This window comes from Actinobaculum massiliense, assembly GCF_001457435.1.
GTDB classification, from domain to species: Bacteria; Actinomycetota; Actinomycetes; order Actinomycetales; family Actinomycetaceae; genus Actinobaculum; species Actinobaculum massiliense.
The window spans coordinates 1,467,039-1,524,709 of the sequence record NZ_LN881717.1 but is presented as its reverse complement, the minus strand read 5'-3'; the positions used below and the strand labels follow the sequence as shown (position 1 = coordinate 1,524,709).

At 62.1% G+C, this 57,671-nt stretch carries 54 protein-coding genes and 1 tRNA gene (2 of these 55 cut by a window edge); 26 read left to right on the top strand and 29 right to left on the bottom strand.

Annotated features, from left to right (window positions below):
* Positions 1-727, bottom strand: partial view of a homoserine dehydrogenase gene (locus BN2664_RS08510; RefSeq protein WP_007000614.1) — the 5' portion only. Its footprint begins 614 nt before the window's first position; 727 of the gene's 1,341 nt are visible here — the first part of the coding sequence; it begins with the start codon at positions 725-727; its stop codon lies beyond the left edge, outside the window.
* A 141-nt stretch (positions 728-868) separates the two neighbouring features.
* Between BN2664_RS08510 and aroD (BN2664_RS08505) the strand changes: the two genes are divergently transcribed.
* Complete coding sequence (gene aroD / locus BN2664_RS08505; RefSeq protein ID WP_007000615.1) at positions 869-1,672, top strand: type I 3-dehydroquinate dehydratase; 804 nt, start codon at positions 869-871, stop codon at positions 1,670-1,672.
* 74 nt (positions 1,673-1,746) lie between these two features.
* Positions 1,747-2,550, top strand: coding sequence for a type I 3-dehydroquinate dehydratase (aroD, locus tag BN2664_RS08500; protein WP_007000616.1), 804 nt, complete (start codon positions 1,747-1,749; stop codon positions 2,548-2,550).
* Between the two features lie 88 nt (positions 2,551-2,638).
* Here aroD (BN2664_RS08500) and lysA read toward each other — a convergent pair whose 3' ends face one another.
* Both lysA and argS read right to left on the bottom strand, forming a co-directional pair.
* Positions 2,639-4,072 (bottom strand): diaminopimelate decarboxylase, encoded by a 1,434-nt coding sequence (lysA, locus tag BN2664_RS08495; RefSeq protein ID WP_007000617.1) that lies wholly within the window; start codon positions 4,070-4,072, stop codon positions 2,639-2,641.
* Between the two features lie 55 nt (positions 4,073-4,127).
* A complete protein-coding gene (gene argS, locus BN2664_RS08490; protein ID WP_040316940.1) occupies positions 4,128-5,804 on the bottom strand; it encodes an arginine--tRNA ligase in 1,677 nt (558 codons plus the stop codon).
* A 134-nt stretch (positions 5,805-5,938) separates the two neighbouring features.
* On the opposite strand from argS, the gene BN2664_RS08485 reads away from it, so the two are divergent.
* The 3 genes from BN2664_RS08485 (at position 5,939) to BN2664_RS08475 (ending at position 7,599) form a co-directional block, all read left to right on the top strand.
* A tRNA-Arg gene (locus BN2664_RS08485) sits at positions 5,939-6,011 on the top strand.
* A gap of 570 nt (positions 6,012-6,581) precedes the next feature.
* Positions 6,582-7,133 carry a hypothetical protein gene (locus BN2664_RS08480; protein WP_058120677.1) on the top strand — a complete coding sequence of 184 codons (552 nt, stop codon included), beginning with the start codon at positions 6,582-6,584 and terminating at the stop codon, positions 7,131-7,133.
* A 16-nt stretch (positions 7,134-7,149) separates the two neighbouring features.
* Positions 7,150-7,599, top strand: a complete 450-nt coding sequence (locus BN2664_RS08475) for a hypothetical protein (RefSeq protein WP_007000621.1) — start codon at positions 7,150-7,152, stop codon at positions 7,597-7,599.
* A gap of 128 nt (positions 7,600-7,727) precedes the next feature.
* Here BN2664_RS08475 and BN2664_RS08470 read toward each other — a convergent pair whose 3' ends face one another.
* The 12 genes from BN2664_RS08470 to BN2664_RS08420 form a co-directional block, all read right to left on the bottom strand.
* Positions 7,728-10,181, bottom strand: coding sequence for a phosphoketolase family protein (locus tag BN2664_RS08470; protein WP_007000622.1), 2,454 nt, complete (start codon positions 10,179-10,181; stop codon positions 7,728-7,730).
* A 199-nt stretch (positions 10,182-10,380) separates the two neighbouring features.
* Positions 10,381-11,331, bottom strand: a complete 951-nt coding sequence (locus tag BN2664_RS08465) for a zinc-binding dehydrogenase (protein WP_007000623.1) — start codon at positions 11,329-11,331, stop codon at positions 10,381-10,383.
* A gap of 114 nt (positions 11,332-11,445) precedes the next feature.
* Positions 11,446-12,291, bottom strand: a complete 846-nt coding sequence (locus tag BN2664_RS08460) for a glycerophosphodiester phosphodiesterase family protein (protein WP_040316941.1) — start codon at positions 12,289-12,291, stop codon at positions 11,446-11,448.
* A 2-nt stretch (positions 12,292-12,293) separates the two neighbouring features.
* Positions 12,294-13,457, bottom strand: a complete 1,164-nt coding sequence (locus tag BN2664_RS08455) for a M23 family metallopeptidase (RefSeq protein ID WP_007000625.1) — start codon at positions 13,455-13,457, stop codon at positions 12,294-12,296.
* A gap of 108 nt (positions 13,458-13,565) precedes the next feature.
* Positions 13,566-14,594 (bottom strand): hemolysin family protein, encoded by a 1,029-nt coding sequence (locus BN2664_RS08450; RefSeq protein ID WP_007000626.1) that lies wholly within the window; start codon positions 14,592-14,594, stop codon positions 13,566-13,568.
* Positions 14,587-15,942 carry a hemolysin family protein gene (locus tag BN2664_RS08445; RefSeq protein ID WP_007000627.1) on the bottom strand — a complete coding sequence of 452 codons (1,356 nt, stop codon included), beginning with the start codon at positions 15,940-15,942 and terminating at the stop codon, positions 14,587-14,589. The genes BN2664_RS08450 and BN2664_RS08445 overlap by 8 nt, the downstream gene beginning before the upstream one ends.
* Before the next feature lie 86 nt (positions 15,943-16,028).
* Entirely contained in the window at positions 16,029-16,613 is a 585-nt protein-coding gene (locus tag BN2664_RS08440) for a GDSL-type esterase/lipase family protein (protein WP_007000628.1), read from the bottom strand.
* 75 nt (positions 16,614-16,688) lie between these two features.
* The gene (locus BN2664_RS08435) at positions 16,689-17,549 is read right to left on the bottom strand and encodes a CPBP family intramembrane glutamic endopeptidase (RefSeq protein WP_007000629.1); all 861 of its coding nucleotides are present in this window, start codon (positions 17,547-17,549) and stop codon (positions 16,689-16,691) included.
* 224 nt (positions 17,550-17,773) lie between these two features.
* Positions 17,774-18,184 carry a hypothetical protein gene (locus tag BN2664_RS08430; RefSeq protein ID WP_007000630.1) on the bottom strand — a complete coding sequence of 137 codons (411 nt, stop codon included), beginning with the start codon at positions 18,182-18,184 and terminating at the stop codon, positions 17,774-17,776.
* A 293-nt stretch (positions 18,185-18,477) separates the two neighbouring features.
* The gene (locus tag BN2664_RS09540; RefSeq protein ID WP_374047437.1) at positions 18,478-18,552 is read right to left on the bottom strand and encodes a 50S ribosomal protein bL37; all 75 of its coding nucleotides are present in this window, start codon (positions 18,550-18,552) and stop codon (positions 18,478-18,480) included.
* A gap of 211 nt (positions 18,553-18,763) precedes the next feature.
* Positions 18,764-19,087, bottom strand: coding sequence for a mycothiol system anti-sigma-R factor (gene rsrA / locus BN2664_RS08425; RefSeq protein WP_007000631.1), 324 nt, complete (start codon positions 19,085-19,087; stop codon positions 18,764-18,766).
* Positions 19,084-19,692 (bottom strand): sigma-70 family RNA polymerase sigma factor, encoded by a 609-nt coding sequence (locus tag BN2664_RS08420; protein WP_007000632.1) that lies wholly within the window; start codon positions 19,690-19,692, stop codon positions 19,084-19,086. Before BN2664_RS08420 ends, rsrA begins: the two co-directional genes overlap by 4 nt.
* A gap of 261 nt (positions 19,693-19,953) precedes the next feature.
* Between BN2664_RS08420 and BN2664_RS08415 the strand changes: the two genes are divergently transcribed.
* The 7 genes from BN2664_RS08415 to BN2664_RS08385 all read left to right on the top strand — a co-directional run bounded on the left by BN2664_RS08415 (position 19,954) and on the right by BN2664_RS08385 (position 28,089).
* On the top strand, positions 19,954-20,457 hold the full coding sequence (locus BN2664_RS08415; protein WP_007000633.1) for a DoxX family protein: 504 nt from the start codon (positions 19,954-19,956) through the stop codon (positions 20,455-20,457).
* The gene (aroA, locus tag BN2664_RS08410) at positions 20,457-21,758 is read left to right on the top strand and encodes a 3-phosphoshikimate 1-carboxyvinyltransferase (protein WP_007000634.1); all 1,302 of its coding nucleotides are present in this window, start codon (positions 20,457-20,459) and stop codon (positions 21,756-21,758) included. Before BN2664_RS08415 ends, aroA begins: the two co-directional genes overlap by 1 nt.
* Positions 21,758-22,765, top strand: coding sequence for a ribosome small subunit-dependent GTPase A (gene rsgA, locus BN2664_RS08405; RefSeq protein WP_007000635.1), 1,008 nt, complete (start codon positions 21,758-21,760; stop codon positions 22,763-22,765). The genes aroA and rsgA overlap by 1 nt, the downstream gene beginning before the upstream one ends.
* A gap of 2 nt (positions 22,766-22,767) precedes the next feature.
* Complete coding sequence (locus BN2664_RS08400) at positions 22,768-23,565, top strand: inositol monophosphatase family protein (protein WP_007000636.1); 798 nt, start codon at positions 22,768-22,770, stop codon at positions 23,563-23,565.
* A gap of 96 nt (positions 23,566-23,661) precedes the next feature.
* The gene (locus BN2664_RS08395; RefSeq protein ID WP_058120676.1) at positions 23,662-24,633 is read left to right on the top strand and encodes a metallophosphoesterase family protein; all 972 of its coding nucleotides are present in this window, start codon (positions 23,662-23,664) and stop codon (positions 24,631-24,633) included.
* A 31-nt stretch (positions 24,634-24,664) separates the two neighbouring features.
* Positions 24,665-25,030 (top strand): exonuclease SbcCD subunit D C-terminal domain-containing protein, encoded by a 366-nt coding sequence (locus BN2664_RS09310; protein ID WP_058120675.1) that lies wholly within the window; start codon positions 24,665-24,667, stop codon positions 25,028-25,030.
* Entirely contained in the window at positions 25,030-28,089 is a 3,060-nt protein-coding gene (locus tag BN2664_RS08385) for an AAA family ATPase (protein WP_058120674.1), read from the top strand. Before BN2664_RS09310 ends, BN2664_RS08385 begins: the two co-directional genes overlap by 1 nt.
* 80 nt (positions 28,090-28,169) lie before the next feature.
* Here the strand turns inward: BN2664_RS08385 and BN2664_RS08380 are convergent, their stop codons facing one another.
* The 3 genes from BN2664_RS08380 to BN2664_RS08370 all read right to left on the bottom strand — a co-directional run bounded on the left by BN2664_RS08380 (position 28,170) and on the right by BN2664_RS08370 (position 30,632).
* Positions 28,170-28,712 (bottom strand): DUF6912 family protein, encoded by a 543-nt coding sequence (locus tag BN2664_RS08380; RefSeq protein WP_007000639.1) that lies wholly within the window; start codon positions 28,710-28,712, stop codon positions 28,170-28,172.
* Positions 28,713-28,885: 173 nt separating this feature from the next.
* Complete coding sequence (locus tag BN2664_RS08375) at positions 28,886-30,052, bottom strand: CpaE/TadZ family protein (RefSeq protein WP_058120673.1); 1,167 nt, start codon at positions 30,050-30,052, stop codon at positions 28,886-28,888.
* Positions 30,042-30,632 carry a hypothetical protein gene (locus BN2664_RS08370; RefSeq protein WP_155856444.1) on the bottom strand — a complete coding sequence of 197 codons (591 nt, stop codon included), beginning with the start codon at positions 30,630-30,632 and terminating at the stop codon, positions 30,042-30,044. Before BN2664_RS08370 ends, BN2664_RS08375 begins: the two co-directional genes overlap by 11 nt.
* A 223-nt stretch (positions 30,633-30,855) precedes the next feature.
* On the opposite strand from BN2664_RS08370, the gene BN2664_RS08365 reads away from it, so the two are divergent.
* Positions 30,856-31,077, top strand: a complete 222-nt coding sequence (locus BN2664_RS08365; protein WP_007000642.1) for a helix-turn-helix domain-containing protein — start codon at positions 30,856-30,858, stop codon at positions 31,075-31,077.
* On the opposite strand, the gene BN2664_RS08360 is transcribed toward BN2664_RS08365, so the two are convergent.
* Complete coding sequence (locus BN2664_RS08360) at positions 31,074-31,718, bottom strand: hypothetical protein (protein WP_007000643.1); 645 nt, start codon at positions 31,716-31,718, stop codon at positions 31,074-31,076. The genes BN2664_RS08365 and BN2664_RS08360 overlap by 4 nt on opposite strands.
* Before the next feature lie 300 nt (positions 31,719-32,018).
* Between BN2664_RS08360 and BN2664_RS08355 the strand changes: the two genes are divergently transcribed.
* Together BN2664_RS08355 and BN2664_RS08350 are read left to right on the top strand one after the other, a co-directional pair.
* The gene (locus tag BN2664_RS08355; RefSeq protein ID WP_051014093.1) at positions 32,019-32,840 is read left to right on the top strand and encodes a LysM peptidoglycan-binding domain-containing protein; all 822 of its coding nucleotides are present in this window, start codon (positions 32,019-32,021) and stop codon (positions 32,838-32,840) included.
* A gap of 52 nt (positions 32,841-32,892) precedes the next feature.
* Positions 32,893-33,552 carry an Rv3235 family protein gene (locus BN2664_RS08350; protein ID WP_058120672.1) on the top strand — a complete coding sequence of 220 codons (660 nt, stop codon included), beginning with the start codon at positions 32,893-32,895 and terminating at the stop codon, positions 33,550-33,552.
* 238 nt (positions 33,553-33,790) lie between these two features.
* On the opposite strand, the gene secA is transcribed toward BN2664_RS08350, so the two are convergent.
* From secA to BN2664_RS08335, 3 genes are all read right to left on the bottom strand, one after another.
* Positions 33,791-36,679 (bottom strand): preprotein translocase subunit SecA, encoded by a 2,889-nt coding sequence (secA, locus tag BN2664_RS08345; RefSeq protein ID WP_007000646.1) that lies wholly within the window; start codon positions 36,677-36,679, stop codon positions 33,791-33,793.
* Between the two features lie 168 nt (positions 36,680-36,847).
* Positions 36,848-37,936: a polyprenyl synthetase family protein gene (locus BN2664_RS08340; protein ID WP_007000647.1), complete on the bottom strand. Its 1,089-nt coding sequence runs from the start codon at positions 37,934-37,936 to the stop codon at positions 36,848-36,850.
* A 69-nt stretch (positions 37,937-38,005) separates the two neighbouring features.
* Positions 38,006-38,713 carry a demethylmenaquinone methyltransferase gene (locus BN2664_RS08335; RefSeq protein WP_040317137.1) on the bottom strand — a complete coding sequence of 236 codons (708 nt, stop codon included), beginning with the start codon at positions 38,711-38,713 and terminating at the stop codon, positions 38,006-38,008.
* A gap of 162 nt (positions 38,714-38,875) precedes the next feature.
* On the opposite strand from BN2664_RS08335, the gene BN2664_RS08330 reads away from it, so the two are divergent.
* The 3 genes from BN2664_RS08330 (at position 38,876) to BN2664_RS08320 (ending at position 41,708) form a co-directional block, all read left to right on the top strand.
* Positions 38,876-40,291, top strand: coding sequence for a hypothetical protein (locus BN2664_RS08330; RefSeq protein ID WP_007000649.1), 1,416 nt, complete (start codon positions 38,876-38,878; stop codon positions 40,289-40,291).
* A 61-nt stretch (positions 40,292-40,352) separates the two neighbouring features.
* Positions 40,353-41,258, top strand: coding sequence for a 1,4-dihydroxy-2-naphthoate polyprenyltransferase (locus tag BN2664_RS08325; RefSeq protein WP_007000650.1), 906 nt, complete (start codon positions 40,353-40,355; stop codon positions 41,256-41,258).
* 18 nt (positions 41,259-41,276) lie between these two features.
* Complete coding sequence (locus BN2664_RS08320) at positions 41,277-41,708, top strand: PLD nuclease N-terminal domain-containing protein (protein ID WP_007000651.1); 432 nt, start codon at positions 41,277-41,279, stop codon at positions 41,706-41,708.
* A 7-nt stretch (positions 41,709-41,715) separates the two neighbouring features.
* Here the strand turns inward: BN2664_RS08320 and BN2664_RS08315 are convergent, their stop codons facing one another.
* From BN2664_RS08315 to BN2664_RS08305, 4 genes are all read right to left on the bottom strand, one after another.
* Entirely contained in the window at positions 41,716-42,381 is a 666-nt protein-coding gene (locus BN2664_RS08315) for a histidine phosphatase family protein (protein WP_007000652.1), read from the bottom strand.
* Positions 42,382-42,541: 160 nt separating this feature from the next.
* A complete protein-coding gene (locus BN2664_RS08310; RefSeq protein WP_007000653.1) occupies positions 42,542-43,006 on the bottom strand; it encodes a MarR family winged helix-turn-helix transcriptional regulator in 465 nt (154 codons plus the stop codon).
* Between the two features lie 425 nt (positions 43,007-43,431).
* Entirely contained in the window at positions 43,432-43,530 is a 99-nt protein-coding gene (locus tag BN2664_RS09075; protein WP_005504750.1) for a 30S ribosomal protein bS22, read from the bottom strand.
* Positions 43,531-43,662: 132 nt separating this feature from the next.
* Positions 43,663-43,878: a helix-turn-helix domain-containing protein gene (locus BN2664_RS08305; protein WP_007000654.1), complete on the bottom strand. Its 216-nt coding sequence runs from the start codon at positions 43,876-43,878 to the stop codon at positions 43,663-43,665.
* A gap of 203 nt (positions 43,879-44,081) precedes the next feature.
* Here BN2664_RS08305 and BN2664_RS08300 point away from each other — a divergent pair, with 203 nt between their 5' ends.
* The 5 genes from BN2664_RS08300 (at position 44,082) to BN2664_RS08280 (ending at position 51,120) form a co-directional block, all read left to right on the top strand.
* The gene (locus BN2664_RS08300) at positions 44,082-45,479 is read left to right on the top strand and encodes a TrkH family potassium uptake protein (RefSeq protein WP_007000655.1); all 1,398 of its coding nucleotides are present in this window, start codon (positions 44,082-44,084) and stop codon (positions 45,477-45,479) included.
* A 36-nt stretch (positions 45,480-45,515) separates the two neighbouring features.
* Positions 45,516-46,172 (top strand): potassium channel family protein, encoded by a 657-nt coding sequence (locus tag BN2664_RS08295; protein ID WP_007000656.1) that lies wholly within the window; start codon positions 45,516-45,518, stop codon positions 46,170-46,172.
* A 99-nt stretch (positions 46,173-46,271) separates the two neighbouring features.
* Positions 46,272-46,589 (top strand): hypothetical protein, encoded by a 318-nt coding sequence (locus BN2664_RS08290; protein WP_007000657.1) that lies wholly within the window; start codon positions 46,272-46,274, stop codon positions 46,587-46,589.
* 117 nt (positions 46,590-46,706) lie between these two features.
* Complete coding sequence (gene radA / locus BN2664_RS08285) at positions 46,707-48,092, top strand: DNA repair protein RadA (RefSeq protein WP_007000658.1); 1,386 nt, start codon at positions 46,707-46,709, stop codon at positions 48,090-48,092.
* Between the two features lie 190 nt (positions 48,093-48,282).
* Positions 48,283-51,120, top strand: a complete 2,838-nt coding sequence (locus tag BN2664_RS08280) for a choice-of-anchor M domain-containing protein (protein WP_007000659.1) — start codon at positions 48,283-48,285, stop codon at positions 51,118-51,120.
* Between the two features lie 137 nt (positions 51,121-51,257).
* On the opposite strand, the gene BN2664_RS08275 is transcribed toward BN2664_RS08280, so the two are convergent.
* A complete protein-coding gene (locus BN2664_RS08275; RefSeq protein ID WP_040316943.1) occupies positions 51,258-52,238 on the bottom strand; it encodes a hypothetical protein in 981 nt (326 codons plus the stop codon).
* A gap of 518 nt (positions 52,239-52,756) precedes the next feature.
* Between BN2664_RS08275 and BN2664_RS08260 the strand changes: the two genes are divergently transcribed.
* Complete coding sequence (locus BN2664_RS08260; protein WP_040316946.1) at positions 52,757-53,632, top strand: HhH-GPD family protein; 876 nt, start codon at positions 52,757-52,759, stop codon at positions 53,630-53,632.
* On the opposite strand, the gene BN2664_RS08255 is transcribed toward BN2664_RS08260, so the two are convergent.
* On the bottom strand, positions 53,629-54,660 hold the full coding sequence (locus tag BN2664_RS08255) for an alpha/beta hydrolase fold domain-containing protein (RefSeq protein WP_007000662.1): 1,032 nt from the start codon (positions 54,658-54,660) through the stop codon (positions 53,629-53,631). The genes BN2664_RS08260 and BN2664_RS08255 overlap by 4 nt on opposite strands.
* Positions 54,661-54,685: 25 nt before the next feature.
* On the opposite strand from BN2664_RS08255, the gene BN2664_RS08250 reads away from it, so the two are divergent.
* A complete protein-coding gene (locus BN2664_RS08250; RefSeq protein ID WP_007000663.1) occupies positions 54,686-56,356 on the top strand; it encodes an L-lactate permease in 1,671 nt (556 codons plus the stop codon).
* Between the two features lie 147 nt (positions 56,357-56,503).
* On the opposite strand, the gene BN2664_RS08245 is transcribed toward BN2664_RS08250, so the two are convergent.
* Complete coding sequence (locus BN2664_RS08245; protein ID WP_007000664.1) at positions 56,504-57,538, bottom strand: iron-siderophore ABC transporter substrate-binding protein; 1,035 nt, start codon at positions 57,536-57,538, stop codon at positions 56,504-56,506.
* 121 nt (positions 57,539-57,659) lie between these two features.
* Here BN2664_RS08245 and BN2664_RS08240 point away from each other — a divergent pair, with 121 nt between their 5' ends.
* Positions 57,660-57,671 carry the 5' portion of a FecCD family ABC transporter permease gene (locus BN2664_RS08240; protein WP_007000665.1) on the top strand. 1,092 nt of this gene lie beyond the right edge of the window, so only the first 12 of its 1,104 coding nucleotides appear in the window; its start codon is at positions 57,660-57,662; its stop codon lies off the right edge, out of view.

Below are 57,671 nucleotides of genomic sequence, written 5' to 3'. Positions count from 1 at the left end.
CGTAGCCGGCCTCCCGCGCGGCCGCGATATCCGCCGCCGTCACCTGGCGAATCCCGTGGGTGTGAACATCGTTGATATGCACGCGAGTGTGGAAAGCCAGCGAAGCGAGAATTGCGCACTTGGCCGCCGCGTCGAAACCGTCGACATCAGCCGTGGGGTCAGCTTCCGCGTACCCGAGCTCCTGGGCGCTGCGCAGAGCGGTTTCGTAATCGAGCCCCTTCTCCGCCATTTCGTCCAAAATGTAATTTGTGGTGCCGTTGACGATTCCCAGAATTGAGCGCACATTATCGCCGGCAAGGGATTCGCGCAGGCCGTACACCACCGGCATGGCGCCGCCCACAGCGGCTTCGTAGTACAAATCCACATTCGCCGCCGCCGCGGCTTCGTAGATTTCCGGACCGTGCTCGGCAAGTAGCGCCTTATTTCCGGTGACCACGGACGCCCCGCCCGCCATCGCGCGCAAAATATAGGTACGAGCGGGCTCGATCCCGCCCATCAGCTCGATCACAATATCAGCGTCGTCAATAATCGCCTCGGCATCCGCCGTGAGCAAAGCGGGGTCGACGGCGGAGCCGCGCGGCTTGTTGACGTCTCGCACCGCAATGCCGCAAATCTTCAGCCGCGCCCCGGCCCGCTGGGCAAAATCGTCCGCGTTCTCGGTCAGCAGGCGCACCACCTGTGATCCCACCGTTCCCGCACCGAGTACGGCCACCTTGAGCTCTCTCACGGATTTTCTCCTTTCGCACCCGCTCCGGGTGTGGCTATTGGGCTCCAGCCTAACTGGTTTGCCTTGCACTACGCCCTCTGCCTCAGAGGATGAACTCCGGGGCTCGGGCGCTCGGCGCGAGCAGGGTTTACTCTTGGATCCATGACCCGCGACAACAGCATCTTAGAACTCGGCTCCAACCCCCGAACTCGCGTGGCCCTCGGCACTGGGCGCACCAAGGTAATTGTGCCGATTATTGCCGCGAATGCTTCCGCGCTTATCGCGCAGGTTGCGGCGCTAGATTCCGTGCGGCCAGCCGCCGCGCCAGCCACCGCCGACGTCGTCGAATGGCGCATCGATCATTTTGAAAACGCGCTCGATGAAAACGCGGTACTCGCCGCCGCAACCGAGCTTCGCGCCGCCACGGATCTACCTATCTTGGCCACCTTCCGCACCGAGGAAGAGGGGGGCGCCGCGCCAGCCGAACCTCCCGCCTACGCCGATTTACTGGTGGCGCTGGCGGAAAGCGGCAATATCGATGCCCTGGACGTGCAAATGTTCTTCGACGCGGGGACGGTAGAAGGGATCATTGCCGCCGCCCACGCCGCCAACTGCCCCGTTATCGGCTCCTTCCACGATTTTTCTGCGACGCCGTCGGAAGGAAGCATCGTCGCGCGGCTCGCCGGCATCGCCGCCGGCGGCGCGGACCTGGCAAAAGTCGCGGTAATGCCTTCCAGTAAACGCGACGTGCTGACCTTGCTCGCCGCACTGGACGTTGCTTCGCGCACCCTAGAAATCCCGGTTATTGCCATTTCCATGGGCGAACTCGGCACGCTTTCGCGCATTGCCACCGTCGCCTTCGGCGGTTGCGCCACTTTTGCCAGTGCCGGCCAGGTGAGCGCTCCCGGGCAACTAGACGCGGCGCAACTGCGGCCGCTACTCGACTACCTGGACCAAGTCCTCTAGCCCCTCGCGCCACGCCCGGCCCAGCGGCTAAACTTACGCCATATCCATCGCAACGACGCGTCAAGGAGGCATAAATGCCAACAGTTAAGATCAAGGGAACGCCTATTGGTTCTGGGCCCACGAAGATCTTTGTTCCGATCACTCCAGCATCCGTGGAAGAAATGCGCCAGCAGGTCGAGGCGCTCCCCGAGGGTGTTGACGTTCTCGAGTGGCGCGTGGATTTCCTGAAGAATTATCGCGACGACGCCGCTATCCAAGAAGCCGCCGCTAAGCTACGCAAGTCCACCGACCTTCCCATTTTGGCCACGTTCCGCACCGCCGCCGAGGGTGGCGAGCGCGCGATTATGCCCGAGCAGTACGCGCATATTCTCCTCACCCTCATTGAAAGCGGGAATATTGACGCCATTGACGTGCAGATTTTCCGTACCGAAAACTGGACGAATCCCATCATTACCGCCGCGGCGCGGGCGCAGGTGCCGGTGCTCGCTTCTTTCCACGATCACCGCGAAACTCCCACCGAGGATGAAATCGTCAACCGTCTGCGGCTTATGCAGGTGCGCGGGGCTTCCATTGCCAAGATCGCGGTACAGCCCGAGCACGCCGGTGACGTCTTCACGCTTATGCGTGCCTCGTGGCGGGCATCGCAGGAACTGAAGGTCCCGGTAATCACCATGGCCATGGGGTCACTCGGCACGATTTCGCGTATTGCGCCGTCCCTGTACGGCTCGGCCGCCACCTGGAGCACCGTCGGTCACGAAACCGCGGCGGGCCAAATTGAGCTCGAGGAGCTTCGCCCCGTGCTCACGGCCGTCGACAAGTGGACACACGCCGCGGACACCTGGGAACCGCCGGCCCTGGACGCTCAGCCCAAGGCCTAGCAGCATAGCGCTACACAACGAAAAATCGCTCCCCAGCAACGGGGAGCGATTTTTATGCCCTCAGCATTACTCGCCGGCGGCACCAGCCTCACTCGCCGATGTAATCGGCATCCAGCGAGAGCAAATCCGGCACTTCTTCCTGATAAATCAACCAGTGCGCCTTGCCCTCGCGCACCGCCAATACGCCCGGGCGCGGAAGCATATTGTAATTAGAAGCCATCGAGCGCCCGTAAGCCCCGGTCACCGGCACCGCGAGGATATCCCCAAAAGCAATATCCTCCGGCAGGGCCACGTCCCGCACCACAATGTCGCCCGACTCGCAGTGCTTTCCGACCACGCGGGTCACGGCGCTCGGCGCATCCGACTCGCGGTTGGCGAGCGCGGCGGTATAGGCGGCGTCGTACAACGCGGTGCGGATGTTATCGGACATTCCGCCGTCGACGGCCACGTACTTGCGCGATTTTCCGCCCTCGAGCGGCACGTCTTTAATTGCGCCCACCGAGTAGACCGTCACGCCGGCGGGGGCGACGATGGAGCGCCCCGGCTCAATGGACACGCGCGGGGCCGCTAGCCCGCTGGCCTCCACGTGCTCGCGTACCGCCGCGGCGAGCGCCCGCGCGTAATCTGCGGGTGCGGGGGCCACGGGGTCGGCGGCCGTGTAGCGCACGCCGTAGCCGCCTCCGAAGTCGATTTCGGGGAGGACGACGCCGAACTCCGCCGCGGTGCGCGCCCGCAAATCCAGGAGCGCCCGCGCGGCTTGCGAAAAAGCTTCCGGCGTGAAAATTTGCGAACCGATATGGGAGTGCAAGCCCACCAGCTCCAGGCGCTGATTGCGCTGGGTTTCGCAAATCGCCTCCCAGGCCGCGCCGCTGGCAATGGAAAGCCCGAACTTTTGATCCTCGTGCCCGGTGGAAATGGCCTCGTGCCCGCCGGCATGAATTCCCGCGGTCACGCGGAGCACGACCTTAGCCACGGTCCCACCGTCGTCGCCCCAGTGGGCAACATCAGCCACGTGAGCGAGCTCAGCCAGCGAATCAACTACCAAATGAGCCACCCCGTTGTCGATGGCCATTTCGATTTCGCGGCGCGATTTATTGTTGCCGTGCAGGCCAATTTGCTCACCCTTCGCGCCCGCGCCAAAGGCCGTGCGCATCTCCCCTTCCGAGCAAGCATCCAGGCGCAGGCCCTCTTCCAGGGCCCAGCCGCACACCCCCACCGAAGCGAAGGCCTTGCAGGCGTAGTAAACGTCCGCGCCGGCCAGATCCGCAAAAGCCTCGTCCATGGCCCGCTTCCAGGCCGCCGCGCGGGTGCGGAAATCCACCTCGTCAATGACGTACACCGGCGTGCCAAAATCGCTGGCAATTTGCGCCACCGAAACCCCGCCAATGGTCAGCGCGCCGTCATCCGCGCGTTGCGCGGTGAGCGGCCAAATCCCGGAAACCTCGCCATTCGGTTCGGGCGCCGCCAGGTGCTCGTAATCGACTTCCGCAGCGCTTGTTTTCGCTTCGCCTGATTCGGACATCTTCGCCTTTCTTATCTATTAGCCATATGTTGTCCGGGGCTACATGTTCTCCGGGCTACATATTTTCCGGGGCCGTTACGCCCAGCAGGTGCAGACCGTTGGCGAGCACCTGGCGGGTGGCATCGTTGACCCACAGGCGGGTGCGGTGCAGATCTGTTACTTCTTCATCGGCGCGCGGGGTGACGCGAGCCTTGCCGTACCAGGTGTGGTACGCGCCGGCGAGTTCCTCGAGGTAGCGAGCCACCCGGTGCGGCTCGCGGTTCTCTCCGGAAACCGCCACGACCTCGGGGAAGCGTGCCAGCTGGCCGATCAGATCCGAATCCGCCTGTTCGAGTAGCTCCGGGGCGAACGCATCCTCGCGGGCCACCCCGTGCTCGGCGGCATTGCGCGCCACATTCACCGTACGGGCATGCGCGTACTGCACGTAGTAAACCGGATTGTCGTTCGTATGCGAGCTGAGCACATCGAGGTCGAGGTCCAGCGTGGTATCCACCGAGGCTCGCACCAGCGAGTAACGGGCCGCATCCACGCCCACCGCGTCCACCAGGTCCTCAAGCGTCACCACTGTGCCCGCGCGCTTGGACATGCGCACTTCCTTGCCGGCGCGCTTGAGGTTCACCAGCTGCCCGATCATGATTTCGAGATTCTTCTTGGGGCCGGCTTCGTCGCCAAAAGCGCGTGCCATCGCGTACATACGGCCGATATAGCCGTGATGATCCGCGCCCAGCATGTAGATGCAGTAATCCGCTCCGCGCTGGCGCTTATCAAGGTAATAGGCCAGATCGGACGCGAAGTACGCGGTTTCGCCGTCGGACTTGACGATCACGCGGTCCTTGTCGTCCCCGAAATCGGTGGTACGCAACCACAGCGCACCGCCGTCTTCGAAGATCACGCCGCGCTCGCGCAACGCCTCAATCGCGGCCTTCACCGCGCCGGAATCGTGCAGCGTCTGCTCGTGGAAGAAGACGTCAAATTCGGCGCGGAAGTTGTGGAGTGATTCCTTGATTTCGGTGAACATCAGCTCAGTCCCGCGCGCGCGGAACACTTCCTGCGCCTCGTCTTCGGGGAGGGTGCGCGGATCGGGTTCGCCGGCCGCCACCGCATCGGCAATCACGCGGTCGGCAATTTCCTGAATGTACTGCCCGCCGTAGCCGTCCTCCGGCACCGGGCGGCCAAGCGCCCTCGCCAGCAAGGAAGCAGAGAAGTGGTTGATCTGGTTTCCGTGGTCGTTGAAGTAGTATTCGCGGACGACGTCGTAGCCCGTAAAGCGCAAAATGCGCGCCAGGGAGTCTCCTACCGCCGCCCAGCGCGCGCCGCCAATATGGATCGGCCCGGTGGGGTTGGCGGAAACATACTCGAGGTTCACCGCGCTACCTGCGCCAACGGCCGAACTGCCGTAGGCATCCCCCTGCTCGAGGATGGTACGGGCGAGTTCGCCGGCGGCTCCCGCCGAAAGGCGGATATTGATGAAGCCGGGCCCGGCAACTTCCACGGCTTCAATGCCGTCCTTCGTCTCCAGGATGGCCTTAACGATGCCCGCCAAATCGCGCGGAGCCATTCCGGCCCGCTTGGCCAGCTGCATCGCCATGTTCGTGGTCCAATCCCCGTGCTCGCGCGAGCGCGGACGCTCGACCTTGGGAGCCGGTAGATCGCCTTCGAGGGAAATACGCCCATCTTCGCGCGCTTCGGCGAGGGCTTTACCAATGAGTTCGCTTAATTCTTCGGGAGTCACCCCCACATTCTAACTAGCGGCGCGCGCTTAGGTGGGTGCCCGGTGGCGGGAAGCGGGTGGGCCCGCGTCGCATGCGTCACCTTCAGTCCGCTCGACGGGGCCGGAGCGTGTAGGATGTTATAGTTTTCCACCGAGCCCCGATAGCTCAGGGGATAGAGCGTTCGCCTCCGGAGCGAAAGGCCGCAGGTTCGAATCCTGTTCGGGGCACTCATTGTAAATCGCGTTTGCAATTCGCGATTCGCCGCACGACGGCGCAACTCACACCGCGGGTATTTTTCCCGCGGTATTTTCTTTTTCTTGGCGCGCTGGGTGGGGCGGCTTAGGTGCGGCTGGTTTCTGTGGCGGCGCAAGCAAGGCGGGGCGTGGCTCGTTATTGCGGCGGCGCAACGACGTTCCTCGGGATGGCTATTGCCGCGGGATCAAAAATATCGAAAACCGTGTCGGAGGCGTCTGCGATGATTGCCGTAGGACTTGAGGGAGCAAACCCGGTAAAAGTCGCGATAGTGATTCTTTTGCGCGCCCTAGTTCGAAACGGCAAAAAACGTATCGGAGGTGCCTGAGAGAATACAGAAAAGAACCTACCGAGGGGGCAAGCTGAGTGTCAGCACTAGAGAATGGCAATAATGCATCGGACGGACGGCCGACGCTCGGCGTCGTCGCCCCGCCACCACCGGCACACCGCCCGGGCCGCGGGCGCGGGAGGCGGCGACGCGAGAGCCCGCGACGCTAGAGGCGGCAAGCCTAGAGCCCGCGGCGCTACAAAACCTCTTCACGCAATTGCGGGCGATTGCTCAGCAACTTCGTAACGCCCCGATTTCGGAAGCTACAAACGGCCAGCTAGAGCGGCTGATTTCGGATCTTATGCCGTGCCGGCAAGCTATGCAGGGCATTGAGGCGGCCTGGCTGGCCGAGGCGGCGAAGCGGAGACGCGCCTGCAAGTTGGCGAAGGCGGGCAAACGGCACCCCGAGGGCGAAGGCGATCCGCCTCCTTCTCCGCGTTTCGATGATCCGTTTATGTTCCCCGATCCTAAGACCCTTCTGGAGACAAACGGCGAGTCGCACGCCACCGCGCACCACACGCTCGAGCGGGCACAAGCGGTTACAGACTTCCCACTTTTTGGCCAGGCGCTCAAGGACGGCGAGCTGACGGCCGGACATATCGACGTATTGCGGAAGCGAATTGGAGAGAGTCGGCCGCTACGCATCTACCTGGAAAAGCACCCCGAAGAAGCTGAGCTCCTCCTTCTTGCCCCGCAGGCGCCAACTTCTTGCCCGGCAGGCGCCAACGCCGGAGACCTTTGGGAAGAGTCTGCGCGCCTGGGCGATTAAAACCAATCCCGTCGCGATGGAAAAACGCGCGGCCACGCGCACCCAGGCCTCGCGTCTGCATTTCTTCGCTAAACCCGATGGGATGGGCTGGAAACTGAGCGGAGATTTCGACAACGTCGACGGTCACCATATCAACGCTTGGTTCAACACCGTCATGGGGCGCAAGGCGCTCACCGATAACCGCAGCATGCCCGAGCGGCGGGCGGCGGCCTTCACCACCAGCATTCTCAATGGCGGCTCGGCGGAAACGACTCAGGGCACCCACACCTCAAACCGGCTTAGGTCGCAGATACTGGTGAACGTCCCCATGGAAACAAACGCCGTCAGCCTCTGCTGGCGCCACCACCGCTACGTGCATACCCAGCACGTACGCATCCACGTCCATCAAAACGGACTGATTTTTGAGAACGATGAGGAGGGACGCATCGGAACGTACCGCTGGGGTGCGCCCGGCGGCGGCGAGTAGCTGGGCCAGCCGGGCGAGCCGGCGGGCAAGGTACGCTAGCTAGCCCGCCACCCGCCGGCCGCATAGCAAAGGGCCCCAGCCGAGAAAAACTCAGCCAGGGCCCTACGCACTGTCAATGCCAGGGGCGCTTACTTTCCTAGGTTGCCGTCAAACTCCCAGTTGGCGATTTCCGGCATGTCCTCCAGGTGCTCGACCACGTAGGCGTGGTGCTTGGCGAGTTGAGCCTCGCACCAGCGCTTCAGGTCGGCGCCGCCACGGATCGAGCGCTTGCAGTTATTGATCGCGTCCTCCACCAGGTGGTAGCGATCCACGCGGTTGCGGACCACCATATCGAACGGCGAGGTAGTGGTGCCCTCTTCAATGAAGCCGCGGGCGTGGAAACGATCAGCGTCGGGCCGGCCGTGGAGCAGCTGGTGAACGGTTCCCGGGTAGCCGTGGAACACGAACACGCAATCCACGTGATCGGTGAACGTCTCGGTGAAGTCGATATTCGTCATTCCGCGCGGGTGGTCCTTGGGGCGGGCCAGCACCTGCGGGCGAACAACGTTCACCACGCGCACCTTCATCTTGGGCAGACGCTCGCGGATAATCTGGGCGGCGGCCACCACTTCGGCGGTCACCACATCACCCGCGCAACCGAGGATGATATCCGGGTCCCCATCGGAGTCCGGATCCTCGTTGCCGGCCCAATCCCAGATCCCGTAGCCGCGCTTGACGTGCTCATGTGCCTCTTCGGGGGTCAGCCACTGGAACTGCGGCTGCTTATCCTGCACGATGAGGTTCACGCGGTCGGTGGACTGGAACACGTGGCTGGCCGCCTCCAGCAGGCAGTTTCCGTCCGGCGGCAGGTAGGCGCGCACAATGTCTCCGCGCAGGTTGAGCACCGAAGAAAGCATTCCCGGGCCTTGGTGCGAGAAGCCGTTGTGGTCATTGCGCCAGCAGGTGGAGCTCAGCAGCAAGTTCAGCGCCGGCACCGGCGTGCGCCAATCGAGGTGAATACCCTCTTCCAACCACTTGCCGTGCTGGATGGTCTGCGAGATCGAGACCATGCCGAACGACTCGTAGGAGGCCCACAGGCCGTGGCGGCCGGTAAGCGTATAGCCTTCCAGCCAGCCGTGGGTGTTGTGCTCGGAAAGCACCTCCATCACGCGACCAGACCGCGAAAGCGAAACATCCAAATCGTTGGTTTCTTCCATCCAGGCGCGGTCGGATTCTTCCAGCACGGCCCCCAGGCGGTTCGAGTTCAGCTCATCGGGGCAGAAAACGCGGAAGGTCTCCGGATTGCGCTTGTACAGCTCACGCATGAATTCGCCCAGGTAGCGCGTCGACTCCTTCTTACCGGCCAGCTTGCCGCGCTCGGCCGGATCGAAGTAATTTGCCAGCTCGCGCCAATCGGGCATGTCCAACGGCTGATATTCGCCACCGGCGTTCGCCACCGGATTGGCGGACATGCGAAGCTCGCCCTCGGGGTTATTCGCCCGTACCAGCTCGGTAGGCGCACCGTTTTCATCGAACAGCTCTTCGGGCTTGTAGGAGCGGAACCAGTTTTCAAGCATCTGCAGATGCTCGGCGTTATCGCGCACCCCCGCCAGCGGGACCTGGTGAGCGCGCCACGTTCCTTCGACGACGGTACCATCCACCTCGTGCGGGCCCGTCCAGCCCTTGGGCGTACGCAGAATAATCATTGGCCAGCGCGGCATCTCGCCATTGCCGGGCACCTGCGCCAGACCTTTCATCTCACCATTTTCGTCAAGCTCACGCGCTTCTTCCTGGATGGCGCGGATCTTGCCCCAAGCGGTGGCGAGGGCCTCGGCAAAGCGGTAGTGCATTCCGGGAACGTCGTCGCCGGTAACTTCCAGCACTTCGTAGCCATGGCCTTCGTAAAGCTTGCGGAGTTGCTCCGGGTCCTTGCGAGCCTGGACGGTCGGCGATGCGATCTTGGCCCCGTTGAGGTGCAGGATAGGCAACACCGCGCCGTCGCGCGCCGGGTTCACGAAGGAAATTCCCTTCCAGGAGCCTTCCAGCGGGCCGGTTTCCGCCTCACCGTCGCCCACCACCGTCAGCGCAATGAGGTCGGGGTTATCGAAAATTGCCCCGAAAGCGTGCACCAGCGCGTAACCGAGCTCGCCGCCTTCATTAATGGAGCCGGGGGTCGTAACCGACACGTGCGAGGGAATACCGCCGGGCTGTGAGAACTGGCGGAAAAGTCGATGCAGGCCTTCCTCGTCCTGGGAAACGCGCGGGTAGATTTCCGAGTACGTATCCTCCAGGTAGGTGGCGCCCACGATAGCCGGGCCGCCGTGGCCGGGGCCGGTAATGTAAATCATTGACTGACCGGTGCGCTTAATGAGCCGGTTGGCGTGGGCGTAAATAAACGCCAGCCCCGGCGAAGTTCCCCAGTGGCCGAGCAGGCGGGGCTTAATATCCTCGGCGCTCAGCGGGGTGCGAAGTAGCGGGTTTGATTGCAGATAAATTTGACCTGCGGTGAGGTAGCAGTCCGCGCGCCACCAGGCATCGACGGAACGAATTTCTTCGTCGGTCGGGTTCTTGAGCGCCTCGAGCAGCTCTGAGCTTTTACTCATCACGTTCCTTCCGTGCGTTTGCGCGGGTTATTCCTTGCACTAGTTAGCGTAATGGGCAGATTTTTCCTCGCCCCGGCCGATGGGCCCGAATCGTGAGAGGCTGTGAGCGAATATTCGTTCAGTAATATTTAGTTTTTCCCGACGCCGGAGCGCGGAAAGGCCCGGCCGAGGCGAAATTCCTGGCCGGGCCTCAACAGCTTTATTCGTAAACCGCTACGAGACGGCCAATGACCTGGCCGTTCTTCAACTTCTCAAGCCCCTCGGGGATCTCATCAAAGCTGATTTGCGTGACCTGCGGCTTCAACTTGCCGGTGGCCATGTACTCGTAGACGCCGGCGATGTCTTCCTTCGTGCCGCCGTTCGAGCCCACCAGGCGGCACTGGTTCAAAATCAGCGCCTTGGTGGAGATCGTCGACTCGAGCTTGCCCATGCCAACCACAACCACGGTTCCGTCGCGGCGAATGATCTCGACCGCGTCCGCCGTGGTGGTGCCGAAGCCGGCGTAGTCGACGATGAGGTCGAAAGTGACATCTTCGAAATCCTTGATGCCCTTGCGCACATCCTTGGCGCCGATTTCCTTCGCCAGCGGCCAAACCTTCTCGTTGACCTCCGCCACGTAGACCTCGCAGCCCATCAGCACGGCCACCCGGGCGGCAATCTGCCCGAGCCCGCCCAGGCCAATAATGCCAACCACGTCGCCTTCCTTGGCGCCGCCCTGGGTGACCAGGCCGGCGTAGGAGGTCATGCCTGCGTCGGTTGCCGCCGCGCCGTAGACGAAATCAACCTCGTCCGGAAGCGGAACCAGCGCCCGGGCGTCTACCGCCATCTTCGGGGCAAAACCGCCGTCAAAGCCGTAGCCGGGGGCGCCAACGCCCTCCGCCGTGGGGCACACGCCAACGCGGTCACCCACCTTGAAATCGGTAACACCTTCGCCCACCTCGGCCACCACGCCGGAGTTTTCATGCCCAATGGTGATGGGGGTCTTGGCAAGCAGCGAAAGCCAGCCCTCGTCTTCCATAAGCCCCACGTCAGAGTGGCAAATACCGGCGGCCTTCATATCCAGTACAACCTCTCCCGGCCCCGCCTTCGGCTCCGGGACTTCATTCAGCTGGAGCGGCTCACCCGTTTTCGCAAACTGCCATGCCTTCATTGAGACTCCTCTCTTTGTAGCATCGCGCGTCCTCTCTGATGCGCAATAGCTTGTCTGGTACGTCACACGATAGCCGATTTTTTGCGGAACGATTTGCCGCGCTGAGCTGAAAGGCTAAATTTCAGCCGCGTAACCGCGGGCTCGCAGGTGCTTGACCGTGCGGGTGGGCTCGTCGGTAATAATGCCGTCCACGCCCATCTCGACCAGCCATTGTGCCTGGCTGGGTGAATTTATGGTCCAGGCGTGCACCGCCAGCCCGAGCGAGTGGGCGAGCTGAACGAAGCGTGGAGTAATCACGCGGATTCTTCTTTCGCGCCGCGCGAAGCCTCGCGGACCAGCCGGAAGCGGTTGCGAAACCGGCACCTGCACGGCTTCAATTCCGGCCAGATCCTTCGGCACGCCCGCAAAGCGGCCGTGGCGGCGGGCCTGCCAGCGCCCCGCGCTACCCGTCCAGCTGGCTGCCACCAGGCCGGCGATCGCCGTCGTCCCCAGCGAATACGCCGCTTCGGGCAGGAGCGCGCGCATGCGTTCAATGCGCTTTTGCGAAAAACTCGCCAGGCACACTCGCTCCGCGGCATTGGTACGGCGCACCGCTTCTAGGAGCGGGCCAACCGATGAATCTGCCTTAGCGTCGAGGTTAAAGACGACGTCGGGGAAAGCGTCGAGCACCTCATCCAGGCGCGGAGGACGATGCCCGGACGCGTCGCGCACCCGCTCAATTTCAGCCCAGGTCTTTTCGTTCACTAGCCCGCTACCATCCGTGGTGCGATCCAGCGCGGGATCGTGCATAATAACGGCCACGCCGTCCGCGGTGGAGTGCACATCGGATTCGATATGCCGGAAACCCGCTTCACGCATGGCCCGAAATGCCTCGAGGGAGTTTTCGGGTTGCTCGTTACCACCGCCGCGATGAGCTATAACGAGGGGATTTTCGGTGATCCGGTAAACGCGATGCGACATGGCTAGGAGCACAGGTCTTCCACCGGCACCGCCGCGTGGTCGGTGAGGAATTGCGCTGGATCCACCAGTTCGCCTTCGGCGTCGTGAATCTCCAAATGCAGGTGCGGCCCGGTTGAGTATCCGTTGGAGCCGACCGTGCCAATAATCTGCCCGGCCTTCACCACGTCGCCTTCCTGAACGAGAACGCCGTCGTCATACATATGGATGTACCAGGACTGGAATTTCAGATCTCCCACCTGGTGCTCAACAATAATGAGGTTATTCGAGCGGCCCTCAATGCCCTCGCCCGCGTGAAGCACCGTGCCATCCGCCACCGCGTGAATTGGAGTGCCAGCCGGCGCGGCGTAGTCTTGCCCCGCGTGCACTGAGGCGCCCCCGGTAATTGGATCAACGCGGGCACCAAATGGGGAGCTCACGCGGTAAACGCCGGTCTGGAGCGGCATAACAATCAGGTTCGACGTCGGCACCGCCAGCGCCGCCCGGGTGCCGGATGCGCCGCCGGTAGTAGCGCAGGAGAGGCTCGGGGTTTGGGCAGCGGCCTTGGCCTGCGAACGCAGTTCTGCGGTGCTGGCGCCGGTCAAACTGGCAGGCGTGGTCCACTCGGCCTGCGCGGTGGCGACTACCGATTCGGTCAGCGGCTGGGAAGCGCTTCCCTGCAAGGTCATTGCGGCCGGAATGGCCAACGCGGCCGCAACCGCCGTGCCGAACAGCACCAGGCGGCGCCGGGCCGAGTCGAGGTCAAACCGCGGCGCGCGACTGGCATCAGCTTCGCGGGCTTCAGCCTGGCACGCTTCAGCCTGGCGGGCGTGAGCTTCGCGGGCGTACTTTTCGTTTTCGCTACGCCCCAGCGCGATCGCCTCACTGGCCTGAGTAGCCAACTCGCGAGCGGAAAGAACTTCGGTTCCGGCCTCTACGGACGGGGCGGCATGCTTGGCGGCGCGGCGGGTCGGAGCTTCTGCGCGGGCAAGCAATGCCTCAATTGACAGGCCCTCGCCGTGAGCCGCGCGGCGCGAGCGCCTGGCTGACGCGGCCTTTGCGGCGCGCCGAGCGCTGGCCGCTTCTTCCATCTTTTGCGCGAGGCGAGCCTCGCGGCGAGTGCGCGGACGAGTGTCGAGAGAGCGAAGCTCAATGCGTGAGCGGCGCGCTCCATTGCCTTCGTCTAGCACTTCTCTCCGATCGTCAAACCCGCTGTATGTAACAGAATGATAACGGACGCGGGCGCAGGCGCAAGGTCGTTTCCCCCACAGGATTTTCGGCCCCGCTTCTGAGCTGGCCTAACGTTGCATAGTGTCGCGTACATCGCCAACAAGTTCCTCGATAATGTCCTCGAGGAAGATGATTCCGGCGGTCGATCCGTCGCTACGCCGCGCGACGGCCATATGCGTGCCGGTTTTCTGCATGATTCGCAAGGCATCTTCGACGTCGTCGTCCACCACGACGCTTTCCATGGAACGAATCTTCGACTCCGGAATCGCTTGCGCGCGCCGCTCGCCCTTGGCTCCAATCACGTCCTTCAAGTGGACGTAACCGGCCAGCCGCTCGCCGTCGGTCACCGCGAAACGCGAAAAACCGGTTTCGGCAACCTCGCGCTCCACTTCCTCCGGCGTCACCGAAATCGGTAGCGAGACCACATCCGCCAGCGCGACCATGGTGTCTTCAACCTTGTGCTCGGAAAACTCCAGTGACTGGGAAATAAGACCCTGCGGGTCCTGCAAAACCCCGGCGCGCTCGGAGGCCTCCACAATCGAGGCGACCTCTTCGGCAGTGAAAGCCGAAACCACCTCGTGGCGCGGCTTCATGCCCATCCAGGACACCATATGGAGCGACAGCCAGTTCAGGGAGCCGGTGATCGGGCGGAAGATCTTGTCGAAAACAATCAGCGAAGGCACCAGCCACAGCGCTGATTTTTCAGGGTGGGTGACGGCCACGTTTTTCGGCACCATTTCGCCCAAAATCACGTGCAGCGCGGTCACCAAAAGTAGCGCCACAATAAAGGCGATGGTGTGCGTGAGTGCCGGACCAATCCCCAGCGCGCCAAGCGGCACCGCCAGCAGGTGGGCGATTGCCGGCTCCGCCAGCGCACCCAGTGCCACCGAGCAAATCGTGACGCCGAGCTGGCAGGCCGCCAGCATCTCGTTAAGGTTTCGGATAGCCCCCAGAACCTTCGCCGCGCGTTTGTTCGTTGCGGCGAGCGGCTCAAGACGCGAAGCACGCGATCCCGTGAGCGCGAATTCGGCGCTCACAAAATACGCGTTGCCAATAAGTAGCAGTATGGTGAGCCCTAAGGCGAGCCAATTATTCATCGCTGGCCTCCTTGGCGGCAGGCGCCTGGCTGGACGCCTCGCTAGGCGCCTCGTCGGTGCGAACCTCAACCTCATCCACGCGCCGCCCGTCCATAGAAATAACCTTGAGGCTGGCGAAATCCACGTGCACGGAATCGCCCACCCGCGGTACTCGTCCCAGCTCGGTCATAATGAGGCCGCCCAGGGTTTCGTAGGGGCCATCTTCCGGTAGCGCCACCCCGGCCTCGCGCAAAAGCTCGTCGGGGCGCACCAGCCCAGAAACGATCCAGGCACCGTTCGCGGTTTGGTGGCCGGGCTCAGAACCGGAATCGTGCTCGTCCGAAATCTCGCCCACGATCTCTTCCACCGCGTCCTCCAGCGACACAATGCCGGAAGTTCCGCCATATTCGTCCACTACCACGGCCATTTGGAGCCCGACGTCGCGAAGCTCGAGGAGGAGCGGGGGTAGCTCCATCGTCTCGGGCACCACCGGGGCGTCGAGCATAATTGAGGAGCTCGTGACGGCTACTTCCGCGCGGCGCTCATAAGGAATCGCCACCACGCGGCGCAGGTGGACCAGCCCGCGAATATCGTCCAGTCCCTCCGGGCCGGTCACCGGGAAACGTGAAAATCCGGTGGCGGTAGCAAGTTCGACGACGTCGGCCGCCGTGGCGGTGTCCGGAATAGAAACCACCCTGCCGCGGTCGGTCATAATATCGACGGCGCTCAAACGCCCCACCCCAATCGAGGCAGTGAGGAGTTCGGCGGTGGACGGCTCAAGAGTTCCGGCCGCGGCACTTTGGCGCACCAGCGCGCCCAGCTCCGAAGCGGAACGCGCCGAGCTAGATTCCTCCGCCGGCTCAATCCCCATTTTCCGCAAAATCCAGTTTGCGGTGTTGTTCATGAGGAAAATAATCGGCTTGAAAACCACCGTGAACCAGTGGAGCGGGCGGGAAACCAGCTCCGCGGTGTGAAGTGAATTCGCTAGCGCCATATTTTTCGGAACCAGTTCTCCAAAAAGCATCGAGAACAGGTTGACGACAATGAAGGCGCCGGCCGCCGCAATCGCCAGCGCGGCGGTTTGTGCGAGCGTTGTATTACCTAGCCAGCTATTGAAAATCTCGGTGAGCGGGGTCTGCGCCACGTAGCCGAGCAAAATCGTGGTGAGAGTGATGCCCACCTGACAGGCGGAAAGGTAAAGCGACAGATGCTTGAGCCTCTTGGAGACCGTCCGCGCCTTGGGATCGTCGTCAGCTTGCGCCTCCACCGCTGCGGGGTCGAGCGCGACCATCGAGAACTCGGCGGCAACGAAAATGCCGGTTCCCACCGTCAGCAAGAGGCCAATCAGGAGCAAAACTATGTTCGTCACGGCGCTACCCGCCGTAAATGACCCTCTTTCATGATGGCCCTAGTCTAAATGGAATCGCCCCAGCATTCGATGGCAGATTGCACACGCTAGGCCCGGATCCCCAGCCAGTTATTCCAGCCGTTGTGGAGCACCAGCCACGCCATCAGCCCATAACCGGCTTGGCGCGGGGTGTATCCGCCGGAAAGCTCCATATCGGTATTCCACTGCTCGTGGTTTTCTAGCGGGTGGAAAGTGTCCACATACTGGAAGTTTCGCCGGGTGGTCACGTCTCGGTAGGCGTTGGTGAGCTCTTCTTGAACGGAGGCGCGGATCCCGGGGCGCGGTGGTGGGCCGACGACGAAAGGCGCCAGCCGCATGCGCGCGGCAGAGTCGAGAAGATTTGCCAGGTGGAGGCGGGTGCGGGCCAGAGAGTGATCCGCCTCTAGATCGTGGGAGCCCAGCCCAATGACCAGACGGCACTCGGCCTCCGGGTCGATTCGGCGCGCGACCTCATCTTCCCAGCGGCGCGAAAGCTCGGCGGTGGTCTCCCCCGGAATTGCCAAGGCGAGGTTCATAAGCGGCGGATCGGTGAGGGTGCGCGCCATAACGCGCCCCGTCCAACCGAGCGCGCGGGCATCACCGTACCCGGCGACGAGCTCATCCCCGATGAAAACTACCCGAACGTCTTTCACAGCGCCTCCTTGAATTCGCATTCAAGCCTACCCGGCGAGGCGGGCCCGCACACGCCTAAAGCGCTGGAAAACGCTCTAGCTGGCAATGGCAACGCCGAGTGCTACCGTGTTGACCAGGACGTGAAGGGCGATCGGATCGGCTACGCTGCGCCCAAATTGCCAAGCAAAAGCAGCGGAAAGCCCGAGTACAAAGCCGAAGGGAAGCAAGCAGGGGCTACCGTAGGCCGCAACCGCAAAAATCGCTGCCGAAAGTAGCGCACCCGCGCCAACGCCCCAGCGTCCGCGCACCCATCCGTACAGGTAGCCGCGGAAATACATTTCGTAAAGTACCGGCACGAGCACCAGGAAGAGGAGCAACCACAGGGACGCCGCCAGCGGCCCATAGCTCACCGCCCCGTGCCAGCCATCCGTCAGTCCGGCGAAGGCGGCGCGGCCGGCGAGTAAATTCGTCAGGGCGAGGGTTCCGAGCGACGCCGTCGCCCCGCCTACCAGCACCCCGATACGGTAAATTTCCCGACCGCGCGGAAGGAGGAATCCGGCTTCCACTCGCACCGAGCGTTCGCGCGCGTGGCGGGACAGCAGTGCCGCGCCTCCGGCCGCGAGCGCAATCAGGCCCACTAGCAGGGTAAATAGCCCCCAGGTTGCTATCGGCGCCGGCCCGGGCGCCCCTTCGAGTAACAGCGAGGTGAGGGTAAAGGACAGCATTCCGACGGTGAGGAAAATTCCTAGGCCGACCGCCACAACCGAACTTCCGTGGGGGAATCTGCCGTGCTCATCGCGCGGATTTCCCGGTCTGCGCCACGCCGTTCCCTCAATTCCCGGAACGGGTGCGTACAGCTTGACTGATTCGAGGCGCACCTGATTGACCGCCCGCTGATCGGGAAGGTCATGCGTCTCAGCGAATGGCCGTGAATGTGCTTGACGAACGCCCAACATATTTCATCTCCCGCAGTTTTAGAGATACGCACGCCCTCGTGCGTATCGCCCGTCGGGATCCGTCCACCCGACGGATAACTATGGCTAAAGTGTAGCGCGTCACAGCATGGATGGAAACCGACTTTTCCGCGAGATTTAGCCAAAAAGTAAAGTTTTATTCCCCATTTGGTCAATGTTTACTTTGGCCGGTCTAATACTAGGCGCCCTGGCGAAAATTCCACGAATCAAAGCGGCGCGAAAGTATGGAAAGGACGTCCTCGAGATAAAGCCTTTTGCGGATCAGCGTAGAGCAAACGCGAGTCTTCTTCCCACAGCCGGCCCGCAATTTGCTCGACAGGCAGGCCGTACTTCACCGCAAAGCACGAGGTCCTGCGCGCGTCTCGCACATAGGCCTCGCTACCCCGCGGCAGATACTGCTGGGCATCCTTCCGCCAGGGCAAAATGCATCCCATGAGGATGTCTTTATCCCAACATTCTTCGTAGAAACCGAGTACTTCCGGGCTGAGCTCGGCCAGCCGGGCGAGTTGCTCCAGGGATCCCACCAGGGTGACGGCGGGCTTATTTTTTGCCCGGTGCTTGACCTCGAATTTGCGCGCCAGACCGGCCGCGTCCGTGGCGCCAATTATGTAACCCACCTTCGCGGGAATTACGCGATTTTCCCTTCGCCTCGGTAAAGCTCAATTGCCTTTGGCTCGAGCGTTCCCTGGCAGGTTTTCCACACAAGTATCTCCGTCCGGTTGCTGCCCATCCAGGTTGCCGCGGATCCGCCTTGAAACTCTGGATACCTTCTCGCATTCCAAGACGGCGCGACCGCATGGCGCGACGGGCGGGCTACGGTGTGCAGGGACCTGCCGGGCAAAAGAAAAGGGCAAGCCCGAAGCTCGCCCTAATTTCCCGGCGGAATGATCCGCCTGCTCGCCCACACTCTTTAGGTGTTCGGGCGCTTGCCGTGGTTCGCCTTCTTCTTGCGGCGAGACCGACGCATACGTCCGCGCTGCGACATAGCTCTTTCTCCTTCAAACACTTTGGCGCCCGAGGCGCCTGACGATCGGTGCGCGATGCGTGGAAGCACCGCGCATGCACCGCTCGATCTTAGCAACACCCTCGCCAATCGTCATCCAACTGGCGATATCTGTAACCAATGTCCCGCGCCGCCTCGGCGCTTTTGCTCCGCGCCGCCGGGCGGTTTTGCCCAGCTCCCGCCAAGCGACTCTCTAGTAAGTAACCCGCTTGTAGACGGCGATTTGCTGAGCAATCCGAACCCGCAAAGTGGCGGGCGCGGATTGAGCGCACGAGGATTTGAGGATAGTGCGCACATGCTCCTCCGCCTCGGCCCGATCCTGGCAGTCGGCACAACCGGCAATGTGGCGCTCCAAGCGCCGCTCCAGCTCACGCGGAATCTGGTGGTCGAGGAATTCAAAAAGATTCTCGGCAAGCTCCGAGCAAGAGCACTCCCCCGTACCGTCTTCGCTGTCTAAATTGAGGCCCGCGCGTTGGAATCGATCTTCCAGCCGAGTCCACATTCCTTCGCTACTCACTCTTGGTCCTTCTTTCCATACCCTAAATCGCGGGCATAATCGGCAAGCAGATCTCGCAGTTGCTTGCGGCCGCGGTGCAACCGTGACATAACGGTCCCGATCGGCGTACCCATAATGTCTGCTATTTCTTGGTAGGAAAACCCTTCGATATCCGCCAAGTACACCGCCATGCGGCGATCCTCCGTCAGTTGGGACATCGCCTCGCGAATCTCCGACTGCGGGAGGTTATCAAGCGCCTCGACTTCCGCTGAGCGCATACCAGTTGAGGTGTGCGATTGTGCCCGATATTCCTGCCAGTCCTCCACCTCGGCGCTGTCAGCCTGCTGCGGCTGACGCTTTTGCTTGCGGTAATTAGAGATAAAGGTATTGTTCAGGATCCGGTACAGCCACGCCTTCAAATTCGTCCCGGGCCGGTATTGGTGGAACGCCGCAAATGCCTTCGCGTACGTCTCCTGCACCAAATCTTCGGCGTCAGCGGGGTTGCGAGTAAGCCGCATGGCCGCGCCATACAGCTGATCGAGGAATGGCAACGCGTCGCGCTCAAACCGCTCCGCTCTTTGCTCGGCGGTCTCTTCGGGCGCACTGCGAACTAGTTCTTGGCTCATCGTCCTCTAGGGTAGTCCGTTTTTCTTGCACAAATTGCTTGCGCACAGCCTCGGCGCTTGCGCCGGGGCTAAGGTCTCAACGCCGCTCGACGCTCATTCATTCCAGCCGAGCGCAAATGTTGCCCGGGCAACGTCGTCGCGCACACGACGCCGTCGCGAACCGTGTCAAGTCCCGGCCCTCCGGTTCGCGCACCGCACTATATCGTTCACAATCTGGCGATCTGGGTCACAAACCGCCCAGGTTTAAGGTAGAAATAACGCATGGGAATTTTCAGATTCATTGCACGTCCGCTTTTGGCAGCTCCGTTTATCTACACCGGCATTAAGGCCGCGCGCGCTCCGCAGGAGCACCGCGAACAAATTGATAACCTCGAATTCGCCACCGACACCCTCGGCGTCACCCTCGAGGATCAGCAAAAGGACCTCGTGGCGCGCGGGGTTGGCATCGCCCAGGTCACGGCCGGGTGCCTGCTCAGCATTGGCAAGTTCCAGCGCCTTTCCGGCGCGGTCCTCGCCGCCACCCAAATCCCTTCCGTAGTCGGCGCGAACCCGATTTGGAAGCTGGAAGGGGATGAAAAGAAGGATGCCAAGCGTAACCTCCTCACCGGAATCGGCCTGGCAGGCGGCGCGTTGCTCGCCGCGGTGGACCGCAAGGGTCAGCCGTCGCTAGGGTACCGCTACTCGCAGTGGCGCGATCACCGCGAGGAACTGGCGGAGATTAAGGCCGACGCGCGCCAGCGCGTCAAGGAGGCCAAGAACGCTTAATGACTAGCCTTTGGCCCGCGCCCCACCACCCTTCACCGGTGGTGGGCGCCGTTTCTGTGCCCGCTTCGAAATCACTAATGGCCCGCTATTTCATCGTGGCGGCGCTGGGCTCAAAGCCCTCCATCATTAGGGCTCCCCTGCGCGCTAGAGATTCCGCGCTCATGGCGCAGGCGCTACGAAACCTCGGGGTGGAGGTGATTTGGGAACGCGGCGAAACCGAAGCCGAGGACGTGATCACCGTGCGCGGCGGGCAGATGCATGGCGGAACCATTGACGCCGGTCTGGCGGGAACCGTCATGCGGTTCGTTCCCCCACTTGCCGCCCTCGCCAGCGGTGAAACGCGTATCGACGGCGACGCCGGAGCTCGGGTTCGGCCCATGGGACCCGTGGTCGAGGCCCTGCGGGCGCTGGGGGCACGGATTGATGCGACCGAGAACGCCAAAGGCGAGCCGGCACTTCCCCTCACCATTTACGGCAAAGGCGGGCTCACGGGCGGCGAGGTAGAGATCGATTCCTCAGCATCATCCCAGTTCATTTCGGCACTGTTGCTGGCCGGGCCGCGTTTCGAGCGCGGCATCACGGTTCGCTCTACGGGCGCAAAAGTTCCCTCCGTACCACATCTGAATATGACCGTGGACGTGTTGCGCCGCGCCGGCATTGAGGTGCGGTGCGCCCCCAACACCTGGACGGTTTTGCCCGGTGAGCCGCATCTGGGCGGCGTCACGGTGGAGCCCGATCTCTCAAACGCCGCTCCTTTCCTCGCCGCGGCAATGGTCACCGGCGGAGAAGTATCGATTCCGCGCTGGCCCGAGCAAACCACGCAGCCGGGTGCGCAAATTACCGAGATCTTCGAGCGCATGGGTGCCGCCGTGGAATCTACTCACGACGGCGTCCTTACCCTGCGGGGCCCGCAAACAATTTCCCCGCTCGACGCGGATCTGCACGACGTCGGAGAGCTCACGCCCACCATTGCGGCAGTGGCGGCCTATGCGGCCGGCCCCTCGCGCCTGCGTAATATTGGCCAACTGCGCGGCCACGAAACAGACAGGTTGGCAGCAATTGAAGCCGAGCTAACCCGGGTCGGCTGCGGGGCCCGGATCGAGGGCGACGATATCGTGATCGAGCCGGCGCCACTGCACGGCGCGCAAATGCGCACCTACGCCGATCACCGTATGGCAACTTTTGCGGCCATTATTGGCTTGCGGACGAGCGGCGTCGTCGTCGAAAACATTGAGACCACCGCAAAAACCATGCCGCATTTCCCCGCCATGTGGAACGGTCTGGTGGAGGCGGAAAACTAATGCGCGATATCGGCACTGACGATCCGCGCGTCCACGTGCGCCCCGGCCGCCCCTCCAAGCCGCGCACCAAAATCCGCCCGGACTACTCTGACCGGCCGCGAGGGCAAGTAATCACTGTTGACCGCGGGCGCTACGGCGTGGTGATGGATGACGCCGTGGAAGTGATCGCCGTCAAGGCACGCGAGCTAGGACGCGGGGCTCTGGTGGTGGGTGATCGGGTGCGGCTCACCGGCGACCTGTCGGGCCGCAAGGATACCCTCGCGCGCATTGTCCTTATCGAGGAACGGCGCACGGAACTCACCCGCTCAACCGATGAGGGCGGCGGGCGCGAGCGGACGATCGTTGCCAACGCGGATCAAATGGCGATTGTGGTGGCGCTTGCGCAACCCGAACCGAAATTCGGCATGATTGATCGCGCCCTGGTGGCGGCGATGGAAGCGGGGATGCAACCGCTACTGGTCCTCACCAAGGCCGACCTCGCCTCACACCAGAAAGTGGAAGAGGTGTACGAGCCGCTTGGCTTGCGGGTATTTGTGACCGCGGTGAAGCACCCGGCGGCCCCGCAACGCGACGATCTGGAAGCCCTGCGCGAGGCGCTGACCGGGCACGACACGGTGCTTATTGGGCATTCTGGGGTAGGTAAGTCAACACTGTTTAACACCCTGGTTCCCGACGCCGATCGCCGTACCGGCGACGTTAATGACGTTACCGGAAAAGGCCGGCACACCTCAGTAAACGCTGTGAGCTTCGCGCTCCCTGGGGGAGGGAGAATCATTGATACCCCCGGCGTACGAAGCTTCGGCCTGGCCCACGTAGATGCGGCTGGCCTATTGCGCGGTTTCCCCGACCTGGAAGAGGTGACCGCGGACTGCCCGCGCGGTTGCACTCACAAAGCGAATGAAACCGAGTGCGCCTTAGATACGGTGCGGGATCCGCTGGGGCAAAGGCGCGTCGAATCCCTGCGTAGACTATTGGAGCAAGTACCGAAACCGGAGTGGGAAGGGTAGCGATGAATAAGGAACTCGACGTTCTTTTGAGCATCCTGGATAAGGTCGACGAGCTCACCATGGATAGGTTCCTCGCCAGCGATTTACGGGTGGAGACCAAACCCGATATGTCGCCGGTTTCGGACGCGGATAAGGCCGCCGAGGAGCTGATTCGCTCCGAGCTTTCCCAAGCTTTCCCGGACGACTTCGTCTTTGGCGAGGAGCAGGGCGGCAACACGGATTGGGAAAAGGGCCGCCACTGGATTATTGATCCCATCGACGGCACCAAGAATTTCGTGCGCGGGGTGCCGGTGTGGGCAACCCTGGTGGGCCTGGCCGACAGCAAGGACATTATTCTCGGTGCCGCGAGCGCTCCCGCCATCGGGCGGCGCTGGTACGCGTCGCGCGGCGAAGGAGCGTGGGTGACCTCGGCCGGTATCGGTGCCGGGCGATTCCACGAGGCGCGGCGCCTGCACGTTTCGCGGGTTTCCGAGGTGGAAAACGCGAGCTTCTCCTTCTCCTCGTTGGAGGGATGGCGCGACGCCGGAAAGCTTCAGCAAATGGTGGATTTCCAGGGGCGTGCCTGGCGCATTCGCGGCTACAGCGACTTTTGGAACTACCTGCTGGTTGCCGAGGGCGCGGTCGACGGCGCCGCGGAGCCGGAACTGGACGTTTACGACATGGCGGGCCTGGTGCCAATCGTGGAAGAGGCCGGAGGAACCTTCACCGGGCTCGACGGCAAAACCCCCGGGCCCTGGGGCGGCGGGGCACTGGTTTCCAACGGGCTCCTGCACGCGCAAATGCAGGAGGCGCTGGGCTAACCAGCTATTCGAGCGCTGGGGCCGCCGGCTACTCGCGCTCCGGGCTAACGCGTCCATTCAAAAAGCGTGTCGGACCCCTCCGCTACGCTACATGGCATGAAGATCCTTCACACATCTGACTGGCATTTGGGCCGCTCTTTGCATGGTGCCAGCCTGCGAGATGCCTTTACGCTGTGGACGCGCCACGTTACTGATACGGTGCGCGATCTGCACATTGACGCGCTCCTTATTGCGGGCGATATTTACGATCGCGCGGTACCGCCGTCGGAAATGGTGACGCTTCTTTCTCGCACCCTCTCCGAACTCGCCAGCTTGACCACGGTCATTATTACCTCCGGCAACCACGATTCACCGCAGCGCCTCGGCTTTGGTGCGGACCTCATGCGTGAGGGCATCCATATCCGCACCGATGCGCGCCAGTGCGGCAATCCGGTGGAGGTCACCGCGGCGGGTGGCGAGCGCGCGCTGATCTACCCCATCCCCTACCTCGATCCGGATGTGGCACGCCACGATCTGGCCGCAGAGGAACCGTTGGAACGTAGCCACGAGGCGGTTATGCGAGCCGCCCTCGGCCTCATTCGAGAGAGTATCGAAGCGGAGGAGCCAGCGGCCGGCGGCCCAACCCCGGCGCGCATCATTATGACGCACGAATTTGTGAGCGGCGCCCAGGAATCGGACTCCGAGCGGGATATTTCCGTGGGCGGTATCGGCGCCATCCCCGCCTCGCTTTTCCGCCTCGGCGAGCAGGAGGGTATAGGGCCCATTGATTATGTGGCGCTGGGCCACATTCACTCCCCGCAACGCATTGGGGCTCATACGGGAGCTCCGCTCATGCGCTACTCCGGATCGCCTATCGCTTTCTCCTTCTCCGAAACCGCACCAAAGCAATCCGTGCTTCTCGAGCTCAGCTGGGGCGAGGCTAACGGCGTCGGGCCGTTGGAGCCCGTGACGGAGGTTGCCAACGTCGACCCACTTGCCGAGGCTCCGGAGCCCGCGAGAGCGCCAGCCGCCGTTGGGCCCACAGGCGGGGCAGGCGCCGTCCGGGACCGCCGCCCCCGAGCCAGCTGACGAACAGCCCGGGCGCGCCGGCCGTCCAACCGTGCGCACGCGGCTGATCCCCGCGCCGGTATGGCGCCCCATCGCTACCATTCGGGGAAGTTTGGCGGAGATTTTAGGACCCGCGCACATTGCGGACCGGGAGAAATTCGTGAAGGTGGAAGTCACTGACGCCTCACGCCCGCGGGAAATGAATCCGCTTATTCGGCAGGCTTTCCCCCATGCTCTTGACGTCCAGCATCGACCACCGGCGGCGAGCCATGAAAAACGAATTGTGGACGTCAAGCGCGAAAATCCGCTCGATGTTCTCAAAGAGTTCTTAATCCAGGCGGGCGGCGAGGAAGCAACGAAGGAAGAACTAATTATTTTGCGCCAAGCAGTTGAGGCAAGCCGCGGGAGGGAGCAGTAATGCAGTTACGACGGCTCGAACTTCAGGCCATCGGCCCCTTCGCGGGCCGGGAGGTTATCTCCTTTGACGACCTCTCCGAATCCGGTCTTTTCCTTATGGAAGGGCCCACTGGCTCGGGGAAATCGACGATTATTGACGCCATCGTTTTTGGGCTCTACGGCAATGTGGCCGGTGGAGCTGACTCCACAAATACCCGCTTGCGTTCCCTCCATGTGGGGCGCAACGTCGAATCGTACGTCGATCTGATTTTTACCCTGGAATCCGGCACCTACCGAGTGCGCCGAACCCCGCAATACCTGAAAGAGGGCAACACCGCTAACACTCCGGCCACCGCAAAACTGTGGCGTATTTCCGAGGCGGCGCTGGAAGAAAGCCTCCTCGATGCGGGCGAAATTCTAGAGAACCGGGTGAGTGACACCTCTATAGCAATCACGAATCTGATTGGGCTCAATCGAGAGCAGTTCGTGCAAACGATTGTGCTTCCGCAAGGCAAGTTCGCCGATTTCCTGCGCCTAGATTCCGGCCAGCGCACTGATCTGCTTTCGCAGATCTTCGATATGTCCGAATATGCGACAATCACCGCGTGGCTCAAGGAACGCGCTTCCCTCGCTAATCAAAACAGCGCGGCAGCAAAGTCCGCGTTCGTCACCGCGGTATCTAACACGGCGGCCGCTTTACAGCTCGGTGAAGACGATGCTCAAGAACTTGAAAACTCCGCTCGCGAAGCGGCCCTGGTGCGTCAAACCGATTCGCTACTTGACCGGCTCCAGCAAGAGCTCGAAGGCGCCCAGGTCCGGGTAGCGGCCGCGCAGACCGCGGCTGAGCAGGCCCAGGAAAAAGACGAAGCGGCTGCCCGTGAGCTCGAAGTAGCGCAGAGTCTCGCCATGAATTTGAGGAAACGCCGGCAACTACTCGAGCGGAAGGGCGAACTCGAAACGAGGCGGGCGGATATCCAAGCGCTGGAAGAGGCAATCAAGCGTGCGAAAGATGCCGAGCCCGTAGCTCGGGAGACAAATTCCGCACGGCAAGCGAGCGAAGAGCTGAGCGCCGCCCGCTACGCATGGGAACACGCGCCCATGGAAGAGGAGTTTGCGGCATCGCTTGCCGGCAAGGTTGAACTGGAGAAAACCACCGCCGCGGACTTTTCAGATCTGCTCGCGCTAGGCGATCAGCGCGAGGGTGAGTTGCGGCGCGAGGAGGGCAGCCTCGCGGAGCTTGCTGGCGAGGAAGACGAGCTGGAGCGTGAAAAACTCGAGCAAGAAGAGGATCTCGCAGAAGTCTCACGCATTGCTTCCCGGTTGGACCAGCTTCAGGCTCAGGCCGAGGAAATCGAGGCTGAGCGGCTCACGACGGCGGAAACAATCACTCAGTTGCGCGAAACCGCCAACCGGGTGGATGGGGCGCAGGCCGAACTGCAATCCGCCCAAGATCAGCTTGCGCGAGCAGTGCAAGTGACAGAACTCCGTGAGCAAGAAAAACGCGAGGAGGCCGAAGATCAGAACTGTACGCGCCAGCTGGAAGCCGCCCGCCAGGCGGCACAAGAAACCTTCAATTTGTGGCAGGCGTCGATTGCCTCTGAGCTAGCGGTTTCCTTGCGCACTGGAGAAGCTTGCCCGGTCTGCGGCTCGGTCGAACATCCGGCGCCCGCTCCCACCGAGCGTTTGCTTGCCTCCGCGGATGAGGTGAAAGTCGCCAACGAGGAACTCGAGGCCAAGCGGGAGCGAGCGAAGGCCGCCCAGGATGCGCTTGCACAGACGCGGGCACAAATTGGGGCTTATAGCGGGGTGCCGGAGGTGGCGCAGGCCCAGTCCCATGTTGATAACGGCCAGCGTAGCCTGCGCGAAGCCCAGCAAGCCGTGGCAGATCTGCATGCCGCGGAGCAGAAGATTAGCGAAATTGAAAAAACCCGGAAGGCAAACGATTCCGCCCAAAAAGAGCTCTCGGCACAGAGAGCTCAAGCGGTGGCGCGTAGCGAGAGCAGGGCAAAGCGAATCGAGGCTCAAACTTCGCGCTTGGTTGCCAAGCGGATGGGTTTTGCAACGATTAAGGACCGCCTGAGCGCGGTAACAGCAGCCGCTGAAATGCAACGGACTTGGAATGATAGGTTGCGCGCGGTTTCGGTGGCACAGGAGGATTACTCGCAGCGCGAGAAGGATCTAGCAAGCGCTTTGGAAGCTTCGCCTTTCTCCTCCGTGGAGCACGCCACGCAGGCAGTCATGCACCCCAACCAGCTTCAAGCCCACGAGGCGGAGGTGGAAAACTTCCGTCAAGAAGTGCGGGATGCGGAGCGGGAGCTAAGTACGCCCGGCATCGCCGAGCTCACCGGCGAGGAGGATCCCCGCCTTGAGGAGAAAACGCAAGCCGCCCAGCAATACCACGCCGCCGCGCTACGGGCCCGGGATGAGGCCACCTCCGCCCAGGATCTCGCGGCAAACGCCAGTCAACAGTTCCAGCGAACAACCCAGCGGCGAACGGCGTGGCAACGCGAAGAGGAGACGACCGGCCCAATTGTTCGCCTCGCCTCGCTGGCGAGCGGTGGGCAGGAATCGCTCACCCATATTCCGCTCGAGACCTTCGTATTGCAGCGGCGCTTTGAGCAGGTGGTTGCAGTTGCGAATGAGCAACTCTCGGAGATTTCTCGTGGCCGCTACGAGCTGGTTCGCACGAATGAGAAGGAGCGTGGCTCTCACCAGGTGAAGACGGGGCTACAACTGGAGATTATCGATCACGCCGCGAGCGGTGATATGCAACGTTCTACGCGCTCACTTTCGGGCGGGGAAACGTTCTTTGTTTCCATTTCTCTTGCTCTGGCCCTAGCCGAGGTAGTGCGAGCCGAAAACGGAGGAATTCACCTCGATACGTTGCTCATCGACGAAGGCTTTGGATCGCTTTCTGAAGACGCGCTTGATCAGGTGATGCGGGTTTTGCAGAATCTAACCAACGGCGGACGCGCGGTTGGGGTCGTCAGCCACGTGGCACAAATGGGGCAGATGATAAGCACACGTATTAGCGTTCAGCCGCGGGAGGACGGCTCGTCGACGCTTACCGTCACCGCGTGATGCGCCGGGGCGGCGCGGCGGGCTGAGCCGGGCAGGTGGCCCGCAACACGAAAAGCCGCGGCGCCGGGACTGGGCGTCGCTTAGATAAAGAACGCCGCCCCGAGCTCCACGGCTACCGTCAGACGCTCGGAAACGTCATACCAGAGCAGATCTTCTTCGCCGAGGCGATCAAAAGCAGCCTGGGCTGAGGAGCTGTCGTTCTCTCCGCTAATCGCCGCCCGCACGTTCGCCTCTGCTTCGAAGGCATCGAGATGGAAAGAGACCACATCCTTCCAGCTCGCGGGATTGATCATCGCGAGCGCCGAAGGTAGCTGGTCTGCGGGGGTATCGCCGTCAAAGAAGAGGCCTTCAGCGGCGGCGGAATCTACGCCTACAAGCTCGCTTTCATCGGCGTCGGCGGCGATTACCAGCCGGCGTAGCACCGGCTTTTGCCCAGCGTCATGGGCATGCATAATGCGGAGCAGGGAATCATCTGCGGCGGCGTTAGTCGCCACTGCCTCGAGGTACTCCCGCTCCTCATCGCCCACCTCTTGAGCCAGAGCAGGAGTCGCCGCGTGCACAATTCGCGGCGAGATTTCTTCGCAACCCAAGTCGCTAACGGTAGCGGGAATGTAAATCCTCATGCCACCAGTTTAGAAGCCGGCCGGCCCCGCACCCAATCCCTAGGCGCCTAGGCCCCAGCTGGCGCCCAGGCGCTACCTCGGGACCGCCCTGCCTAGAGCGCCGCCCTGCATAGCGCGCGGCCCCGTATCGCGGCAAGCGCCTGCCTGGCGGCCAGCCCAGCGCGCCGCCAGCCTTACCTCGCGCGCCGCCCGCTGGGCCGGTTAGCCGGGTCCAGCTGGCTTCGCACTGCGTTCTCCAGCCGAGCGGCCAGCCGGCGCGTATCGCTGGCTGCACCTGCCTTGGGAGAGACCTCGAGGAGGCTCAGGCCGCGGCGTTCGGCCGCGTCGTAGTGCCCGGCGTCCGAGCGCACCCAGCTCACCCCCTCTACCCCTCGGCCCCGCAAAATATCGCGAATCGCCAGCTTCTCACGCTCCTGCGCCCGGGTGAGAACGATGTGAAAATCCGCGATACCCGCCTCATTAGCCAATTCAATTTGAGCAATTAGGCGCCGCAAGCCCACCGGAGTGGCTTTGGCCACCAAGAGCCGCATGTCCGCATTTTCCAGCAAGCTCAAAGTGGCCGCATCGCGATCCTCATCGAATCCAAATTCGTTTCGTTCGATCCCGGCCGCACAGTCCGCGATAATCAGAGCCGCGCAGGATCGAAGGCGGGCCCACATCTGCCCGAGCACCGGCCCGGGTAGCTCGCGCCAGCGCGACCCTTTATTGGGCCCCGCCAAGAAGTGAAAGCCCTGGGGCATGTGCAGAAGATACTTCTCGATCTCCTCTTGCCCGGCGCTACCGGTGTTTATTTTCCTTGCCAGGGCGACGATGGCGGAGGTCTCTTGCCGCACACCGAGGAGTTGGGAAAGACACGGGTTGCGCGTATCGCCGTCGACGAGGAGTACCTCTAGTTTGCTAGCTAGCGCATTTGCTAAATCACGCGCCAGCACGGACCGGCCCGGCGCGCCGTCGGTTCCCCACACCGCGCACACCGTTCCCGCCCCCACGTCGGGGTGCCGGATTGCGGGAGGCTCGGGAGCCGCTGGCTTACTTTGCGAAAGCGCCGCCCGCACGCAATTCACCACGTCTTCAGCGTTCGGGGATGCCAGGAAATCCTCACCCGTCTGTCGCTCCAGGCCCACACCAACAATTTGCAACCCAGCCGCATGAAACAACGCCGCAAGGTTGAGGTCGAGTGTTTCGGTGACGACGACGCTGCCCAGGCCCGCTTCGGCCGCACCTGCCAGTTCCACCTCATCCGAGCAACGCCGCACGACGTCGATCTCCTCCCGGCCTAGCGCTTCCAAAACGCCAACTTCCAGTGGCCCGTAGAGCAACAAGAGGACGCTACCGCTCACTAGAGCTCGCCCCCTCCGAGCCTCGCGACGCTTCTATAACCACGAATTTCCCGCTCGACCCCAAGGCGCGCAGGGTACCGGGAACGTCTTGGGTAGGAACTCGGACTTCCACCTGGCCGGCCGCACCCACGTTCGTCGGTTCGCTTTGCCGCACCAGAATCGCTCGGTCAGAAACAATGCGGGCCGCTGGCTCTTCGCTCCCCTCTTCCTCACGCACTTCCCAGATTTCCACGTTGCTTCCAGCCGTCAAGGCACTGGCCGGCGGTAGCGCCACTGGCAAGACGAGCGCAACGGCGTCGTCGGCTTCACCTAGAGAAGAGCGAGCAAGTAACTCGCCAGGTTGGAGCACCTCCGCGACCGTTCCCGATTCGCCAACCGTCACGTAAGGCCCTGCGACACCGGGCGGGACCTCAGCGATTTCTAGCCCCGCATCAGCAATTGGGGTGCCGGGGATCACGGCTTCAACCGCGCGGTAAACGCGGATGACCGGGGGACCGGCGAGAAGCGTTCCGCCCACCACCGCCGAAGCGGCGATAAGAATAACCCCCGCCACCAAGCGCGGATCTTTTAAACGCGTCATGCGAACACCCATCATTACCCCATTTCTGTGGTTTGACGCCTCGCTCCCTTGCCGGAAAATCCCTGATTAAGTACAGCGCGGGACGTCTCCCCCACTAGGCAACGATGGCAAATGACATCGCTTCGTGCATCCTGTTCTCCACAGCCTGTGGATAACTTATTTTGGTGTAGAATTACAACGTAGAACAAGGTGTCATCCTTGTGCAGAACGGACGGAGAAGATCATGACGAAATTCCTTACGATCGCGGACGTGGCGGACTATCTCAATGTGTCTGCCGGCCAGGTCAGAACACTCATTAACAACGGAGAAATCCCCGCCATTCAGGTTGGCGGGCGAGGCCAGTGGCGTATCGACCAAGCAATGCTGGATGAGTACATCCAGCGCGGTTACGCGGCTACGCGCGAAAGGGTTCGCGCATCGGCCGAGGAAAGCACCGAGGCTTAGGTCGTCACCTCGACGCGGCGAATCCCTGCGATTGTAAGGATCGCGAGGCCTTGCTCGTCCCTAACCTCGATCCAGTCCGCACCGACGCGGCATAGGTGGCCAGAGCATACCCCGATTTCATGGAGTATTCGCACCCGAGCGCGGCGCGCTTGAAACGCGCGCAAAGGGGTCCCGATACTGAGTTTTGGCGCTAAACCACGCGGAACTTCACCGACTCTCCCCAAGGGGCCGCGGATTCGAGCAATGGCCGCCAGCGGAACCAGCAAGGCCCGCTCTCTCCCTTTGCCCAAAAGCCAATTCTGGGCAACTTCGCCCGGGACAATCTCGAAAACATCGCCATCTCTTGCGGTGACCGTCAAACGCGCTCCAATCGCGGCGCGCAGTAAATCCGCCAGCCCTATCCGTCCCGCCTCAGCGTCCCTCAGTTCGCGCGCTTCCGCCCGGTTTTGCAGGCGGAGCTCGGCTTCGATCTCCGAGGCCAAGTCCTCGGCAAGCGCCTCAAAGCTCGCTAGATCGCCCGCACCGCTTAGTTGCGCGGAGTTGGCCGTGCCACTTAGTTGCGCAGGCTCACCCGAGATCGGGCTTTGCTTATCGACGCCGCCGCTCGGGACACCGGCACGCGGAAATTGTTGACGATCCACACCACCACGCTACCCAGCCGCGCACCCAAAATATAGTAGCTACCGCCATTTATCAGTTCCCTAAAGTTACAGATGTTCGATTTTTATTTTTCTCTTAGAACGCCTCTCACGGCCTGACCAGGTCGTTCAAGCGTTGCGCAACAAAAAAAGACGGCGCCGAAATGCGTTGCTGGGTTTACCCAGCTGAAAACGCGCGCAAAAGTCACCCAAACTTCGTTATGTCCCTAAAACTCACCAAACGTAACATTAGGGGTCGTAATGAAAATCCGAACGCCATGTCTTTTAAGCGGCCTGGGCGCCGTGGCGTTTTCAGCGATCGTTGTAACGCAGTTTCCCGACGCCGCCGCGCCCTCCGCGTTGCTTCAGGCCTGGCTTCTCTGGCTAGCCGCCCTCCTCGGTGCGCTCCTTAGCACGCGGATGGCGCTTTCCTACGCGGCGCTCTTGCGAGCGCGACACGGACATAGTGGAAGCCTGGTTCGCCTGGCGCGCCGATTCGGCACAAAACGGGTACGCCTGGCGCTTGCTGGCGGAGCCCTTGGCGCCATCAGCGCACTCGGACCGCTAGGGCCGCTCGGCGGAAACATCGCTTACGCCGACGCCATCTCACCCATGCCTTACTGCCAGGTCGAGGTACCTCGCGCCGCCGTCTCCAACGGCGACGACGCCGTTATAGACCTCGGCTGGGGCGGGAGGATAGATCATATCCCGGCCCAGGACTCACCTCAGCCCGCTACCTCCAGCATTGGCTGGCAAGAGAGCACATCCTCCGCTCAGAGCGGGGCAGAGGTAGCCCGTGCCGCGGAGGCCGGAGGACCGGGAGTAGCCGGAGGACCGGAAGCGGCTGGTGCGGCCGGCACGGCGGAAGCGACGGAACCGGAAACGGCAGACACGCCCAAGGCAGCGAACGCAAAAGATCCGGCAATTTCAGCGGCACCCGCGAACCGGGAAGTAACCGTCCGCGTGGGCGACACCCTCTGGGATATCGCGGCTCGCACCCTTTCGGGCCCGGCAACTGACGCGCAAATCATGCAGCAGGTCAATGCGATCGTGGCCGAGAACGCGATCGGCAATCCGAATCTCATCTATCCCGGCCAACTCCTCACCCTGGGCGCCACCCAGTGAGTTTGCCGAGAATTTCGAACGCTGCTCACCCGGCGAACGATTAGGAGTCAAAATGTCTATTCTGCCTATTCATCCCAGCACAACGCCCCGCCAGGCTTCCGGCACACCGCGCCAGGCGCTCAGCGGGCCGGACGGGAGGGCGCGAGCCCACGCCGCAAAAAAGAGGATCGCCGAATTGCCGGTTGCACCGCCTAAGGCACAAACCGGTCCGATTCCCGCACCTGCTCCGGCCGGGAAGGTCAAAACCGGCAAACTTCCTCTTGGCGCGCCGCCACTAACGACTTGGCAGCGCCCGTGGGATCGCATTGCCATTTCGGCGACGCCGCATAAGGAAACCTGGCGGCCGGTTCTTATGAGTCTGCGCGAACAACTTCCCGCCAGCGCGCCGCCCCCGCAACGCATAGCGGGAACCGTCTTGATCTACGCCATTGAAATTCTGCTGGGACGCCGGCCCTTGGCGCATCTGCGAAACTGGCTAGATCCGGATGTATTTGCCACGCTTGGACGCCGGTACAGCTTGGCCATGCGTATCGAGGGCAAAGCGCCCGCTTCGCGCGCCCCGCGCATCCGGCGACTTCAAATTAGCAGTCCGCTCCCCCGAGTTGCGGAGGTGATTGCGGTACTGCACGACGGCACCAAAGTGCGCGGCGCTGCCCTGCGGCTTGAGTTTCAGGGAACGCGCTGGAAGGTTATTGCGCTCGAGCTTGGCTAAGCCGGCGCCTCCAAAAACCTGGCAACCAAGCGCCCGCCCGGCCGGCCCGCCAGCTCCCGTAAAACCACCAAGCGGCGCCCGCACCTCCAAAAAGCAACCGGGCCGCACCTGCAAAAAGCAACCAGGCGGCTGGAAAAACCGCCCGGTCAGCCGGCCCGTGCCCACAATAAACAGCTAGGCCGGACCTTCCTAGGAAAGATCCGGCCTAACCAACCCCGCGGGGCAAACAACTAAGGCGCTAGCGGCGCTTCTTCGCAGCCTTCTTCGCGGCGCGGCGCTGAGCGCGATTACCGCCGGAAACAGCCGCCTTCTGCGCCGCGGACTGGCCGGCCGTGGTGGCTTCGCCCTCGCGCTTACGACCCGAGGCGCTACGGGTTTCCGCCTCACCCGAGCCGTCCTTGGCCGCCGAAGAGTAGCTGACGTTCTGCTGGCGCGAGCCAACCTTAATGCCTAGCTTGACCGGATCAACTCGGCCTCCGGCGGATGAACCCTCAGCTGAGCCCTCGCCCGAACCTTCCTGCGCCAGCCGCTCGGCCGCCTGCTTCCGCGCCTGGAACGCCGCTTCCCCAGCCTGGCGGGCGCTCATAGCGGCCTGCATCTCCGATGCCTGGCGAGCCAAACGCGCCGCCCGTTCTTCCGGAAGCTCGAAGTGGAAGAGGTAGCGCACGGATTCGGAGCGGATATTGGCGTCCATGGCCTGGAACATCTGGTATCCCTCGTCCTTGTATTCGACGAGCGGATCGCGTTGCGCCATGGCGCGAAGGCCAATACCTTCCTTCAAGTAATTCATTTCGTATAGGTGCTCACGCCACTTGCGGTCAAGCACGGAAAGCACGATCTGCCGCTCGATCTCGCGCATCTTATCGGCACCCACTTGCGCCTCACGCTCTTCGTAGTGGGCGTGAATATCATCGGTGAGCTCGCGCAGAAGCGTTTCCCGATCAAGGCCGCCGGTATGGGCGGCGTCGTCAACCAACTCATCGGGCGAGAAACCAGGAGTGTAGTAACCGCGCAGATCGTTCCAGAGGGATTCCAGATCCCACTCGTCCTCGGGGACGCCAACAATGTGCGAGTCAACAACGTCCTGCACGCCGTAGTCGAGGAAGCCGGAAACCATATCCTCGATATCTTCGCCCTCCAAAATGCGACGGCGGGTGGAGTAAACCTCGGTACGCTGATCGTTCATAACGTCGTCGTACTTCAGAACGTTCTTACGCATTTCGGCGTTACGCGATTCGATCGAGCCCTGCGCGCGGCGCACGGTTTTGGCAATCGACTTATTCTCGATCGGCTGATCGTCGTCGGACGCGGCTTCGAGCATACGACCCGCAACCCCGCCGGCGAACAGGCGCATCAAGTCATCTTCCAAAGACAGATAGAAACGCGATTCGCCCGGATCGCCCTGACGGCCCGAGCGGCCGCGCAGCTGGTTGTCGATGCGCCGCGACTCGTGACGCTCGGAACCGAGCACGTACAGCCCGCCGAGTTCCACCACTTCGTCATGTTCGGCCTTCACGGCATCCTTCTGAAGCTGGAGCTCATCGGGCCACGCGGCCTCGTACTCCTCCGGGGTTTCTTCCGGCGAAAGACCGCGCGCGGCCAGGGCCTCTTGCGCGCGATGCTCCGGATTTCCGCCCAGCATAATGTCCGTACCACGGCCGGCCATATTGGTTGCCACCGTAACGGCGCCCTTGCGGCCCGCCTCGGCCACCACCTTGGCCTCGCGCTCGTGCTGCTTAGCGTTCAACACCGAATGCGGAATGTTTTCCTTATCCAGCAGATCCGAGAGCTCCTCGGAGGCCTCAACGGAAGCGGTACCAACCAGCACCGGCTGGCCCTTTTCATAACGCTCGGCAATATCGTTGACCACCGCGCGCAGTTTGCCGGCGCGGGTGGGGTAGATCAAATCGGTGCGATCTTCGCGAATCATCGGCTTATTGGTCGGGATCGGCACCACGCCCAGCTCGTAGGTATTCGCGAATTCCTCCGCCTCGGTTTCGGCGGTACCCGTCATACCGGCCAGCTTGGTGTAGAGGCGGAAGTAGTTCTGCAAGGTAATGGTGGCCAGGGTCTGGTTCTCAGCCTTGATCTCCACGCCTTCCTTGGCTTCAATCGCCTGGTGCATACCTTCGTTGTAGCGCCGGCCCGGCAACACGCGGCCGGTGTGTTCGTCAACGATCAGCACCTCGCCATTGAGCACCACGTAATCGCGATCGCGCTCAAAAAGTTCCTTCGCCTTGATCGCGTTATTCAAATACCCAATCAGCGGCGTGTTCAGAGACTCATAAAGATTATCGATGCCGAGGGAGTCTTCCACCTTGTCGATTCCCGGTTCGAGCACGCCCACGGTGCGCTTCTTTTCGTCCACCTCGTAATCGGTGTCCTTGCGCAGACGCTGAACAATGCGGGCGAACTCCGCGTACCAGCGGTTTGCGTCGCCCTCAGCCGGGCCGGAAATAATAAGCGGCGTACGCGCTTCGTCAATAAGAATCGAGTCGACCTCGTCGACGATGGCGTAGTTATGCCCACGCTGCACCATTTCTTCGGGCTTCCACGCCATATTGTCGCGCAGATAGTCGAAGCCGAACTCGTTGTTCGTGCCGTAGGTGATATCCGCGTTGTACTGCTCGCGGCGCTGGTTCGGATTCTGGCCAGTGACGATGCACCCCACCGTCAGTCCGAGGAAGCGGTAAATGCGGCCCATCAGCTCCGACTGGTAAGAGGCCAGGTAATCGTTGACCGTCACCACGTGAACGCCCTTGCCCTCCAAAGCGTTGAGGTAGGACGGCATGGTGGCCACCAAGGTTTTACCTTCACCGGTCTTCATTTCGGCAATATTGCCGAGGTGAAGCGCTACGCCGCCCATTACCTGGACGTCATAGGGCCGCTGACCAATGGTGCGCCGCGCGGCTTCCCTCACCGTCGCAAATGCCTCGGGGAGAATATCGTCAAGCGTCTCGCCATCAGCCAGGCGCTGCTTGAACAGATCGGTCTGTTCACGCAACTCCGCGTCACTCAACGCCTCAATTTCCGGCTCCAGCGCGGTTACACGCTCGGTAATCCGCTCGAGCTTCTTCAGCTTCCGACCCTCGCCAGCGCGCAGGATGCGATCAAGAATACGTGCCACTAGATTGTGCTCCTTACCATGGGCATACCCGGATTATTGTACGTGCGCAAAGGCGCCGTGGGGTATGGCTTCGCCCAAGACCGAAGGGGCATTCGCCACTACTTTCATAGTTTTTCCCGACGACGCCGACGCTCGCCTGCCCCCAACCCGGCCCCGCATGCGGCGGGCTTAGGAGACTCGATCCACCGCGGCGGTAGCAAAAGCTCCCAGTTCAGCGCCAATTTTCGCGCGAATCGGTGCGCTCAATCCGGCCACCGCATCTTCCGCCCAGGCGCGAGCCATGCCCAGCGTCTCTTCCATCACGCTGTGCTGGCGCAGGAGCCCGAGGACTTCTGCAAGTTCACCGTCATCCAGCTCGCGCGCGGGGCGCGCACCCGGGGTAAGCCCGGATTGCAACCCGCTCGGGGCACTGGCCGAGGCGCCGGCCCGCGCGGCCGAATCAATCGCGGCGACCGAATCGATAACTTCGAGAATGCGGGCACCAGCGGCGTCGAGTGTGCCGGCCTCCCGCCGCTCGCGAAGCAGGATGGTGGGCATGGTGTCCACCCCTTCGCGCAGGTCAGTGCCGGAGGTTTTCCCGAGCTGGTCGGAATCAGACATCACGTCGATGTAATCGTCGGCAAGCTGGAAAGCCACGCCAACTTTCTCACCGTAGGCTTCCACCAATTTCGCGTCTTCGTCACTTCCGCCCGCGCACAGCACGCCTTCGCGAGCAGCGGCCGCGATCAACGAACCGGTTTTATCGGCGAGCACGCCCAGATAATATTCGCGGCGCCCCTCGCCTTCCTCCGGGCCCAGCCACTCGCGCAGTTGTCCCTTGCACAGGCGGGCAAAAGTCACCGAATGGTTCCACACCGCGCGCGGGGAAAGCCGAGCCATGAGTGCGTTGGCGCGGGCAAAGAGAATATCGCCAGAGAGAATTGCGGCCGAATTTGAAAAAACCACTTGGGCGGAAGGAGCACCGCGGCGGTAGGGAGCATCGTCCATAACGTCGTCGTGGTACAGCGAGGCAAGGTGCGTCAATTCAATCGCTGCCGCCACACGCTCCACCGCGGGGTCTTCCGGATTCTCACCCACGTACGAGCACAGTAGCGTCAGGGTGGGGCGAAGCCTCTTTCCGCCCGCGTTCTTCAGATAGGTCGTCAATTGATCTACCCGGGAATCGTGCACGGAAGCGCGTTCATCTAGCAGAAGCTCAACGTTTGCCAGGCGCTCTTCAATGCGCGCGATCAGCGTGGTCTCATCGGTTTGGCTCACAGCGCCTTATCCTACCTTTTCCTCTCGTCTTCCTCGCCTCACCCCGCGGTTTTGTTGAGGTGTCAACTTTCACTCCGCGCGGTTGGGCTTTCGTGCGCTATGCACCGCCACAATCCCCCCGGTGAGGTTGCGGTATTTGACGCCACGCCAGCCCGCTTCCTGAAGTTTTGCCGCCAGAGTGCGCTGGTCGGGCCAATCCAGAATTGACTCCATGAGATATCCGTAAGCTGGCCCGTCCGATCCGGCAACCGAGGCAATACGCGGCAAAACCTCACGCAGGTAGAAGTGGTAGGCGCCGCGCAGGGGCGCCCACACCGGGTGAGAAAACTCCGCCACAACCAGCTGGCCTCCCGGGCGGACCACCCGCATCATTTCTTCCAAAGCCCGCTGCGGGTCTTCAATATTGCGCAAACCGTAGGAAATAGTCACGGCGTCGAAAGCGGCGTCGTCGAACGGAAGCGCCGTGGCATCGGCCTGCACGAACTCGATACCCGGATGCTCCCGACGCGCCACGCTCAGCATGCCCTCCGAAAAGTCCGCGCCAACCACGTCCGCGCCCGCGGCGGCGAAGGCGGCGGTGGAAGTGCCGGTGCCGGCGGCCAGATCCAGGAGGCGCAGGCCAGGGGTGATATCGAGCGCCGCCGTGACGGCGCGGCGCCACACCCTTACCTGCCCCGCGGACAAAATGTCGTTGACGACGTCGTAGCGCGGCGCCACCTCATTGAACATCGTGGAGACGTCGAGCGCCTTCTTATCAAGCTGTGCGCGTTTACCCATGTGCGTATTCAACCACGCCGCACCTACACCGAGGCTCATCCGCGCGTCTGAGCCGCGACTGCGCCCCTTCCCAATTGCCGCGCCTCCTCGCCCAGAAGCTTATATTTCAAAAATTTTGATTGCACCACCTAAACTGGAAACAGTTTCTCTGGAAGGAGCGTCATGTCCGCGAATAATGACCCGACCAATCAGCCAAATCCCCAGCCCGGCGTGCCTCAGCCAGCCGCACCGCGCTACGCCGGGCCACCGCGCCCGGCGCCGGCGCAACCGGGCGCTTCCCAGCGCGGGCCTCTCGCTCCTTCCGCCGCGCCACGTAACCGCGAGCGCTTCCAAGCCGCTACTTGGATGACGGCAATTTTCGCGCCCTTGGTTGCCCTGGCACTGACGTTCCTGGTGAATTTGGGATCAATCGCTATCTCGCGAGCGGTAAACCCAGAAAGCTTCCGCGGAGCGGAAGGCTTCTCTAACGCGCTTTACGGAGCGCTCACCACCGTGCTCGGTTTGGGCGGATCGGTGGCGATTGACGTGAGCCAGCAGGGCGTTACCGGAGCCAAGATCTCGATTTACGCCGCGGCGCTGACCACTACCGCGATCGTGGGGTTGGCACTGTTCTTCGGCCACGCCTGGTCTGGGCGCGGGCGGCGCAACTCCACTTTCATGGTATGGATTCCGGCTATTATCTCCGGCTTCATTCTTTCCGGGGCAACGGCGCTTTTGGCCACTGTCACCCGCACCACCGTCGAGATGGACCCCAATATCAGCATGAGCATCGCCCCCAATCCACTGATTTGCGCGGCGACCGCTCTACCGGTGGGCTTCCTCGCCTCCGCCTTCGGGCGCCTTCTTTCCGTCCGCCCCACTCCCCGCAACCGCTACCTACTTACCAGCGCCTCTCCGGTTCCCACTTTCTCGCATGCTGTTTCCCTCGGATTTGCCTGGTATATCTTCGCCTCTACCGCCACCGCCGTAGTGGTGGGAGCAGGTTTTCTCATTAGTAGCGGCGGGGATGAACCCTTCAATCTTTCCTCGGCCTCCGAGCGGATCGCGGGCCTCCTCATGCTTTTGCCTTACTTCCTGACCGTAGGCGCGCTGGTTTTGGCCGGGGCTCTCGGAGCATCGATTATCCTCAAACTCACTACGGGTAGCGCCGTAAACGTCATCGATTTGGACGAAGCGCTCAACGGGCTGAATCTGAATCAGACCACGCTCATTGGCCGGGCGCTCCCCATCTGGATGTGGATAACCGTGGCAGTTTTAGCCGCACTCTTCATTATCGCCATCGGCGTACGTTGGGGCCGTTCGCGCGATCCGCGCCTGCAGTACGGACCGCTTTCCTGGTTCATAATGCCGCTCTCCTTCACCGGCGTGACCGCGGTGATTTACGGTATTACCCGCTTCGGCTTGAAGCTCACCTCCCCAATGTTCGAAGGCAAGACAATCGCCGCCTTCACTGCCACCGCGCACTGGTACATGATCGGGATTGGCCTGCTGGTGGGCATTGCGATTGAGCTGATCTCGCGCCTCGCGCGCCCGCGGGCTCCGCAAACCGGCGCCACCGGATACTCCGCCTACCGTTAGCGAGCAGAGGGGGTGGGGCGCAATCCCCATTGCTCCCCGCAACGCCCTAATCTTAACATTCGTGGCTACCTTGAATGATTGGGTTGAAGGCGTGCGCGCACGCACCCTCCCCGCTAGCGTTGCACCTGTTTTTGCCGGCACCGGAATCGTTCTCTGGGACGACGGCGTCAATTGGGCCCGGGCTGGCCTGTGCCTGGTGATTGCTCTGGCTTTGCAAATCGGCGTCAATCTTTCCAACGATTATTCCGATGGCGTTCGCGGCACCGACGATTTCCGCTCCGGCCCGCCTCGCCTCACCGGCGGCGGGAAAACCTCACCCAAGGTGGTGCTGGCGGCGGCGCTCGGTACGTACGCATTTGCCGCTCTTATCGGGATCTGGCTCATCGCGCTGACGGGCGAGTGGTGGTTGCTCATTCTGGGCGTCGCCGCCCTTGCCGGTGCGTGGTTCTACACCGGCGGCAAGCATCCCTACGGCTACGCCGGGCTAGGCGAAGTGGGCGTATTTATTTTCTTTGGGCTCATGTCTACCTGCGGCACAATTTATGTGCAGCTCCTTGGCGTGCCCGCTGTGGGATGGATGGCCGGTTGCGCGATGGGGCTTATCGCTTGCTCCTTGCTCATGATCAATAACATCCGCGATATTCCCACCGACGCCGTAACCGGCAAGCACACCCTGGCCGTCCGCCTAGGTGACCGCGATGCCCGCCTCGCCTATGTGGTTTTGCTGGCCGAGGCCTTCGCGCTGGCGCTCGTTATGTGCGTTGCCCTGGGCCGCCTGATCTACCTGTGCCTACTCTTCGTCCCCTCACTACTTATCGCGGTGCGGTGCGTGCGGCGAATCCTCGCGCGCGGCAAAGAAAAGCTCGAGGGCCGGGCGCTGATTCCCATTCTGCGAGACACCGGCTTTGTAGAGCTTCTCTACGGGCTGGCCGTATTTGGGGTCTTCGCCCTGGCTAGCTTCCTCTAAGCCGCTAGAATCTTAAACATGGCTCGCTTGATCATTGCCCTCGTAGCAATAGCAATCTGGGTGTTCGGAATCGTTGATTGCGTACGCACGGATCAATCGCAGGTACCCGGGCGCTTGGCCAAACCGGCTTGGATCGCCCTGACGGTTGTGCTTCCGGTGCTGGGATCGATTCTGTGGATCGCCCTTTCCTGGCCGCTCAAATACCCCACCGGCACCATTTCGTTTGGGGGTAGCCGCGGTGGTGGGCAGGCGCGCCGAAATGACCCAGTAGCGCCCGACGACGATCCTGAATTCCTCTCGCGCCTCGATGCACAAAACCGCTTCCGCGAATGGGAACGCCAGCAGCGCCTGGCTGATGAAGAGGACTCTTCCGAGCCTAAAGACGCCGAGCCGAAAGGCACCGACGACGACGGCGACGCACCCGATACCGGCGGAGCACCGGCCCACTAGTTATCAGCTATTTCTTCAGCTCAGCTCCGGAAGTCCCGGGAGTAATATCGCGCGAGGCCGCCACTAAATCGGCGGCTGGCTCCGCGTAGTCGAGCGCCACCAGGCGCCGGGCTTGGAACGTCAAGGTAGTGACAGAGGCGAGGGCGCATTGGCGCCGGCGCGGATCATGCGCTAGCGATCGCCCTTCCACAAAGAGTCGCAAAACCCAAATGGGCTGTTGATGGGAGACAAGCACGGCTTCGCCGCCGCGCGCCCGCGTCAGCGCATCTCGCACCGCCTGGCTCATCCGATCGACGATTTCGGTATAAGGCTCACCCCAGGACGGTGTAAAGGGATTGACGTACCAGGGCCAGAACTTTGGGTGGGCCAGAATCGCCCGATTGCGATTGACGTTAATCCCCTCGAACTTATTCCCCGCCTCAATGAGGTTCGGGTCGGTATCCACCGGAAGTTCGAAAAGCTCCGCCGTCGGGGTAGCGGTTTCAATTGCTCGCTCCAGTGGAGAGGCGATAACGGCGCGAATATCATGGCCCTCAAAGTGCTCAGCTAAGCGGTTTCCCATGGTTCGCCCGCGCTCGGTGAGGTGGAAGCCAGGCTGGCGTCCGTACAGCTCACCGCTAGGATTATCGACCTCTCCGTGCCGGACAATATGGATACGCGTTACGTCAATCATGGCCTTCAGTCTACGGGAGTAGCCGGCACGCCGAGGCTAAGCGCCAGGCACAGCTCGGGCAAAGACCAAGCTGGAAAGCCGGCCAGGCGCCAAGGCGCGGCCCTAGCCCGACAAGGGCTCGATGGCAACTCGGCCCGTCGAACATGAGGTGGCCGCCGACCTACCGAATCTGATCAGGGTTATCGACGAGCTTGGCGCACAGCTCGCCGAAGCGCAGGAAATCGTCGTGGCCCATTTTGTCTACCAGGTGGCGGCGCACCGAATTAACGTGGGTGACCGCCGCGGCCTCCACAAAAGCGTAGCCCTCGGCCGTGAGCTTGCAGTCCACTCCGCGCCTATCATTGGCATTTGCGCTGCGGCACACCAGGCCTTTTTCTTCTAGGCGCCGCACCGTATGGGTCAGCCGCGAGCGTGAGTGCACCATCACGTCCGCCAACGCGGACATTCGCAGGCACCGCCCCGGCGCCTCGGACAGCCGAGCCAAGACGTCGTATTCATTGAGTGACACCTCGTGTGCTTCCATCAAGTCCCGGTTAAATGCTTCGGTAATAATCGCCGTCGCGCGAAGATACGCTCGCCAGGCATACTGCTCTTCGTCAGTAAGCCACCGCACTTCGTTACTCATAGATTTTTCCTCAACCCTTCGCGTTCGCCGCCACCTGGCCGGCCTTCTTGCTTTTAAGCGCAACCGCCGGCCACCTGTTCTGTTTTTGTTAAGTCAGGGTCACGGACCGAGCAGACCACGCATCTGACCACAGATTATAAATGCACCAGCAAATTTACTGAACACCAAAAAATTCTTTGGAATCACTCTAACCTCAAAATTCCCGATTTTCCCGCGAAACTTCAAAGAAAAATCTCCGTCATGAGACAAAAACTACTCACCATAAAATGCTTCATTTTTTGGGAATTCGAGGGCGAAAACTGATTCAAGATTGGTCAAAAAATGCGGATAGTACGTTAACTTTTTTCTATATATCGGCAAAAGGTTCGCCGCATTAACGAAAAAGAAAGGGCCCGCGATGCGGACCCGAACTTTTTGTTCGCAACTTACTTCTTGTTGCGGCGCTGGTGGCGCGTCTTACGAAGCAGCTTACGGTGCTTCTTCTTAGACATACGCTTGCGACGCTTCTTAATAACGGATCCCACGGGCACCTCCTCAGAATCAAATGATTTACACGGGTATCAAGCCCGTAACCTGTCATATCTTAGCGCGCTACCCACGCAAAAGTTGAATTCACCCTATGGGGTAGTGGTCACGCTCCGGCGAGCTTTCTTGCCCTACTGGCCCGCCGCCCGACGATCGTCGTCGACCACTGACGCGCCGAGCATTTCCTCCACCGCAGACGCCGGGACGCGATATGAACCACCCACGCGAACCGCAGGAAGCTCCCCCGAGTGGACCATGCGATAAACCGTCATCCGCGAAACGCGCACCATATCAGCAACCTCCGCAACGGTATAGAACTGCGGGTTGTTCAGCGGAAGTTTGCTCATAACACGTCCTGGTAGCTCAGCGATGAGTCGCGTGTGGCGACTACGACATGATTACAATAGCCCATTTTTGCAACTTTCAGGATTTTTTCAGCTGTCGTATTTGCCCCATTTTTAACAATTGTGACTTGAGGTGGCGGTGCGGACACGTGCGCGCTTGTCCGCTTTCGTAGCCGCACCAGCGTTCGGGGAGCTAAGCTCACGGCGTGAGTGAAAAAATAACGGCTGATTATCGCACGCGGCGGCGGCACCTTCTCGACGGCGCGCGCGACGCCGTCGACCGGGTTGCCCGCGAGCGCCCGGCACGCCTCGCCATCGTTATTTTCGCCGCGGTCATCCTGGTCCTCACCGGACTCTTGCGCCTGCCCGCCGCCACCGCTTCGGGAACGCCCGCCCCCGTCATCGACGCGCTTTTCACCGCCACCTCGACAGTCTGCGTCACCGGGCTCACCACCGTCACCACCGCCACGTTCTGGTCGCCGCTGGGCCACTTCCTGATTTCTCTCGGCCTGATCGTGGGTGGCTTGGGCGTGATGACGCTCGCCTCCATTTTGGGCCGCGCGGTTTCCCGCCACGTCGGCCTCACCCAGCGCATGCTCACCGCCAACGAAAACCAATCCTCGCTCGGGGAAGTCGGATCGCTACTTCGCGCCGTCGTCATTGTTTCTCTTTCCGCCCAGGCGATTTTGCTCGTCATTCTTCTGCCGTTCTTCCTTAGCAAAGGCGAAGCGCTTCTGACCGGACTGTGGCATTCCTACTTTATGGCGGTCTCGATTTTTAATAACGGCGGATTCGTCATTATGCCCGAGGGCCTCGCCCCCTACGTGGGAAACTGGACGCTCACCATCCCCATCATGATGGGAACAATCGCCGGCGCAATCGGTTTCCCCGTCATTCTCGATATGTGGCGCAATCGCAACCGCCCCGCAAAATGGTCAGTCACCACCAAAATCACCCTCACCACTTATCTTCTCCTGTGGGTTTTCGGCGCCATCGCCATCGCACTGGTGGAATGGAATAACACCCGCACGCTCGGCTCGCTCAACCTCTCCGAACGTATTAACGCCTCCCTCACTCTCTCCACCGACGCCCGCTCCACCGGCCTGGCCACGGTCGATGTGAGCGAGATGAGCGAAACAACCTGGCTTCTGCTCGATGGCCTCATGTTTATTGGCGGCGGCTCGGCCTCCGCGGCCGGCGGCATAAAAGTAACCACCTTCGCGGTCCTCATCCTCGCCATTCGCGCCGAGGCACGCGGCGACCGCGACACCGAAACTTTCGGAAAGCGCCTACCGGCCGAGGTCCTGCGCCTGGCCATTGCGGCCACTTTCGCCGGAACAATCATGGTGATGACGGGAACGGTTGCCCTCCTGCAGCTCACCGACTTCGGCTTTTCCAGGGTCATGTTTGAATCCATTTCCGCCTTCGCCACCTGCGGTTTATCAACCGGTATCACGCCCTACCTACCCACCGGCGGCAAGGTCACCCTCGCCCTCCTCATGTTCTTCGGCCGCACTGGCACCATGACCCTGGCCGGCGCACTTGCCCTGCGTAACCGTCGGCGCACCATTCGCCTCCCGCAAGAGCGGCCGATTATTGGCTAAAGCATCTAAACTGGCATCACGAAAGAAAGGATCCACGTGGCTGAACTCGACGAAAAAGGCGTGCTCGTCATTGGCTTGGGGCGTTTTGGCACCGCAATTGCCACCACCCTCGATGGCCTGGGACGCGACGTCTTGGTGATCGAGAAGGATCCCGATTTAGCGCAGAAATGGTCCAACCGCCTGCGCGTGGTGCAGGGAAACGCGACCTCCTCCGAGGTGCTGGATGAAGTGGGCGCAGCGGATTTTCACACCGTCGTCGTCGGCGTGGGAACCTCCCTGGAAGCCTCCGTGCTCATCACCGCGAACCTGGTGGATTTGGGAACCCCGCAAATTTGGGCAAAGGCAATTTCCCGTTCCCACGGGCGCATCCTGCGGCGCATTGGCGCTCACCACGTGGTCTACCCCGAGTTCGACGCCGGCACCCGCGTGGCCCACATGGTTTCGGGCCGCATGCTCGACTACATCGAAATGGAAGACGGCTTCTCCATTGTGAAGATGCATCCGCCGCGCGATATTCAAGGTTTCACGGTCAAGCAGTCGCGCATTCGCGAGCGCTTTGGCGTACGAATTATTGGCGTGAAGGCGGAAGGGCAACCCTTCGAGTACGCCACCAGTGAGACGCGCATTGGCGCCGGCGACGTCATTATCGTGTCTGGCGATTCTGAACTTTTGGAAGAATTCGCCAACCGCTAAGCCTCTAAAGCGATACGATGGTCTCAGATTCCACGTATTCATGGCCGCTCTATATCCCACCGCGAGGGAGGCGTTGAGAGGCCCGAAAGAGGCACTACAGTGAGCGAACCGAACGTTTTTGTTAGCGCGACGTCGCAGGTCGGCACGACGCCGCAGCAGCTCCCCCGGCGCACCCGTCTGACGGTGTGGCTCATCCTCGCGGCCATTTGCTTGGTGGCCGCCATTGGCTTCCTCGTCCCCGCTTTTAGTGCAATTAGTGCCGCGGCGACTTACGCCGAATCTTCTCCCGCTCCCGACGCTATGACCGTCGACGCGGCTATCCACGGCCTGTGGACGCTTTCCATAAGCGTTGCACTGGTGATCTGTTCGCTGATCTTTACTGCTATCCACGCTTTCCGGCGCTCGATTTTCCGCTAAAGCGCGGGGTTGCCGCGGGATGGGGCGGCACGGGGACAACGCCGCGCGCCAAGTGCCGCGCGCCTAACAACTGTGGGTAACAGAAAGCGTGTCGGAGGAATGATTTAGGGTTTTGGCATGGCAAAAACTCCTGCTACCTCGTATATCTGCTCCCAGTGCGGCTGGGTGAGCATTAAATGGGTTGGCCGCTGCTCTCAGTGCGGAGAGTGGGGAACCCTGGAGGAACGAACACCGCCCGAAGCCGGGCCGGGCGCGGCAAAACCCACGCGCGCGCTCACGCCTTCGCTGCCCGCCACGCCCATTACCTCCGTTCCCACCACCGCCGCGCGGAAATCTCCTACCGGGGTGGCCGAATTCGACCGAGTGCTCGGGGGCGGGCTGGTGCCGGGCGCGGTGCTCCTTCTTGCTGGCGAACCGGGAATTGGAAAATCCACGCTTCTGCTTGACGTCGCCGCGCGGGCCGCTCGCACCGCCCAAGAGGAAGGGAAAGGCCCGGTTCTTTATGTTTCCGGGGAAGAATCGGCCTCGCAGGTACGACTTCGAGGCGAGCGTATTGGAGCGATGAATCCTCACCTCCACCTGGCCGCGGAGTCGAATCTGGCGCGGGTTTTGGGGCACATCAGCGCCGAGCAACCCTCGCTTGTAGTGGTCGACTCAGTGCAGACGATTTCCGATCCCGATACCGATGGAACTCCCGGCGGGAGCGCCCAGGTCAAAGCGGTCACCAGCGCGCTCGTCAATATTGCCAAGACCCACGAGCTTCCCGTCCTGCTCGTCGGGCACGTCACCAAAGACGGCGCGATTGCGGGCCCGCGGGTGCTCGAACATCTCGTTGATGTGGTGTGCCAGTTCGACGGCGACCGGCACTCCCGCCTGCGCATGGTCCGCGCGGTAAAAAACCGTTACGGAGCAACGGATGAGGTGGGATGCTTTGAGCTGACAGACACCGGAATCATTGGCTTACCCGATCCTTCCGGCCTGTTCCTTTCTTCACGTACCACCTCGGTACCGGGCACCTGCGCCACGATTACCCTCGAGGGACGCCGGCCCATGCCGGTGGAAGTGCAGGGCCTGGTCGTTCCCTCCAGCGGCCGGCCCCAACGCACCATGGCCGGAGTTTCCTTCTCTCGCGCCTCCATTACCATTGCGGTTTTGCAGGCACGGGCGGGAATGGCGCTCGACCAAAAAGACGTCTTTGTATCGACCGTGGGAGGCGCCCAAGCCAATGAGCCGGCCAGCGATATTGCGATTGCACTCTCCCTGGCCTCGGCTTATTCGGATCTACCCATCGCCCCGGGCGCGGTCGCTTTCGGAGAAGTTGCGCTCACCGGCGAGCTTCGGCCGGTCAGCGGGCTCAAGCAACGGCTGGCCGAAGCTAGCCGCCTGGGATTTACCCTCGCCATCGTTCCCGCCAATTCGGAAGTGAAGGCCCCGGCCGGAATCACCCTGCGGCGGTGCGCCGATGTGCGAAGCGCCATCCAATCCGTCCTCCCGCTTGGTTAAACGCGCACCTTTGCCGGCACCCGCTTGGCTGAGCGCTAACCTTTGCCTGCACCCCGCTAACCGCAGCACCTTTTCCGCGGTTGGATGCTGCTCGCTCCGGCGTCGTCGCCCCCAGCATTTTCATTATTGCGAATGATTCGCATTATCTGTACTCTGTGTGTGGACTTCCAATGACTTAGAAAGAACACAGATGAGGAAACTCCACGTAGTTTTTGCCGCTGGAGCACTTTTCATAGCGGGCTCTTTGAGCGTGGCGCCCGCCTACAGTGATGAAATTTCCGGCGCCGAGGGTAGCGCGCCGGCCGTGAGCGCGAGCAATGAAACGAATACCTCCGGAGAAGCCGCGCACGTTTTCGGCGTGCATGACGGGAAGCTGATTACTACCGCCGGGCATATCGATGCGCCGAAGGTCTTTTGGGAAAACGGCGGCTTCGTGCTCAAGAACGAAGCCAAGGGTAGCCTCTACCCGCTTGAAAACACCGCGAATTGGGTTGGCAAGGGCTTCTACAGGGACGGCACGAATACCCATATTTTCGACACCAAGGGCGAAGCTAGGTTCGATTTCCTCAACGCCACGGCCACCCGCTGGTACCGCGCGCCGCGCCTACCCGCCCCTGGCAACACCCCCATTTGGGCCGGCTTCGGAGCCGATAGCAAGATTCCGGTAGAGAATTTCAAGGACGGCGCCTTCTGGCTCGAGTTGGTGGGCTTCGAGGGTCCGGGCCGGATGGAAATGTTCATGGTGGCGGATACCGACGTCACCCGCCTCATTTCCAGCCACGACCCCAGCTACCGCTCCTCGCTTCTCAATGCGGGAACGCATACTCACAATGAGACGGTATTTTCCAAGCCCGGAAAATACACCCTGACGTATCGCGCGGTAGCACGCGATAAGGCCGGCAATCTGATTTCCTCCGCACCGGTTCCGTTCAACTGGTACGTGGGCGGAGTCGATCCGGCCTCAATGCCAGATTCGCCGGTGAATGACCGCTATAACGCGGCCGCGGAAGGCAATACGGACGGCTATTCCTTTACCGTCAGCCCCAACCAGAATCCGGCCACGAATGGCGAGGGGAAGGTGCGCGACGGCGAAGAGGCATTCTCCACTTTGCGCTTCGATGCCAAAGATACCTCCGCCCAGGGCACGCTCGCCCTATTCATTGACGGCTATCCACTCACCGAAGTGCCGGTGAAGAACGGCGTGGGCGTACATAACGAAATGCTGGGGTCACTCGCCTCGCGTCTGCAGGCGGTTTTCATCCCTGCCGATGCCGCACACGGGCGCTGGGTTTCCCCCGCTGTGGAGTACACCCCCGGCAATCCCGCCGCGACCGTGACGGGAATGGCCGATTCGTGGCCATCCCCGACGACGTCGGATCCAGCGCCGTCGTTCGCGCAGGAAACCTACGCCCCGAAAGACGCTTCCTACATAATAACCAGCGTCCCGGATTTCGAAAAGCAGACGGTTACAACCACCATCCAGTTCTCGGATCCGAAGATTCGTGGAGCAATTCGCGGCGGATGGACCTCAGACCCGAAGAACCCTTACTACGACATCGAAGTTGAGGGAATGGTAGGGACCGACGGTAAATACGTGCAGGTCCTGCCCATGGACTGGATCTGGGACCAAGGCTTCAGCCTCAAAATCAACCTCATTCCCACGGCATATATGGTCGCGGAGAAGGTGACCATTGTGACGCCGTGGACGCTCGGTAATTCGCAGACGGCGTCCGGGAAGCTCTACCAGGGCGGGAAGCCCGCCGGCGCGCCAGGCACCGAAAATGGCTCGAGCGCAGATCAGGGTAGTGACCAAGGCGGCAAGCAGGAGGGCACCGACCAAGGTACGGAGCAAGGTGGCAACCAAGGCACGGACCAGGGCGGAACCCAAAACGGTAACCAGAACGCCGGGCAAAGCGGATCGGAAGGCACCGCGAAGCAGTGCCAGCCGATCGGCGACGGTAGCCTTGAAAACCCGTTCTCGTATCCGGTCTTGATTCGGCAAGGCCACCTAGATATTTCCGCGCATAAGAGCGCTGATGGCAAGGCCGTGCAGACCCTCGTTCGCGACGATTCCAACGAGCACGCGAAGGGCAGTGTTTACCGCACGCCGTCGTCGATCAACTTGGCGGTTCCCAATATTGCCCGCAAGAGCACCAGCATTCTCAAAAAGGACTCGCAGTGGGATATTCTGCGCCAGCTAGGCGATTCATTCTTCCAGCTCGACGAAAAGCAACGCGGTGGTATGCCGTGGCCGGGATGGTCGACCCAGCAACTGGGAACCGGATCCGCGAAGCTTCATCTGGAAGCCGCTGACGTGCCCGCAGGCGGTCGGTTCATTCTCTACCAATACGATTCGGTCAGGAGCAAGTTCAGCCTGTTCGCCGATTCCGGACAGGGAAAGAACGTTATCGACATCCCGGACCCCACGCACACGCACGCTGCCTGGGTATTCAATAAGCCAGGCGCGTATCGGATCAATGTGTATTACGAGCTCGCAAACGGAGCTACCTCCCAGCCACAAGCTCTGACCTTCCTGGTCGGAGATGAAGCAATCAATTCGGCGACGTTTGATTGCGCGCAGTCGGGCGGAAATTCCAACCAGTCCCCGGGCGCTGGCGATGCTGGCACCAATCAAGGCGGCGAAGCAGGCACGGGCGATGCCGGCAACGGCGGCGACGGCGCAGGTTCGGATGAGAACGGTCAGAGCGGCCAGAACGGTAACCCCGGCCAACCCGATGGAAAGCGCTTGTCGATCGATGAGCTCGTGGACGTTCTCAACCATCACTCTCAGGCGGGGCATAGCCACGAACATGGCGACGGCCACGATCACGGTACGCATGAGCACGGCGGCCAGTCTAGTGAGCAGTCCGGACAGGTAGACCAGCAAGCCGGCGGCGAGCAGAACGGTAGCGAGCAAACCGACCAAAGCGGGGATCAAACGGCTCCGTCCACCCCCGCACAACAGGCAAAGCGGCTGTCACTCGATGACCTCATCGACTTACTGAACAACCGCGGCCACCAACACTAAAGACGTTTCCTGAATAGCCCAGGCGGGGTGCTAGCTTCGGCTAGCACCCCGCCCCTCTCTTTATTCTCTGATTTATGTCTCTGGTTCGGCGGTCCCACAACTAGCCCCCGCTGGAGTGTAGTCGGTCCGCGGTTCGGTCAGCCCGCCGACCCGGCGGTGGGATCCGCACCTGGCGTAGCGTCCACTGGCTCCGAAGCTGCGTCGGCCAGCGCCGACTCACCTTCTGCTGGCGCCGATGCGCCGCTGACTGGGGTGGGCGCATCATCCGCAGGGGCGGAGGCGCCGTCATTCGCGTTCTCGCCTTCGGCCGGGGTCTCACCCTCGGACGGCGAAGCACTCTCAACCGGAGAAATGGCCTCGGACGTGGCGCTGATTGTCTGCGGGCGGCTACCGGCCGGGCGTATCTCAAAGGAAAGAGTTCCCAGCTCGATATTGCCGTTGAGGATCGCGCGGGCCTGATAGGTTCCGGGCCGCGCCCAATCACCATTCGTGGCGCATGCCTTTCCGCTCACCGTTCCGGTCCAGGCAACGTCGTAGGTGGCGCTCATTTGCCGATCGAGAAGCAAGATATTTGACTGCGGGCCAACCTGGCAGACGCCGGTGTCGGAAACGTGGGCACCGCCGGAGGTGATCTCGACCGTAAGGTTCTTCCAGCCCACATCAATGAAGCAAGGATTGTCCTCGGAGGTGTTCGTGAGATTGACGTGGAAAGTGCTGGGAGATCCAGCCACCGCACCCGTCATGGCGAGCGAGGCTTTAAGCATCGCGTTAGTGCACTGGGTGGGTTGATACAGCTGGTCTGGCTTTTCTAAAACAGCCTCTTGGCGTTCCGTCACCTTGCCATAGGCATAGGCAAAAACCACGAAAGCCACAATGAGGATCAATACGGCACCCAGGCCGATCATGATAATCCTGCGGATGCGCTGGCGCTCTTCGAGTTGCGCCGCGGTAAGCTCGGCCCGTTGCTGTGCCTTCTCCGCTCTGCGCCGCTCCCCGCGGCGAGGGTTTGAGCGCCGCGGATCTGACCGGCGCGGGTTTGATCGGCGTGGATCTGTTGCCTTGCGCGCGCTCGCGCCGCGCGACTCTGCACCGCGCGACTCTGCGCCGCGCTGAGTCACGCCTCGCGCGGCCCTGCGGCACGAAACCGCATCACGAGAATTCTCGCGCTCTGCCTCGCGCTCACTTGCGCGCCGGCGGGAAAAAACAGGCCCGCGAGCCGATTTTTCACCGCGCTCTTTGGCACGTAGGCTTCGCTGACCGCGGCTCGCACGGCCGCTTTCCGTACCGCGCCGAGCACCACGCTGGGCGTTTCGCTCGGCGTTGCCACCGCGGCGCGCGGGAGAAGCGCTCTCGCCGCGGCGCCCGCGTTTGGCTCCGCTGTTGTTTTCGCCGCTCCGCCGCCTGGCTGATCCGCGCTGGCTGGCCGCGCCTCGCTCACCCGCTGAGTCTCGCTGGCCGGAGCGCTCGGCCCGGCCTGCGCGCCCGGAGGCTGGCCTGCGATTTCGCTCGCGCGGCGAATCCCCGCGCGATGTGCCCGTTTCTTTCACGCATCTCACGCTACCAAAACCAGCCCGCTTCCCGGCCGAGGCGCTTGGAATCTCGCCGGCGGTTCGCGCGGTTTTGGAATTTTCAATAATTGGGGCACACTGAGAACGTGTTTATCGAGTTGGTGGAGTGGTTCGCGCGTAACGGCCGGCCCCTCCCCTGGCGCGAGCCGGACACCAGCCCGTGGGCCATTCTTGTTTGCGAAGTTATGAGCCAACAAACTCCGGTGGCGCGCGTCCTTCCCGCCTGGGAAGAATGGATGAAACGCTGGCCAACCCCGCGTGACCTCGCCGAAGCAAGCCCGTCAGAGGTGCTGATCGCCTGGGGCAATCTCGGCTACCCGCGCCGCGCGCTAAGGTTGCGCGAGTGCGGCGGCGTCGTCGCGAAAGAATATGGCAACCAGCTTCCGCGCGAGCGCGAAAAGCTCCTCACGCTCCCCGGAATTGGGCCGTACACCGCGGACGCGATTATCGCCTTCGCCTACCGCGAGCGGTCGGTGGTGCTCGATACGAATATTCGCCGCGTGCTCGCGCGAGCGCTGGCCGGCGAGGAACTGCCACCCAAGAGCCTGCGGAAAGCCGAGGTGGCGCGAGCCGAAGAGCTTGTTCCCGACGACGGCGAACTCGCGGCCCAGTGGAACGCGGCGGTGATGGAGCTCGGGGCGCTGGTGTGCACCGCGAAGAATCCGAAGTGCGAGCTTTGCCCAATTGCGGAGGAATGCCAGTGGCTTCAGCACGGCCGGCCCGCCAATGCGGCTCCGCGCAAAGCTCAGGGGTTCGAGGGGACGCATCGGCAGGCGCGCGGCAAGATTATGGCGGCGTTGCGTAAGACTCCCACGGGGCTGTCCCGCACCGAGCTAGTGGCGGAAAGCGGGCTTTCCGAGGTTCGCTTCGCTCCCGCTCTGGAATCCTTGCTGGAAGACGGCCTGGCGCAGACGCATCGCGGCCGGGTGACGCTGCCGCGTTAAAGGTAGCGCTGGAACCATTCGGCCGATTCGCGCACCGCGTCTCGGGCGGCGCCCACCAGGCGCAGACGTTGCATGAAAGCATGGATCGTACCGGGGAAAATACGCAAGCGATGCGGCGCATGCGCGTCCGCGAGCGCGGCCGCGAGAAGGCGCGAATCGTCGAGGAGAGGATCGAATTCGGCCGCCGCGATATAGCAGGGCGGGAAATCCGCGGAGAACTCTTGCTGGCCGAGCAGATCCAGGTAGGGCGCGCGCAGGTCGGCCGCGTCGCGTACGAAGAATCCGCGATATTTTTCTTGGTCGGCCAGGCTCATACCGTCCCACCAACCCCCGTACATTCGCGCCGAGTAAGAATCGCGTAGCCCAAAGGCGCCGTAGTACAAATGCAAAGAGCGCACTCGGCGCACCAAAGACTCCGGCCCCGCCTCGCGTAAAAGACAGTAAACACCCAGAGCTAGAGTGGCCCCGCATGAGTCACCAGCCAAAGCCGCCACGCTAAAACGCGCGGAATTATCGCTGAGCATATAGCCCACCACGTCCGCGCATTCTTCGAAGGGGCGCGGATATTTCGCCTCCGGCGCCAGGGTGTACTCAATCGACACCACCGTCGATTCGCACGCCGCGGCGAGCTCGCGAAGGAGACGATCATGCGAATCGCTTGAGCCCACGCACCAACCGCCCCCGTGCATATAGAAAATCACCGCCTTGCCGCACCTAGCCGGGCGATAGATACGCACCGGCACCTGCCCGTGGCGGGTCGGAATCTTCGCTTGCGACACGCTTGCCATGACCGGCCCGCCCTCATTCCACCATTCATGGCGGCGGTCGTAGCGGCGGCGCATATCGGCGAAATATTCGCTTTGGCTGGCAAAGCTTTCCCGCCCGGGGCCGGGAATGTACAGCTCGGAGTCTTTGGCGACGGCGGCCGCGGTTTCTTTGCTCCACAGCCGCGGCACTGGAGCAAAGCCGCCCGGCGCTCCGCCGTCGTTCATCGCGCCACCCTTATCCCCGGAAACCACCCTAAGCATTCTTCAACCAGGGTAGATTCGAGCGGTGATACTTACGCAGACCTTCGCCCCGGATCCGACCGCGGTCGGCGGGAGCATCGTATTTTCCGCGCTCATTGCGTTCATTCCGCTGTTGCTCTTTTTTGTGCTCCTCGGAGCCTTCAAAGTTCCCACGCATTGGTGCTCAATAATTTCTCTCATCGCCGCGCTACTGGTGGCCGTTTTCGGTTTCCGTATGCCGGCCACGCTCGCCGGCCTCTCGGCATTGCAGGGCATGGCATTTGGCCTTTTCCCGATTCTATATATCGTGATTATGGCGGTCTGGCTCTACAACCTGACCGAATCGTCGGGCCGCGCGGCGGACGTCCAGGCAATTTTCTCCGCCGTCGGGCGCGGCGATAAGCGCGTCCAGGCCCTGCTCCTGGGCTACGCCTTCTGCGGCCTGCTCGAGGGCCTGGCCGGATTCGGCGCACCGGTCGCAATCGCCTGCGCCATGCTGATTGCCCTCGACGTACCACCCATCCGCGCCGCGCTGGCGGTGATGGTCGGCAACGCCCTGAACGTGGGCTTCGGCGCGATGGCAATCCCGGTGACCACCGTCGCCCGCCTGGGCGGCAACGTCCCCGCCGACGCCGTCGGCGCCACCATGGGCCGCATCGCCCCCTTGCTCATTTTCTTCGTGCCCTTCTTCGTGCTCGCCATTATCGACGGTGCGCGCGGCCTCAAGCAGGTGTGGCCGGTCGCCCTGGCCGCCGGGGCGGGAATGTCCGTGGGCCACGTGGTGACCTCGAACTTCATTTCCTACGAACTCACCGCCGTCCTCGCCTCACTTCTTTCCCTCGCCGCGGTCATCGCGGTGTTGCGCGTGTGGCAGCCGACGACGCCGGACGACCAAGCCTCGGCTCCCGCCAAGGAAAAGGTGCCGGGCGGGCGGGCCGTGCTCGGTCTGCTCCCTTATTTGCTGGTAGTCGTAATTCTTTCCGCAGCCAAACTCATTAAGGTGCCCACCGAAAACGGAAGCGCCGAGATTCTGGCGCGTTTCGATACCTCCTTTGGTTGGCCCGGTCTGCACGGAAATCTGCTGGACGCACAGGGCAATGTTGCCACCTCCACGATTTTCAACCTCAATTGGGCTTCCTCGCCCGGCACCATGTTGCTCCTCACCGGCCTTATTGTGAGCGCGGTGTACGGCCTGAATAGCTCCGGCGGGCGCTTCGAGTACAGCTTCGGGCGGGGCATAGCCACGTTGGGGAGCACCATCTCGAGCCTCAAGGTCACGATTCTGACGATCGCCATGATTATGGGCCTGGCCTACGTAATGAATTTCTCCGGGCAAACCCTGGCCATTGGCCAGGCGCTAGCCGCCACCGGCGCCGCCTTCGCCTTCCTCTCGCCCTTCCTCGGCTGGATCGGTACCGCGGTTACCGGATCGGCCACCTCCACCGCCGCGCTCTTCGGCAATTTGCAGGCAACCGCGGCAACGAATGCCGGCATTGATCCGCATCTGCTCTTGAGCGTGAACGAAGTGGGCGGGGGCATTGGCAAGATTGTTTCCCCGCAGAATCTGGCGATTGCCGCCGGCGCCATTAAGACGCCGGGGTCCGAGCCTGAGCTTTTGCGCAAGGGCGCCGTGTGGTCAGGAATCCTCGTGGTCAGCCTGGCCGTGATTACCGTCCTAGCCTCCAGCGGATGCTTGAGCTTCCTGGTCGTTAGCTAAGCGCGCAGCTTGGCGCGCTTAGCTTGCCACAAGCGCCCGGCGCTTGCCGCTCTAGGCGCGCGCAACTAAGCGAGCAAAAAACAGCATCCCGGCCGTAATCGCTACGGCCGGGATGCTGTTTTTCAGGCGCGGGCTAAGCCCTCATGCTTACTTCAGCGCGCTTTCCACCATCGGCGCGATCTTGTCAATCGCGTACTGGGTGGCTTCCGGCGTGCCCAAGGAGAAGGCCGAAGCCAGATCACCGTCGACCACGAAGGCATGGCCTGCGGAGACCGCGGGAATGGCCTTCCAGCCGGCGTCATCGGTAATCTGCGCAGAATCGATGAAGATTGGGAAGGCCGCGATCACGTCCGCGTCGAAAGTATCGAGCTGCTCGGGCGAGACGGTAATCGAGAACGCGTTGGCGGAGGTATCCGCCAGCTCCTTCACCTTCGGGTTGAGGGTGAGGCCGAGGTTCTTCATGAACTCCACGCGAGCGTCGCCGTCAATGTAGGCGCCCCATCCTTCGGAGGTACGGGTCGCGACCGTCACGGTCTTGCCGTCCCACTCCGGGTGAGCCTTGGTGACCTCGGCGAAAGCCGCCTTGGTTTCGTCAAGCTGCTTCTGGGCGGCCTCGGGCTCACCGAGCGCCTTGCCAATCATCGTCACCTGATCGTCGGTGGTGGTCAGCCAGTTATCCGCATCAGCGCTGGGAACGCCGATGGTCGGAGCGATCTTGGAGAGGCGATCGTAGCGCTCCTGATCACCGGAGCTCTTCACGTCGAGGATCAGATCGGGCTGCAGCGCCGCGATCTGCTCGTAGTCCAGTTCCATGGTGCCGAGAATCTCCGGCGCCTTCTCGTAAGAGTTCTTCACCCACGGGCCAACGCCGTTCGACTCCGGGTTGGTGGAGGTGAACGCCATCCAGTCAGCCGCACCCACCGGCTGCACACCGAGGGAGAGCGCGACTTCGGCGTCGCCCCAACCGAGCGCCACCACGCGCTCGGGCTTCTCCTTGACGGTGACGTCTCCAAACTTAGTGGAGATGGTGGCGGGGTAGGCGGCGGTGGCAGCGGCCGAGGTGGTTTCCTGAGCGCTGGGCGCCGGAGCGGACGTCTTCGCGTCTTGGCCATTACCCGAGCAACCCGCTACTGACAGTGCGACCGCCGCGAGGAGGGCGGAAAGAGCACGTAGCTTCTTCATTTATAAAACCTTGCCTTATTAATTGCGTGACAATGTGATCGGAGCGCGGTTGCACCCACGCCCTGACCAGGGTTAGGTTACCCGTACCGGAATCGCTGTAACAAGGAGGATTGAAGCAATTATGGCTTCCTCA

Bases quoted from the DNA above. Each gene is read 5' to 3' on its own strand.
- BN2664_RS08465 (WP_007000623.1), bottom strand. From the start codon at position 11,331: ATGAAGGCATGGCAGTTTGCGAAAACGGGTGAGCCGCTCCAGCTGAAT.
- BN2664_RS08255 (WP_007000662.1), bottom strand. From the start codon at position 54,660: ATGCTTAGGGTGGTTTCCGGGGATAAGGGTGGCGCGATGAACGACGGC.
- aroD (WP_007000616.1), top strand. From the start codon at position 1,747: ATGCCAACAGTTAAGATCAAGGGAACGCCTATTGGTTCTGGGCCCACG.
- BN2664_RS08420 (WP_007000632.1), bottom strand. From the start codon at position 19,692: ATGAGCCAAGAACTAGTTCGCAGTGCGCCCGAAGAGACCGCCGAGCAA.
- BN2664_RS08335 (WP_040317137.1), bottom strand. From the start codon at position 38,713: ATGGGTAAACGCGCACAGCTTGATAAGAAGGCGCTCGACGTCTCCACG.
- BN2664_RS08305 (WP_007000654.1), bottom strand. From the start codon at position 43,878: ATGAGCAAACTTCCGCTGAACAACCCGCAGTTCTATACCGTTGCGGAG.
- BN2664_RS08415 (WP_007000633.1), top strand. From the start codon at position 19,954: ATGGGAATTTTCAGATTCATTGCACGTCCGCTTTTGGCAGCTCCGTTT.
- lysA (WP_007000617.1), bottom strand. From the start codon at position 4,072: ATGTCCGAATCAGGCGAAGCGAAAACAAGCGCTGCGGAAGTCGATTAC.
- BN2664_RS08310 (WP_007000653.1), bottom strand. From the start codon at position 43,006: ATGAGTAACGAAGTGCGGTGGCTTACTGACGAAGAGCAGTATGCCTGG.
- BN2664_RS08400 (WP_007000636.1), top strand. From the start codon at position 22,768: ATGAATAAGGAACTCGACGTTCTTTTGAGCATCCTGGATAAGGTCGAC.
- BN2664_RS08395 (WP_058120676.1), top strand. From the start codon at position 23,662: ATGAAGATCCTTCACACATCTGACTGGCATTTGGGCCGCTCTTTGCAT.
- BN2664_RS08350 (WP_058120672.1), top strand. From the start codon at position 32,893: ATGTCTATTCTGCCTATTCATCCCAGCACAACGCCCCGCCAGGCTTCC.
- BN2664_RS08385 (WP_058120674.1), top strand. From the start codon at position 25,030: ATGCAGTTACGACGGCTCGAACTTCAGGCCATCGGCCCCTTCGCGGGC.
- BN2664_RS08365 (WP_007000642.1), top strand. From the start codon at position 30,856: ATGACGAAATTCCTTACGATCGCGGACGTGGCGGACTATCTCAATGTG.
- BN2664_RS08450 (WP_007000626.1), bottom strand. From the start codon at position 14,594: ATGAATAATTGGCTCGCCTTAGGGCTCACCATACTGCTACTTATTGGC.
- aroD (WP_007000615.1), top strand. From the start codon at position 869: ATGACCCGCGACAACAGCATCTTAGAACTCGGCTCCAACCCCCGAACT.
- aroA (WP_007000634.1), top strand. From the start codon at position 20,457: ATGACTAGCCTTTGGCCCGCGCCCCACCACCCTTCACCGGTGGTGGGC.
- rsgA (WP_007000635.1), top strand. From the start codon at position 21,758: ATGCGCGATATCGGCACTGACGATCCGCGCGTCCACGTGCGCCCCGGC.
- BN2664_RS08460 (WP_040316941.1), bottom strand. From the start codon at position 12,291: ATGTCGCATCGCGTTTACCGGATCACCGAAAATCCCCTCGTTATAGCT.
- BN2664_RS08370 (WP_155856444.1), bottom strand. From the start codon at position 30,632: ATGACGCGTTTAAAAGATCCGCGCTTGGTGGCGGGGGTTATTCTTATC.
- BN2664_RS08475 (WP_007000621.1), top strand. From the start codon at position 7,150: ATGGAAAAACGCGCGGCCACGCGCACCCAGGCCTCGCGTCTGCATTTC.
- BN2664_RS08245 (WP_007000664.1), bottom strand. From the start codon at position 57,538: ATGAAGAAGCTACGTGCTCTTTCCGCCCTCCTCGCGGCGGTCGCACTG.
- BN2664_RS08280 (WP_007000659.1), top strand. From the start codon at position 48,283: ATGAGGAAACTCCACGTAGTTTTTGCCGCTGGAGCACTTTTCATAGCG.
- BN2664_RS08315 (WP_007000652.1), bottom strand. From the start codon at position 42,381: ATGATTGACGTAACGCGTATCCATATTGTCCGGCACGGAGAGGTCGAT.
- BN2664_RS08470 (WP_007000622.1), bottom strand. From the start codon at position 10,181: ATGAGTAAAAGCTCAGAGCTGCTCGAGGCGCTCAAGAACCCGACCGAC.
- radA (WP_007000658.1), top strand. From the start codon at position 46,707: ATGGCAAAAACTCCTGCTACCTCGTATATCTGCTCCCAGTGCGGCTGG.
- BN2664_RS08330 (WP_007000649.1), top strand. From the start codon at position 38,876: ATGTCCGCGAATAATGACCCGACCAATCAGCCAAATCCCCAGCCCGGC.
- BN2664_RS08435 (WP_007000629.1), bottom strand. From the start codon at position 17,549: ATGTTGGGCGTTCGTCAAGCACATTCACGGCCATTCGCTGAGACGCAT.
- BN2664_RS08380 (WP_007000639.1), bottom strand. From the start codon at position 28,712: ATGAGGATTTACATTCCCGCTACCGTTAGCGACTTGGGTTGCGAAGAA.
- BN2664_RS08320 (WP_007000651.1), top strand. From the start codon at position 41,277: ATGGCTCGCTTGATCATTGCCCTCGTAGCAATAGCAATCTGGGTGTTC.